Source organism: Sutcliffiella halmapala (assembly GCF_002019665.1).
GTDB classification, from domain to species: Bacteria; Bacillota; Bacilli; order Bacillales; family Bacillaceae_I; genus Sutcliffiella_A; species Sutcliffiella_A halmapala.
In genome coordinates, this window is the sequence record NZ_KV917375.1 from 5890 (window position 1) to 63560 (window position 57671).

Here is a 57671-nt window from a genome sequence, read left to right on the forward strand (position 1 = left end):
CATTAAGCTCTGTGAATGCATTCGCATGCTCACGTCCAACGATAAATAATTCAAAACGGTCTGTAAAGCGTGGGTCTTCTGCATTTTTCTTCGCAAGTGGAGAGATTTCCACTGGGTGACCGTAGATGAAGGTCGGCTGAATAAGCGTTTCTTCTACTTTTTGCTCGAAAAATTCATTTAGAATATGACCAAATTGCATATGCTCTGTTACTTGGATGCCATGTTCTTTAGCTAGAGCACGCGCTTCTTCGTCCGTCATTTGCTGCCAAAAGTCTACACCTGTAGCTTCTTTTACTGCATCTACCATGTGCAATCTCTTCCACTCTGGAGTTAGATCCACTTCACTATCTGCATACATTACTTTTGTGCTTCCTAATACTTCTTTCGCAATGTGAGCGATTAGGTTTTCAGTCAGGCTCATAATATCCTTATAATCTGCATACGCTTCGTAAAGCTCAATCATCGTGAACTCTGGGTTGTGTCGAGTAGACACACCTTCGTTACGGAATACTCGTCCAATTTCATAGACCTTCTCTAAACCACCCACAATTAAACGTTTTAAATGAAGCTCAATCGCAATACGCATGTATAGGGTCATGTCTAATGTGTTATGGTGCGTGATGAATGGTCTTGCAGATGCACCGCCAGCGATGGAGTGCATCATCGGAGTTTCAACTTCTAAGTAACCTTGGTCATCTAGGTAACGACGCATCGCTTGAATGATTCTACTTCTAGCGATAAACGTTTCTTTGCTTTCTGGATTTGTAATAAGATCAAGATAGCGTTGACGATAGCGCTGTTCTACGTCTTTTAGACCGTGATACTTTTCTGGTAATGGGCGTAATGCTTTCGTTAATAGTTCAAATGAAGTTACTTTAACAGAAAGTTCCCCTACTTTTGTTTTGAAGATAGTACCCGTTACTCCAACAATGTCACCGATATCAGCAGAATTGAAGATTTCATACGCATCATCACCTACTGCATCTTTACGAATATAAAGTTGAATTTGTCCAGTCAGGTCTTGAATGTGGGCAAAGCCAGCTTTTCCTTTGCCACGCTTTGTCATTATGCGCCCTGCTATTGTAACTACGATTTCTTTTTCATCTAGGTTTTCTTTTTCGATTTCTCCGTACTGACTGATAAGTTCTTTAGAATCATTTGTACGTTCAAATCTTGTTCCGAATGGATCTAACCCTTTGTCTCGGTGCTTTTGTAGCTTTTCTCTCCTCACCATTAATTGGTCATTCAAGTTTAATTCTTCTTGACTCATTGCACTCAACTCCAACTTTTATTTAATCTATTAAGAATGTATGTACGTAGATTGCCACCATCTTTGGTTTACTTCCTACACGTTCAACCATCTATTACTATATCTTATATTTTTACCAACTATAAATAAAGCTAAAACTGCCAGCAACTACTGGCAGTTTAGAAGGGTAATCTAGGGGTATTATAGGATAGCCTTATTGGTGTGTCAAATTACTAGGGAGTTCGCAGCTTCCATTTGTTCCTTCTCTTCGACTAGGTTATCAATCAAGCTTGCAAGGTCTTGTCTAGTATTACATTCATTGATACCATTACGAACTTTTGCATTTCCGCGAATGCCTTTTAGATACCATGCAGCATGCTTTCGCATTTCACGAACAGCTACGGTTTCTCCTTTTAAATCGATTAGACGATCTAGGTGAAGTTTACACACGTCCATTTTTTCACGTACAGACGGTTCGCCAACCAATTTACCCGTTTCAAGGTATTGAACAGTACGATAGATCATCCAAGGGTTTCCTAGTGCTGCACGTCCTATCATCACGCCGTCTACACCAGTTTCATCAAGCATTCTTTTTGCATCTTGTGGTGTTTGAACATCACCGTTGCCGATAACCGGAATGTTCACAGATTCTTTAACCTGTTTGATAATATTCCAGTCTGCTGTACCTTCATACATTTGTACTTTTGTACGACCATGGACTGCAACAGCCTGCCCGCCCGCACGTTCTACCGCTTGGGCATTTTGGATCGCATAAACATGCTCCTCATCCCAACCGATACGCATTTTCACTGTTACTGGTTTGTCGACCGCATCTACCACAGCAGCTACCATTTCATAAATTTTGTTTGGGTCTAGCAGCCATCTTGCACCTGCATCACATTTTGTGATCTTAGGGACTGGGCAACCCATATTAATATCAATAATGTCTGCTGTTGTATTTTTATCAACAAACTTTGCAGCTTCTACTAATGTATCTTTTTCCCCTCCAAAGATTTGAAGGCTTAATGGTTTTTCACGTTCATCGATATAAAGCATACCCATTGTTTTGGCATTTTTATATAAGATTGCCTTATCACTTACCATTTCTGCACATACTAGCCCAGCTCCGAATTCTTTTACAGTTAAACGGAAAGCTGCGTTACATACTCCAGCCATTGGTGCTAATACCACCTGGTTTTTCATGGTAATATTGCCAATTTTCAACATTAACTTTTAACCTCCTCTCTTACCATAAATTCTGGCGGTGTTAATTCCTCTAGAGAAATATTCAATTCTGCCGCGATGGCAAGGAGGAATTCTTCTTTAGGAATTCGATTACCTCGTTCTACCTCTCCTAATACAGAGACAGAAATGTTTAAATTTTTCGCAAAGGACTCTTGGGTATATCCTTTTAGCTTTCGAAATGCACGGATTCTTCTTCCCCATTTTTCAGCTTCCATACTTGTACCCCTTCTCTATCTTGTAATTCAAGCAGTGCTTCTTTATCTATATCTTTGGGAATATCTCTTCTATCCGCAATCTCTAATAAAGGAACTAATACAAAAGCTCTTTCCCACATTCTCGGGTGTGGAATAATCAGCTCTTCAACTTCAATATTTTCTTGGTTATACAATAAAATGTCAAGGTCTAAAGTTCGCGGGCCCCACCTGACCCCTCGTTCTCTACCAAAAAAATGCTCTGTTTGCTGCAGAACCTTTAATAATTCAAGAGCGGCATAGGAGGTATTAACTTTAATTACCATATTCAAAAACTTTGCTTGATCCGTATAACCAACCGGATCTGTCTCGTAAATCGATGACGTTTTTTCAATTTGGATTTGGTTGTCCTTCATTAAAAACCGAATAGCATCTTGCATGATACCCGCACGGTCTCCTTGATTAGATCCTATAGCGACATATGATACATTCATCAGCCTCTTCCCCTTGTAATCTCTACTGCTACAGAATCATAATGACCAGGTATTGGCGGGTCTGGCTTAATGACCTTCACGGTGCAACAATCTATTAGTGGAAAAGTATGAAGTACATCCTCTGCGATCCGTTCAGCTATCGTTTCGACTAGTTTGTAGGTTTCTTTTTCTGTAACCTTTTGACATACTTGATAGAGGTCTGCATAGCTTACTGACTTCGCAAGATCATCTGACTTCCCCGCCTTAGATAAATCTAATTCCACCGCAAGATCCACGACAAACCTCTGCCCAAGCTTTGTTTCTTCAGGGAAAACGCCGTGATACCCATAAAATTTCATCTGATTAACATATATTTTATCGATGGGTTATCCCTCCCCTTAATAAGATTGCATCCATCATTTTAGCCATTCTAGCAATTTCCTTTACATCATGCACCCGAACAATTTGACAACCTTTTTGAATCCCGAGACAAACAGTCGCTCCTGTTCCTTCCATTCTTTCCTCAGGAGGGAGATCTAAAACTTTACCAATAAATGATTTTCTAGAGGTTCCGAGTAGAATCGGATAGCCTAGACTAGAAAATTGATCTAAAGCATTAAGTACTTCTAAATTATCTTCATGGGTTTTCGCAAAGCCAATACCTGGATCTACTACAATATTCTCTTCCTTAACACCAGCAAGTTTTACTATTGTAATACTTTCATAAAGATCACTAATCATGTCAGGTATAAGTTGCTGGTAATTGCGCTCTTTGCGATTGTGCATCAAAATGATGGGTACCTCATGTTGTGCCGCTACTTTCGCCATATCGGGGTCTGCTTTTGCCCCCCACACGTCATTAATAATCGTTGCGCCTGCTGCAATTGCCGCCTTTGCCACATCTGCTTTGTACGTATCAATAGAGATGGGAACACTAAGCTCTTTTGCAAGGGCAGTAATAACAGGAATTACTCTTTCTAATTCTTCTTCTACCCCTACAAGCTTAGCACCCGGTCTTGTTGATTCCCCGCCAATATCAATGATATCCGCACCTTGCTCCACTAATTCTTTTGCTCGAAGAACAGCCTGCTCTATTTGGTTATACTTGCCTCCATCTGAAAAGGAATCTGGAGTCGCATTTAAAATCCCCATAATAAGCGTTTTCTTTCCAAGCGGTATCTCATAGGGACCACAAGTTAACTTAGTCTGATATAAGTTTGTATTCATCATCTAGTATCTCGACCTTCTTTACTTGTTGATAGGACTGTAGTTGTCGTTTCGTGCTCTCTTTATATAGACCCTTCAATTTCAGCAATATAGAGTGTTCCGGAATCGAAAAACACCTATCCTCCACACGAGTTATTCGTATTAATTCTTGCGTGGAATTTGTAATAAACACTTCATCACTTTGCAGGACATCCTCTTTCGAAAAGAAACCTTCTTTTATTTTCATGTTCATTAATTTCGCTAGATGAAGAATGTATTGTCTTGTAATTCCGTTTAAAATTCCCGTGGAAATACTTGGGGTGTAAAGAGTATTGTCTTTTATCCAAAAAACATTAGAGACGATACCTTCGGCTACATATCCCTTATCGGTTAGGAAAATCCCCTCTGCTTGAGATTCTTTTCCGAGCTCTCTTTTCCCTAGCAAATTATTAAGGTAGTGATGGGACTTTAACCTTACTTCCCCTTCTGGTGTATTACGAGGAATTTGCAAGAAAACAGCCATCTTTCCTTCTTCATTTATTGGAGCAATCGCTCTCGTAAATAGGAGTGTCGTTGGCTTGGAGTATGTTTCGTTCGGTAAGCCCCAATTACTAATACCCGCAGTTATATTCAAACGAATAACACCATCTACTAGGTCATTTTTTGTTAACGCTATATTAATAAGTTCTAAAAGTCGTTCTTTTTCTTCCTCCCATTCAATATATACGGAGGAAAGTCCGTCTCTTAGTCTTTCTATATGATCATGAAAAAGAAACGGAACGCCTTGGTATGTGCGAAATGTCTCAAATAGTCCTACCCCATATAAAAAACCATGATCCATCACAGGAACGGTCGTTTCTTCAAGCGGTAGCCAATTTCCATCTTTATAGACAATCATGTTATTACACCTTCTTGGTTGAATAGGTTTGGATAAAATTACGTAATAAATCCTTTCCAACAGAAGTCATGATAGATTCTGGATGGAACTGTACCCCTTCGATAGGTAGCTCTTTGTGACGAATGGCCATAATTTCATTCTGGTCTGTCCACGCTGTGATTTCAAAGCAATCTGGCAATGTTTCTTTTTTTACAATTAAAGAATGGTATCTCGTAGCAATGAACGGATTGGACAATGTGCTGAAAATTGTTTTTTCATCGTGAAACATTTCTGATGTTTTTCCATGCATCAATCTTTCTGCCCTAACGACATCACCACCAAAAACTTGAGCAATGGATTGGTGACCGAGGCATACACCAAAAATCGGTTTTTTCTCAGCAAAATAGCGAATAACTTCTAAACTGATCCCCGCCTCATTTGGTGAACACGGTCCCGGAGAAATCATTAAAAAATCCGGATCCAGTTCTTCTATCTCTGCAATCGTAATTTCATCATTTCTTTTTACAATAAGCTCTTCTCCAAGTTCCCCTAAATACTGTACTAGGTTATACGTAAAGGAGTCGTAATTATCAATCATTAAAATCATACTCTCACCTCAGCTCGTAATTTTTGCTCTGCTTCACTCAACTCTTTTGCCTTCCAAAGCGCTGCTGCTTTTTTCAAGGACTCTTTAAACTCTCGTTTTGGAACAGAATCGATTACTACTCCTGCTCCTGCTTGAACATAGGCCATTCCATCTTTTGCGACCATTGTTCGAATAGAGATATTAAGTTCCATATCTCCATCAAATCCAATCCAACCTATAGAACCAGTATAAACAGAACGTCTTACAGGCTCAAGCTCTTCAATGATTTCCATCGTTCTCACCTTTGGAGCTCCCGTGATCGTACCACCTGGGAATGTAGCTTCGATAATATCCGCTACATCTTTATTCTCGGCAAGTACACCTTGTACATTAGATACAATGTGCATCACATGTGAATATTTTTCAATGGCCATAAATTCATTTACTTCCACCGTGCCATATTTGCTCACTCTACCTAAGTCATTTCTTTCTAAGTCTACTAACATGACATGCTCTGCACGTTCTTTTTCATTTTCAATTAATTCTTTTGCTAGCATTAAGTCCTCAGCATCTGTTTTGCCACGAGAACGCGTACCCGCAATTGGTCTGGTGCTTACTATTTGGTCCTTCTTTTTAACTAATAGTTCTGGTGATCCACTCACGAGCTGAAACTCAGGAAATTGCAAATAGCCCATATATGGAGATGGATTTATCTTTCTTAATGCCGAATAAATTTCCATTGGGTGCGTTAATAGTGACTCTGCTTGACGTACAGAAAGATTCACTTGAAATACGTCTCCTTGAACAATATATCCCTGTATTTTCTTTACCGCTTCGATAAACGCCTCTTCTGTAAATGAAACCTCTCGTTTCAAAGTAGATGTGTTACTCTCCGGTTGATAAAACACTTTATTAGCTGGGACTGACCATTGCTCCTTGTAAGCATCGATTCTAGCTTTCGCCACTTGCTCTTCTCCTTCTTTAGCATGCGAGATGATAAAGAGGGATTTTTCTTCTTTATCATAAACAAACACATCATCAAAAAGAAGGAAATACAAATCAGGTATATCCAAATCATCCTCAGCAATTGAAGGAAGATCTTCGATAAACCGTACACAATCGTATGTTAAGTAGCCGATTGCTCCACCAGTAAAATCTGGAAATCCTTCTAACTTCTTAGTAGTTCGAGCTAAAACGAATTCTTTCAACAACTTTAAAGGGTTTCCATTTCGGCTCTGCTTTTTCCCATCTACATATTGAATTTCTAGCTTAGAATCTTTCCCTTTCAATGAGGCTATTGGATCTAGTCCAATAATACAATACCTCCCGCCACGTCCACTTTCTAAGAGCACATGATGAGCTTTATCTTTTGCCAATGCTTTGTAACGACTAAACCACTCGTTCTCTTCTAAAGCAATCTTTACACCTACAGGTACCTTTTGCATTCTTGCTGTCACGCTCCTATATTGCATACTACCTTTATTCTACATGATACATGTAGAATAGTGCACAAGAAAGAATTTGTAAAAAGAAAAAAGGGAAACAGCTTCATTCACTGTTTCCCTTTAACATTACCTATTCTTCAAATTGATATAACGGGGTACTTAAGTAGCGCTCTCCGTTACTCGGAATAACGGCTAATACTTTTTTCCCTTTACCTAACTCTTTTGCTACTTTTAACGCCGCAAAGATGGCAGCACCTGAAGAAATCCCACCAAGAATACCTTCTGTTCTAGCAGCGAGACGTGCATATTCAAATGCTTCTTCATTCTTCACAGTAATGACTTGCTCATAGATCTCTGTATCCAAAATGGAAGGAACAAATCCTGCACCAATTCCTTGAATTTTATGTGGTCCCGGCTTTCCACCAGATAAAACTGGAGAGTCTGCTGGTTCTACAGCTACTATTTTTATACTTGGATAGGCTGCTTTCAGTACTTCGCCTGCTCCTGTTATCGTTCCACCAGTCCCGATACCAGAGACAAAAGCATCTAACTGATCGCCCATCTGTTCTACAATTTCTTTTCCGGTAGTTTTTCGATGTATTTCTGGATTTGCTTCGTTATTAAACTGTTGAGGCATAAATAAGCCTTTTTCTTTAGAGATAGCTTCGGCTTTACGTATTGCCCCACCCATTCCTTCTGCACCAGGCGTTAACACTAACTCTGCGCCATAAGCACGCAATAAGTTTCGGCGCTCTAAGCTCATGGTATCCGGCATTACAAGTATTGCGTTCAAGCCTTTCGCAGCTGCAATCATCGCTAAACCAATACCCGTGTTCCCGCTTGTTGGTTCAATAATGGTATCGCCCTCTTTTAATGTACCCTCTTCTAAAGCCGCATCAATCATTGCCAGTGCGATGCGATCTTTCACGCTACTGCCCGGATTCATAAATTCAAGCTTTAAATAAACCTCTGCCATATCTTCTTCAACGATTCGATTTAGTTTTACTATGGGTGTTTGCCCGACTAACTCATCAATTGAATTTGCTACTCGTACCATTTTTTTCCCCCATTCTCTAAAACTTAGTGTTTTTGTCGGAATTAATTCCATTTAACACCATTAAATCTGAATTGTCAAATTATTTGTGTCGATTATTTATACTTATTGGGCAGCCGTTTTCCATTCTACCCCGACTTCATCCCAAAAAATTGATGGGTCCATTGTTCCTTCCATGTGCTCCAAGGCAAGCTGACGGCGTATTTGGTCTTTCACTTCCTCAAAGGTATAGATCATTCCATTCACCTTTTCATGCAAGTAAAGTATGACATATTGGTTATCTATCGAAATCGGATTACTCCACGTAGCTACATCTAATTCTTTTGCTTCAGAAAGATAAACACTTGGATACATTTCAGATTCATGCGTTAGAAACCCTAGGTCTCCACCATGATTTGCTGATAACTCGTCTATCGATACCTCCATCGCAAGTGAAGAAAAACTAGATCCGTCTTTTAGTTCTTTTACTACCGCGTCCGCTTCCTCTTTACTATTCACTATAATATGAGAGAGATGAAACGCTTCATCTAGTGTATATAGTTCTTTATTTCCCTCATAAAAGCTTTCTAGTTCTTCTTCAGGTATTGCAACGTCTTTTACTAGTAACTCCTCTAGTAATAAACTCGATTTAATTTGCTGCTTCACGAGTTCTTCCGATGAAATCTGTAGGAGAGGAGATCGGCTGTACATTGTTTTAATCATTTTCCATTCTCTATCAACGGATTGATCCGATACTGTCACATTGTATTTTTCAGCCATTTGTTTCACAACTTCTTGATTCACCAAAGTTCGCGCCACTTCTTCACCATACATTTTTTCTAATTCTACTAACATATCTTTTCTTGTGATAGGTGTTTCTCCGACGGTGGCTACAATGTTCTCTTGACCATTTACAAAAGCAGCCGCTTCAGAAGCCTCTTTTAACGAAAAAGATTGCTTTGCTAAAAATGCTAAAGAAAGGCTATTTATAATAACTAAACCGAATATAATATTCCATAACCACTTCTTCTTTAAAGTCGCCTTTTGTTGCATTAATGTCACCTAGCCTTTTAATTGATTTCTCATACTTTCTAGTTCTTCCTTAGAGAAATCATAGGTAGCATTACAAAAATGGCAGTGAGTTTGGGCTTGCCCATCCTCTTCAATGATCTCCGTGATTTCTTTTTCCCCTAACGAGATAATCGCACGTTCAAATCGGTCCTTCGAGCATTGACATTTAAACGCAACAGGGACTGTTTCCAAAAATTTCACGTTTTCCACTCCAAGGATTTCCGTTAATAGCTCCTCGGGAGTTAGCCCATTTTCAATAAGCTTTGATACAGGTGTCATCGCACTGATTTTCTGTTCGATGATGCTAATAGTTTCATCAGACGTTCCAGGTAATAACTGGATAATAAATCCTCCAGCAGCTAGAATAGAATTATCCGGATTCACTAAAACCCCCACTCCTACAGCAGAAGGGATTTGTTCGGAAGAAACAAGATAATATGTAAAGTCTTCACCCAGCTCTCCAGATACTAGTTCTGTTTGACCTGTAAAATAATCTCTCAAGCCTAAATCCTTCACAATAGATAGTGTTCCGTTCGTACCCACTGCTCGAGCTACATCTAATTTTCCGTGTTGGTTTAACTCAAAATGCGTTTGAGGGTTAGTGACATAACCTCTCACTTGTCCTTTTGCATTGCTGTCCACTAAGATAGCTCCAATCGGACCGCCACCATCAATCTTTACCGTAAGCTTATTTTCGCCTTTTAACATCGCTCCCAGCATCACAGATGCCGACATCGCTCTTCCTAATGCAGCAGATGCAGTTGGCCAAGTTTGATGACGAGTTTGAGCTTCAGAAACGGTTGAAGTTGTTTTAACGGCATACGCACGGACTTGCCCTTCAAATGCAAGAGCCTTAACAAGATAGTCTGACATGGTTGATGTCCCCTTTCTAATTCCAATCTTCTTTTATGTTTTTTGTATAAATAAGATGTAATCCTTTAAGTGTTAAAAATGGATCGACAATGTCAATGACGTCCGATTCATTCCCAATCAGTGATGCTAAACCACCCGTTGCAATAACTTTCGGTTCTGATGTCGATTGACGCTTCATACGTCCTACAATTCCCTCTACTTGACCAACATAGCCAAAAAGAATTCCTGCTTGCATCGCACTAACAGTATTTTTCCCTATAACTCCTTCAGGACGTGCAATTTCTATCCTTGGTAGCTTGGATGCTCTAGAATACAATGCTTCTGTTGAAATACTTATGCCCGGGGCAATTGCTCCACCCATATATTGTTTTTCTTCATTTATATAACAGTATGTTGTCGCCGTACCAAAATCTACAATGATTAAGGGACTTCCATAAAGATGGATACCCGCCACCGCGTTGACAATTCGATCTGCTCCAACTTCTCTTGGGTTTTCATACTTTATATTTAAGCCTGTTTTTATACCAGGACCTACTACTAAAGGCTTCAAATGAAAATATTTTTGGCACATTCTTTCTAAAGAGAACATAATTGGCGGGACAACAGAAGAGATGATTATTCCCTCAAAGTCTTTAAAGCTAAGGCCAACATGCTCAAGTAAGGATTTAATAATCATCCCAAACTCATCTTCAGTCTTATTACGACTCGTTTCCACTCTCCAATGATGCTTCAGCTCTTCTCCTTCGTATACACCAATAACAGTATTTGTATTCCCAACATCTAAGACAAATATCATTATAATCCCCACTTTTCAACAATTTACATGGCTACATCATACCACAAAAGACTTTCTAAACCGCAATAAAAAATACTCGAAATGCGAAGCTTACTTATTCAACTCCGATGAGTTAGATACGTTTTAGATTTAGAAAATTAGATTGCCTTATATAGGCTACAAAAAAAGATGCCTGAGCCCAGGCATCTTCATTTATTCAGTCTTTTCGTCGTTTGATTCTACTGTTTCTGCATCTTTTTTAGAGTTAATATTCACTTTCACATCATCTAGCCCGTTGCTTTCTTTCACAGGGACCTCTGGAAGTTTCCCTTTTTCGACAAGGTGCTTAATTTGAGCTGCATCAAGTGTTTCTACCTCTAATAAAGTTTGAGCAATTAGTTCAAGCTTATCGCGATTTTCTGTCAAAATCTGTTTCGCACGCTCATATGATTCTTTAATGAAGCGCTGAATTTCCATATCGATTTCATGTGCAATAGCATCACTGTAGTTTTGTTCATTTTGGATATCGCGCCCAAGGAATACTTGACCTCCTGAAGCTTGACCAAACTGTAACGGTCCTAGTTTCTCACTCATCCCGTATTCAGTTACCATTTTTCTTGCAATACCTGTTGCTCGTTGGAAATCATTATGGGCACCTGTACTAGCTTCACCAAATTTAATCTCCTCTGCAACACGACCACCTAAGAGACCTGTAATTTTATCAAGTAACTCAGGCTTCGTCATAAAGTAACGGTCTTCCTTTGGTAACATAACAGCATAACCACCTGCTTGACCACGAGGTACAATCGTCACCTTATGTACCATATCTGCTTCATCAAGAACAACACCGATAATCGTATGACCCGCTTCATGGTAAGCTACAATGTTACGTTCCTTTTTAGAAATTACTTTACTCTTTTTAGCTGGTCCTGCAATAACACGGTCAATAGCCTCATCGATATCTAACATATCAATCTTCTTTTTGTCATGTCTTGCAGCGACTAATGCAGCTTCATTTAATAGGTTCTCTAAGTCCGCACCTGAGAAACCTGGAGTACGCATTGCAATTGTTTTCATATTAATGTTGTCATCTAATGGCTTATTTCGAGCATGTACATTTAGAACTGCTTCACGTCCCTTTAAGTCTGGACGGTCAACAGTAATTTGACGGTCGAAACGGCCTGGACGTAATAAAGCAGGGTCTAAGATGTCTGGGCGGTTAGTCGCAGCAACAATGATAATTCCTTCATTTGCTCCGAAACCATCCATCTCAACTAGTAACTGGTTAAGGGTTTGCTCACGCTCATCATGACCTCCACCTAATCCAGCTCCACGTTGACGACCTACTGCATCAATTTCATCGATAAAAATAATACAAGGTGCATTCTTTTTTGCATTTTCAAATAAATCACGTACACGGGATGCACCGACCCCAACAAACATCTCAACAAAGTCGGAACCACTGATCGAGAAGAATGGAACACCAGCTTCTCCTGCAACAGCTCTTGCAAGTAATGTTTTACCAGTACCTGGAGGTCCTACTAAAAGGATACCTTTAGGAATACGAGCGCCAAGCTCTGAGAATTTTCGAGGATCCTTTAGAAACTCTACTACTTCTACTAGTTCTTGCTTCTCTTCATCAGCACCAGCAACATCTTTAAACTTTACTTTCTTCTTTTCTTCACTATATAACTTCGCCTTACTCTTACCAAAATTCATCACACGACTTCCGCCGCCTTGTGCTTGATTAAGTAAGAAGAAGAATAGGATGAAGATAATGACAAATGGAATAATAGAAGTGAAGAAGGTTACCCATCCACTTGTTTCTTCCGCTCTCTCGACTGTCATTTTAATATTTTGTTCTTCGGCAACTAACTCAACACGTTCAAGGGAACTTGGGCTGTTTGGAATTGCAGTTACAAATGTTTTGCCTTCCTCAGCACCTTTTAATTTCCCACGCACCTCATAGACGGAACGGGTTGGCTGTATCGTAAACTCTACTACATTATTGCTTTCAAGATGTTGGATGAATGTATTATATGTGATCGGTTCTTCTTTCGAATCTGGGCTATTAAAGAAACTTACAACCCCAATGACCACTAAAAATATTAGTAAATAAAAGATGGTATTTCGAAAAATTCTGTTCATCCCTTACCTCCTCCCACGATAGACAGACTAAACAAATAGTATCATAGAAAATTAATCCAATTCAAGAAATCCGTTTTTCTGTTTTTTATTCTTCAATATTTGTATAAATTTCAGGCTTTAATATACCGATATATGGTAGGTTACGATATTTTTCAGCGTAATCAAGGCCATATCCTACTACGAATTCATCCGGAACAATAAACCCTACATAATCCGCTGTAATATCAGCTTTTCTACCACTTGGTTTATCTAACAATGTAACAATTTTAATTGTTTTTGCCTTGCGGTAGCGAAATAGTTCTACTAAGTAGCTTAACGTTAAGCCGCTATCAATTATGTCTTCAATGATCAAGATATCTCTACCCTCAACAGATGTATCCAAATCCTTTAGGATTTTCACCTCTCCCGATGATACTGTTGAATTCCCATAGCTTGATACATCCATAAAATCCATTTCCAAATATGTATCCATACGTTTAATAAGGTCGCCCATAAAAGGCATAGCTCCCTTTAGTACACCAATTGCCAACGGAAAACGATCTTGATAATCTTCTGTTAGCTGCTTACCTAACACTCTTACTTTTGCTTGTAGCTCTTCTTCGCTAAAGAGTACTTTTTCAATGTCTTTGTTCATTTCGTTGTTGCCTCCCAAAATGTTAGCTCTTCTTAAATGTTACTACTAAAACAGGCCCCGCCGTTTCCTCTGTTACTTCAAAAGATGAACGTTTTAGCAATGGCACCCACAAAATATTATCTTGCGCATCAACTATTAAAGGCCATACATTCCGTTTATTTATCGGAACTTTCTCTTCAATAAATACACTTTTTAATTTTTTGGAGCCTTGCGTCCCCTTCAACTTAATCCGATCGCCATCACGTCTGGTTCTCACATTAAGGGGAAGTGTTACGTTGGATAGATTAATGATTGCTTGGTTCTGCTCTACAGAAACATTATGTTTGTAGTGTGTCCAAACCTCGCAAATGATTACATCATTTGTAGGCAATGTTATCTTCCCAGGCACTTCAATCATGGCACGAAAAGGAATAGTCCTTTCATTCTCAAATGTTAACGTGCAATCATTGTAGGACCGAGTAACATGCAATCCATTAGGGAAATGCAACATTCCTGAAGGGTGTTCACTTTCCAATAAGGATAACAAATTATCAATATGTATAGAGGAAAGAGATGGAGGAATTTCATTATTATAGAGATAGTTTAATATTAGTTGAAACCCTCTTCTTTGTAAAGGTTTTGCCATTAAAAGCAAAGGTTTTCTACATAAGACTACTCTTGTATCAGTTTTGGTTTTAATTACTTTATTCCATTCCTTTTTGGTTAATTCCTCTAAGTAAAAATTGTCCTCTTGGATTTGCTCACTAAAACTTTGAAACTTCTCATGTAATGTAGGAAATTCTTCTTTTAATATAGGGAGTACCTGATGTCGTAGCCGATTCCTGCGGTAAGTATCTTTATCATTACTGGGATCATGACGATAGGAAAGCATGTTTTCCTCAATATAGGAATGCACCTCATCCTTTGTAACGGAGAGGAGCGGCCGAACAATCCAACCTTTTCCAAAAGGTCGTTTTGCAAGTATTCCCGCATAGCCAGCAATGGAAGATCCACGTCCTATCCGCATTAGCATGGTCTCAATCTGATCATCTCCATGATGCCCAAGGGCTAAAACGTTGGCACCATACTTAGTCATGACTTCTTGGTAGAATTGATACCTGCACTCTCTAGCAGCTACTTGCGCACTTAGTTTGTGTTCATGTTGATAAGCCGGAACATCGATCTGCTTTGCCTCAAAAGGAATGTTCCTTTTTTCACATTCAGTTTGTACAAAAAGGAGGTCCTCTTCTGATTGCTTTCCTCTGAACATATGATCAACATGCGCTACTACTAATTTCAGGTCTTTTTCTATCCTTAAATTGTATAAATAATGTAGTAGACTAATGGAGTCAGCTCCTCCACTTACGCCTACAACTACTACTGACTTTTCAGGTAGTAAATCATGTTTTTGAATAAAGGTAGAAACATTGCTCCACATATATCATACCCATTCCTTTAAACTTATCCGTATAATTTCTACTTTATCCTACCATTTGATAAGATACACTGCAAAATTGACGCTTCGTTTATATCTAGAAAAAACATCCATACCCCTTTATACCCATTCCTTTTGACCATAAACGCACTATCTCAAAGGAGTTGCCCGTAGATATAGAAGAAATATGCGACTAATACTACGGTCAATAACACGCTTGTTTCTAAAAAACCTTTTGATTTACTTCTTGCAGGGGCTACTTGAGATTGCGAAGCAGGCTTACTTTGACTTTGTTGTTGTCTTTTCGACATTCTATTACTGGCCGCATTTGTACTGGTTGTTTTTTTCGCTTTGACTGTTGAGGTTGCTTGTACCTTTTGACTTGATTGCGAGTAGCTCAATACTTGCAAGAAATCCTTTTTCATCTCTACAGCTGAAACGTAGTCTCCAGACAAGGCGTGCACAAGAATTTTCTCATACCTTCTTAACCATTGGTTCCCTTGGATATATGATGATAGTTGTTTCATTCCCCCGTCTCCAGTTTTTTGAAACTGTTTTGGGTAACAAGTATGAACCATAATCATCGCTACAGCAAATAGATCATAAGTAGGTTCTGCCTTTCTTGTGCCTAACCCCCAATATCCTCGATCAAAGAACTCGGTAAATTCTTTGATCGCCCTCCCTTTAATCGTTGTCCCTCCAACATCTATTAGTCTTACTTTTGGAGGATTGGAAGTGACTATGAGATTATCAGGCTTTAGATCACCGAACACCCATCCCTCGCTATGAAGTGTTTGGAGGTCTGTTAATAGTTGAAGAATCAGTATTCCTGTCCATTCCATTCCTTTTTTTTGAATAAATTCGAGAAACGCTTCTCCTTCTAAGTATTCCATAACATAGAAGGAGAACGTAGGACGGCCTCTACTTCGTTCCCAGTCATCGACATCTAACAAAGAAGGCCCGAGGGAAAATCCCCGGACCTTCGAAAAATGACGTAGGACGTTAACCTCAGAAGTAATGGATGTACTATTTTCACTAATTTTCAACGCTGCGAATCCATTTGCACTTCTGGTTAAATACACATATCCTGTTGCTCCATATCCAAGCATTTTCACGATAGTGTAGCTGTTTTTGTGCCATTTCCCGAAGATCGTGGTACCTTGTGGTAGATTACCTACCTGAGTCTTCATAGTATTGTTCATCATCGGAAATCAAGCTCCTTAAGCTACGCTTTTTCTTAAAATAAGGAATGGCTTCTTTTAATGCAGGTCCAGTCGGCGTAATCCCACCTGTTGATAATTTTGGGAAAATACTAGAAAGCGATTCTAACTTTGGTGTCCAGTCTAGTATATTTTCTACTTCCTGACGCTTTCCTGGGAATACAAAAGCAGAAAATTGATTATCCCCCATTCTAGCATTTAAGCTAAGTGATAAGTCCAATAGCGCTTCTTTTACCGTTGGGAGCTTCGATTTCATACTGGCACTTGTATCAACTAAAATTAAAACTTGTAAAGAAACGGTTTCTCCTAACTCATCTACTACTTCCATCACCTCGCCACGTTTTTCTGGTGGTAGATCCTCCATAGAAGTTTTGGAACCTAGAATTTGCTGCAACTCTTTATTAATAACCCCCTGTAAGGTTTGCGTCATCGCCTTTCTTGTAACCATTTGTACCGTCTGGGATAAGTTCTTCGCATACACAATTTGACTTACACCACCACCTGACATCGCAATACTTTCAATTTCCTGCATGCCTCTTTCATCTATCGTATCTTCATCCATAACCCCGATAACATTCACTGAAATATCCTGCTCTTTTGCAAGTGCTGCCATAGCAATTGGGTCTTCACCTGAATTTGAACAACCATCTGTAATTAATAAAATTTGCTTTAACGTTCCTTTATACACGTTTCGTCCCCTCCTAATGCGTATAATTTACATTAGCCATCATAGACGAAACAAAAGGGATTTATACATTTTTAATAGAGTTGAACAGTAAAACTTTCATTCTTTTCAGCGTTGAAAGAACTACCTTTACTTTTTCTATAATGCCTCCTTCATCGGTTGGTTTTTTGAAAGATAATGGTAAGCAGGAATGGCTGCCCATTTAGGAATGTTACGCTCTATTTTAGAAACGACGATTGTCATATCATCTTGAATTTGACCTGATCGAGTTCGAATAACCTCCTCCATAATGATATCGGCCACTTCTTGTGGGTCATCTGTTTGAATTTCAGATACTTTTCGCTTCATCCACAAATCATAGTTCTCTACATGCTTAGGTCCCTCAAAGATTCCGTCACTCATCATAATGAGTAAGTCTCCCGCCTTTAACTGTTCGCTAACGACATCCACATCGAATTCTTGAATAATTCCCATCGGTAGGTTACTAGCTTCTATTTTTATTATTCTATCTCCTCGTTTCACAAAACTCGGAGTGGAGCCAACCTTTAAAAACTTCGCCGATGCGTCCTGCAAATCAATCATCGCCAAATCAAGGGTAGTGAATATTTCATCTGTTGTACGTAAAGATAAAACAGAGTTAACAGATTTTATGGCTACTTTTTCATGAATACCCGATTGTAATATTTCTTGTAATAACTTTAAGGTTTCTTTGCTTTCATAATGTGCACGCTCCCCATTACCCATGCCATCGCTAATGGCTACGGCGAATTTTCCAAGACCTAACTCTATAGTAGAAAAACTATCTCCCGATATTAGTCCTCCTCCTTTTGCAGCGTGTGCGACACCCGTTTCTACTAAAAATGCTTTCGCAGATTCAAATGATACATGGCAATATCCGTTGTTATCAGCATTACACTCTTCTTTTTTCACCATAATGTTTTCGTTCAATATATCTGAAAGCATCGGAGCAATGAGTTTTTCACACTCGCCTCTTCCTTGGCAATACGGAATGGTCATTTCTATATCGACATTCCCTTGCTCGACACTGTATATTTCCACTTGTTCAATCTGTATTCCAAACGCTTGAAGCGCGTCTAATATTTGATCTTCTTGTAAGTAGTGGTTTTCTCTTTCACGTTGGATTTCTTTCGCAAAATCCTCCATTACTTGCGATACTCCTAGTAATTGATCCGCTACCAGCCTCCTACTTTCCATTAATTGTTTTTTCAGCTTTTCACTCGCGTGGAATTGTGTTAATTCGTGCTTGATCACTGTTTTTACTTTTTCTGATTTGACACAATGGCGATCCCACTCCTTTTGTAGTTTGACATTTAAACTAATGGTTCCCTCTTCTGTATCCTCCATCAACTTTGTCATATAATCATAAGTTTTATGAAAATTTTGCGTCCAGCATTGATCTTTTTTAAAGCAATTTTGGCATGTTTTTTCTGTCACATTGCTCAAGAATAGATCCATCTCTTGCTCCGAGTCAGGCTGTTCAAACTGGAATTTAGAAAAGCTATTCGAAAGTGCCTGAAACACATGGGAGAATTGCTCCACTCTATTAGCAGTCACATCACGTATTTTCCTCAAGTACTGCTGTTGTTCGGCAGTATATTCTGCTGTTCCTGGTATATGTTTAGCCAGTTTAGATATGGCTTTTTGTGGGGTAAGTAAAAAGATAACAACCGCTACCATGGATTCTAAAATAGTTGGAACAAGTAGATTGGTTCCCTCTCCATAGATCCCAATCAGTAATGTACCTAAGAGTAGGCCAACTGATACTCCAACCTTATTCCCTTCTCTTAGCAAACCACCCAGAAGTCCAGCAAATGCTAGCAAGCTCATCTGATATAAATTTGATACTGTGGCTAAGCTTAAGATAAGTCCAGTCACCACACCGACAGTAGAACCTATCGTAGCTCCTGCAACAAAAGCAAAAATCAATACCAAGTACCTTGATAAAATATGCTCAACGGACATATCATACATCGTCCAACCGATTGTGCCTGTTAGCACAGAAGCTAATAAAATAATTAGGCAGATAATCTCTTCCGTTTTAAAGGCTTGTCTTTTTTTTCTCATCATAATAAGTGGGATACTTTGAAAGAAGATAAGCGTTAATATAAATCCTAATCCTGCTTCTACACCAATCATCATCCAGTCATAGGTTACGATACCAGTCGATAGATAAAGCATAGAGGACTTCGCAAGAAAGGCTGATAAAAATACTAGAAATGGCATGGCTTTCATTGTCTCTATTTTTAAAACCTGCGACCATTTAAAAAGTAGTACGAACAAGATCATCCCACCGAAAACATAGGCTGCTGTTAACAGAGAAATCGTACTAGAACCAACCAATAGTGCTATCAACGTTAACCCTGCACGTTTTTTCTTCATAAAATACACTGCTGCGAAAAATGGTAAGGCAAATGGAGTCACTTCTCCAAGAATTAGAGCTCGTCCCAAGAGAAAACCAATAAAAACTAATAAAAAGCCCTGATGAAAAAGGATAGAAGCTAGTTTACTCCTAATTTTTTGTGTGTAATTCACCATGCCCTTTTTTAATTTTGTTAACTGAACATTAGAAACTGGCTCTCCTACATCCCTTTCTATTCTCTCCATCATATCCACTCCCGTTTCGGTTCATTGAGGTCATTATACAAGGAGAAAAAGAAAAGATTTGTCAAACGAACAACACAATAAACAAAAAACGTTCGACTTATTTCAAGGAAAAGCTGGAAAAGACGTCATGAAATCATCGCATTTGCTAACGTCCCCCCTCAGTTTTTGTAAATTAACTAGACAAAACCATGGAAAATGTTCTGATTTTTCTTACATTTTTTAAATCTATTGACATATACTTTATATCTTAGTATTATATTTTTTGTGTCTTATATCTGTAAGTAACACTCTTATTATTTTGGCGGTGTAGCTCAGCTGGCTAGAGCGACGAGCAACGCTCCCACGAATGTACTTCGAGTTGTCCTGACGGATTTACTTCCTTGAACCTACTAGCAGAGGAAAGGACATACTTCAACCTTATAACTGCTCACTTAGAGCGTAAATTATCTTGGCGGTGTAGCTCAGCTGGCTAGAGCGTACGGTTCATACCCGTGAGGTCGTGGGTTCGACTCCCTCCGCCGCTACCAATTTAATAAGGCCCATTGGTCAAGCGGTTAAGACACCGCCCTTTCACGGCGGTAACACGGGTTCGAATCCCGTATGGGTCATACAAAAAGCTGTCTCTTATTCAGTACAACACTGAGGGGAGACAGCTTTTTTATATACGTTTAAAGATATAGACAATTTCACCATCGATGACAGATTGTTCCCTCTATTTTCGATTTTTACGATTTCAGGGCACGGTAACCGCTTGATTGTTCCCTCTATTTTTGTTTTTCACGATTTCAGGGCACGATTATCCCTTGATCGTTCCCTCTATTTTCGTTTTCCTTGATTTCAGGGCACGATTATCCCTTGATCGTTCCCTCTATTTTCGTTTTTCACGATTTCAGGGCACGATCACCCCTTGATCGTTCCCTCTATTTTTGTTTTTCACGATTTCAGGGCACGATTACCCCCTGATCGTTCCCTCTATTTTTGTTTTTCACGATTTCAGGGAACGATTACCCCTTGATCGTTCCCTCTATTTTTGTTTTCCCTGATTTCAGGGCACGATTACCCCCTGATCGTTCCCTCTATTTCCGTTTTCCCTAATTTCAGGGCACGATTACCCCTTGATCGTTCCCTCTATTTTCGTTTTCCCTGATTTCAGGGCACGATTACCCCTTGATCGTTCCCTCTATTTCCGTTTTCCCTAATTTCAGGGCACGATTATCCCTTGATCGTTCCCTCTGTTTTCGTTTTCCCTGATTTAAGGGCACGATCGACCCTTGATGATTCTCCCATCCCATTTATACACCAATCGGAACTTCCTTCATAACAAAAAACACGCCCCGTCATTTGGGAGCGTGTTTTTTAACGTGATGTACGTTTATATTATGAGATATTCAGCAGCAAGTTAACTTCTTCTTGCTCCACGACCTCCACGTTTTGATTCCGTGTTGCGCTTCAGGGAAGATAAACGATCTTCGCTATCCTTTAAAAACCTTGCCACTTTTTGCTCGAAGTTTTCCTTTGGACGGAATTCTTCTCTTTTTCTTGGTGGGCGTTGATTCGTGCGATTTTGTGTATTTGGGCGTTGCTGTGGTTGAGCAGAACGCGGTTGTGGCTCACGATACGTGTCACTAGCCTTTTTAATGGAAAGACCAATTTTTCCGTCTTTTTCCACATTAATAACTTTGACTTGTACCTCGTCACCAACTTTTAGATGGTCGTTAATGTCCTTCACATAGTTGTCTGCTACCTCACTAATATGAACCAGACCTGTTATGCCTCCTGGCAGCTCTACAAACGCGCCAAAATTAGTTATTCCTGTTACCTTTCCCTGTAACTTGCTGCCTACTTCGATTGACATAAAAAAAATGCTCCTCCTTAAAATCATAAAAAATAAATCACTTTACCTACCATTATACCTAGAGCAAAATTGAGGTGTCAATACAACGACTAATTTGATGACGAATCATCTGGTATATTGAAGATGATTTCTCCATCTTCTGACATGAAATAATCTCTACGTGCGATCTTCGCAATATATTCATCATCGTTCAGTTTCACAATTTCTTCTTCTAAACGCAACTGTTTTCTTTCTAATTGTACTAACTCTTGCTCTACCACTTCTTTTCTATCTTGTTTTTCCTGCAAAATAGCTCGCTGTTCTAGAAGCGTTTTCCCCATCAGAATTCCAAAAATTACTGCAACCAAAAAGAATAATGACAACCTACGATAAAGTCCACGGCGTTTTTTTTGTTGCTTGATATGCTGATCTTGTTTAGCTTGGGAATAGTCTGAATGGATTTTTGCTACCTTTTGATTTCTTGCCGCGCTCATCTTATCATTCCTCTCCTAGCGCTTTTCCCAAAATTTCTTTACTCTATTCATTATACTATGTTTCCTATTCTTTACCAGTGAGAAAAATCCTTCAATTTTTTTAAAAAGAATATGAAAATATTTTTTCACAGGCTTCGGAAGTAATTTCCATCCTAGCATAAGGACCCACTTGAACGGAAGAGTACAAAGTTTTACTATTTTCCATCCCAAAAGAAGCAAAAAGCGACCTATTGCATAAATCATCTTCCAAATACCTAGTAATATAATAATAATAGCTTGTACCAATAATTGAATAGGCTTAATAATTACCATTTGAACTAACTTTGCTAGAAAGCGGTACAAACTTATCGAAAATCGAATAAGTGATTCCAATAAACTCAAATAAAAATATCGAAGGATGCTTTGATAAGCAGCGTATCCACAAACAAGAGCAATGAGGATATAAAAGCGTATTTCCCCTTCGTTTACTAAGAGTAGGACATAGAATGTTACTAGTCCCTGCAAGAGCCAAAAGAGAAGGTCGTGTATAAACACGATCCATCTCGCTCTTTTTTCCCTATGCAGGAAACGCCCATACGTATCAATAGCTGCACCTAAATAGGCACCAACACCAACCATGGCAAGCATCGTATAAAATTGAGTGGTTAAGGTCATTTGAACAACTTACTAAAGAATCCTTTAGCTTTCTCCGCTTGTTGATCATCTAAGTAAATAATCTCTGTAATCTTCCCTTTAATCGAGACTACTCCCTTTTCTACATCTAAATTTTTCATCTGTAGATTCTGACCACGTACAGATAGAAAACCCATGACGGTTTCTAATAGAAATTCTTCATTATCAAAACTTTCTACTTGCTTTACGCCTGTGATATCTAGCAATCTTCTGCTTCTCATTACAATGTCTTGTTCTTGGACAGTATGTTTATTCGTATGATTCGCCTCATAGTATTGGTTCATTTTTCATCCCTCACCTATCCATTACTTAAAGATAGTACATGTATATGAAAGGGATTTTTTTTTAGAACAAGCCTATAAATTCTACTCTTCTGATTGCGCCACTCTTTCTTCTTTTACAATGGTATACATCATAGATGCTTCTTCTTTTTTCGCTGCTTCTTGAACATGATTTACAGAAGCTGTCACAATTTTTTGCCCAAAATGAATCGTAAGTTCATCACCAGCTTTAACTGTACTACTAGCTTTAGCTTGTACCCCATTAATAGAAATACGACCTTGTTCTGCAACTTCTTTCGCTAAAGTCCGACGCTTGATGATTCGAGATACCTTCAAGTATTTATCTAAACGCATTATATTTCCCCCTCTTTATAATCCTATTTTTTTCGCTTCATTCCAGAATTGATCTAATTGTTCTAGTGGAAGCGTTTCTATTTCTAACCCTAATTCTTTTACCTTCTTTTCAATAAAAGTAAACCTGCGGTAAAATTTCCGATTTGTATAGGATACTGCCTCTTCTGGATCTATTTTGTAATATCTAGCAATGTTCACTAAAGCAAACACAATATCACCAAATTCAGTCGCAACTATTTCTGGTTCACTTTTCTTTGCCAATTCTTCCTGCAGTTCTTGTATCTCTTCCATGACTTTCGCCCACATTGGATCTACATGATCCCAATCAAACCCTACTTTTGCTGCCTTTTTTTGATACTGAAAGGCTTTTGTAAGATTAGGCAATCCCTTTGCTACCGCATCAAGGATCGATTGTTCCGCTCTCTCGCCCTTTTCTGTTTTCTTTATCTCATCCCATCTTTTCACAACATCCTCCGCATCGTCTACAGAGGTATCGCCAAACACATGGGGGTGTCTACGAATCATTTTCTCATTAACACCTTGGATGACCTCATCGATACTAAAATAGCCATCGTCTTCTCCGATTTGCGCATGAAGCATTACTTGAAGTAATACATCGCCCAATTCTTCTATGATTCCATCGATATCTCCATCATCAATTGCATCTATTAATTCATACGCTTCTTCAATTAAGTATTTTTTCAGAGACTCATGTGTTTGTTTTTGGTCCCAAGGGCATCCATTTGGTCCTCTTAGGATCGAAATTGTTTGGCGGAAAGAGGAAAATTGTCGAAATAAAAGTTCTTCCTCTTTTACTGCAGGGACATATACACTGGTTAAATTATTTAATTCTGCTACACGATCTAGTTCATATAACGGTACCTCTGTGATTTTTTCTTCAGATGAACCAGCAGCAGTCACAATTGTAACAGGATAATCATCTGGCAATATATCCATTAACGTTAATTTCACTTCAGAGGCGATAAATGCATCGTACACCTGACAAAAAATCATATGCTGCATTGGCTCAATCGCTTCCTTCACTAGGCTTGTCGCATCATGAAATTGGAAACCTTCAATCGGATCTAAGCCAACTGCCGTGAACATTGGATCAAGAAAACTTTGTCCACCCTTTATATCGAGGGTAATTTCCCCCTTTTTAGCTTCTTCTAATAATAACTGTACCGTTTTCTCTGCAACTAGCGGATGACCTGGTACCGCATATATAATATTCTTTTCTTTACTTTTCTCTACTAACAATTGAGTGATTTTTGCATACACATCTTCAAAGGATTCACTTTCTTCATAAATAGAATCAAATGATTGATAGGAAAGTCCTTCTTTATCAAGTTCCTGTATAACAGGGTGTTCTTTTGTTCGTAGAAATAGATTCTCACAAGAGATAATCTGCTTATAGATACCCATTGGTAGTTGCTCTAAATCGCCTGCACCTAAACCTAGTACGGTTATATTCGCCATTAAGTCACCAACTTTATTATTTGATTAGTTTTGATAGCTTGCTTCCTAAAGGTAAGAAAGAAAGCTCCTTCTTTGTAAAATAGTTATTTTTAATAAGGAGAATCAGGAACACACTTCCCCCCAATAATACTCCGATCAAACTTTGACCTGCCGCAAGTATTCTACTTGCTCCTACGACTGAATTGCTTCCTTGTAAGAAAATAAACAAGACAACACACATTACTGCAATACTTATAAACAACGGATACATATACGTTTTTTCTAAAATATAAATCCCTGTTTTTCTTTTGATTGCAATAAGCATGCATCCAGCGACCACCGCACTTGCAAGAAGCGTACTAACGGAGGCGCCTAATGTTCCATAAGCAGGTATAAAGAGATAATTACATAGGAACTTCAAACTGATGCCAATGAGTACATACAGAGCCGGTAAATAGGTATGACCGAGCCCTTGTAAAATCGCTGCTGCCGTTAATGACAAACTGCTAAATAAAATAGATAGACCTAATATCAATAATACACTAGAACCATTATCATTAGAAAATAGCATCTTGTTTACTGGCTGGATGAGCCACGCTAAACCCACAGATGCTGCTGCGCCGATTGCAATACTAACTCTAATAGAAATCGTTATTTTATCTTTAATTTCACGATTTAACTTATTCCCTTTTGCTTGTGTAATAAACGGAACTAAAGATAATGAAAATGCCGTAGCTACAACTGTTCCAAGTTGAATAAGGGGTTGTCCACGATCATAAACTCCTTTGACCTGCTTGGCCATTTCCGATGAAGTACCACTTTCTACTAGCCACGCATAAATCGTAAAGGAGTCTACCATTTGAAAAAGAATGAGTAATAAACTACTAATACAGATTGTAAACCCTTGAAAAATAAGTGCACAGCCAATAGTTTTGAAAGAAAGAAGATATTCATCGTAGTTCTTCTGATTGTTTCTTTTTTTCATGCGTTGATAATAAAAAAGAAGAACCATTACCGCTGCAAATCCTCCAGCAATGGAGCCTAACATTGCTCCCGCTCCTACATCATATAAGGATCGGTCATTTCGTACGAGCAAATACGCTAATAGGAGAATAATGCACACCCTAATCAACTGTTCACTTACTTGAGAGACTGCTGTGGGTGTCATCTCCCCGTCCCCTTGAAACATTCCTCTCCAAACAGACACAAACGGCAGAAGTAAAAAAGAAAATGCTACAATACGAAACAAGTTTGCTAACTCTTTATCCCCCATTATCCCAGCAAACCAATCTGCCCCTAAAAAAAGCAGGGTAAATAAGAAAATGCCAAAAACAAGAAGCAAGGATAAGGAAACCTGCCCAATTTTCTGCGCAGCCTGCATCCTATACTTTTCAGGTTGTTCTGCAATTAATTTGGATATAACTACCGGAAATCCATATGTAGAAAGAATGATTGCCACTCCGTAGAATGGATATACTTGTTGGTATATATAAAAACCAACATCTCCAACAATATTCTGAAACGGAACGCGATAGACCGCACTTAGAATCTTCGTTACGATTCCTGCTACGGTTAAAATCATCGCCCCTTTCCAAACTGCTTGAAGATGACGATCTGCCTGATGATCCATAAACTAGCCTGCCTTCAACCTAAAAATTACAATTGTATAATTATAACATAGAAAAGCAGAAGCGGCTCGTTCAGCTCCGACAAGCATAAGACAGTTTCCGCAAGAGGTCATGACCTTGGAACTCTGGAGGAAAATGACTTATGACTCGAGGAGCTAGCCAAACCGAAAAGTAGAAGCGAAACGCTCCTACGAAAAAAAGGAAGTAGCAGAATCAGATCCGCTACTTCCCTACCCTATTATTGCTCCATCTGTCTTGCTAGAAAGCCAGCTGCTGTTTCCACTGCCTTTTGTTCTACTTCTCCTAGCGTCTTGTCTTTAGACATAATCACTACCGCTCCTATTGGATCTCCATTTGCTACGATTGGTCCAATAGTATAAGATGCTAGTGTTTCAACATGCCCATCCACAATCGCTACTTGCTGCTCATCTGTTTTCAATATAGAATTGCGGTCTTCCATGGATTTCTCCACCACTTCGCTGACGCTTTTGCTTAAATATTCCTTCTTGGAACTGCCAGCGACTGCAATAAACGTATCGCGATCACAGATTAACACAGGTTGTCCTAAACTATCATACAGAGCTTCTGCATATTCCTTCGCGAAATCACCGAGCTCTGAAATTGGAGAGTATTTCTTTAGAATTACTTCTCCATCCCGATCGACAAAAATCTCTAACGGGTCACCTTCACGGATACGTAACGTTCTTCTAATTTCTTTTGGGATTACAACGCGACCAAGGTCATCAATACGACGAACAATACCAGTTGCTTTCATTTCTTAGGTTGCCTCCTTCATCTGATGATAAAAAGAGATGAGTAAAATTGGTGGAATTGATCAAGATGTCCTGCTTTTGAAGAATTCACCATTTGTTGAAATTAGTATCCTACACTCAGGGAGTTATATACATGTTGGAAAAGTTTTTTTTAGTTTGTAAAATCCCCCAGTATTTATATAGACGTAATTACACATACTTAAACCTTTTAAGAAGCATTAACACTTTCTTTTTTCACATTGTTAAGTCCCTTAATCATCGAAATAACAACCTCAATCCATTCATCTGTAGGAATTCGCTTCGTTTGAATGACGACTTTTAATCGCTTGCCTTCCATTCCTAAGCTAACCATTCTTCCAAACTGATTTCCAAGTTGGAACAGTTTTTGTCCATCGATCAAATTGCTTGCCTCTTCAGAAATTAACAGAACTAAATCTTGCTTGGTTTGCTTAATAGAATCTACTTTTTCCTTTAATCCGTAGGCTTTCATCTCAGACACAAGGAATAAATAATCTACCTCTTTTGGATATTCTCCAAAACGGTCCTTCATTTCTTCTTTTAGTTCTTGTAAATCGTCCGGTGTTTGAACTCCACGGAATCGTTTATACATATCTATTTTTTGCTTGCTATCCGAAATATATGTTTCCGGTATATAAGCATCCAATTCTAAGTCAATTTCAATTTCGTGTTGCTTTTTCTGTTCTGGATTTCCTTTTCGTTCATCAATTGCATCCTTTAACATTTGGGAATACATATCGAACCCGACCGAATCGATAAATCCATGTTGCTGCGCACCCAATAGATTCCCCGCTCCACGAATAGAAAGGTCACGCATCGCAATTTTGAACCCGGATCCAAGCTCTGTAAATTCCTTGATAGATTGCAAGCGCTTTTCCGCAACTTCAGTGAGTACTTTGTCTTTTCGGTACGTGAAATAAGCATAAGCCACACGATTGGATCGACCAACACGGCCTCTTAGCTGGTACAACTGAGATAAGCCCATTCTATCTGCATCAAAAACAATAAGTGTATTAACATTCGGGATATCTACACCTGTCTCAATAATGGTCGTACTTACTAAGACCTCTGCTTCTCCTTCTAAAAATTGAAGCATTACTGATTCAAGTTCGTTTTCCGACATTTTCCCGTGGGCATAGATAACCCTAGCATCAGGAACAAGCATCGAAATCTCGTCTGCTTTTCGCTCGATGTCCTCCACCCTATTGTATAAAAAATACACTTGGCCGCCTCGTGCTAGTTCTCTTTCTATCGATTCTTTTACTAAGTTTCCGTTATACTCCATTACATATGTTTGGACCGGAAAACGGTTTTCCGGTGGTGTTTCAATAACAGATAAATCACGAACACCAAGCATCGACATATGAAGGGTACGAGGGATAGGAGTCGCAGTTAAGGTCAATACATCAATATTCGCCTTCAATTGCTTGATTTTCTCCTTGTGTGTTACACCAAATCGTTGCTCTTCATCAATAACTAATAAGCCTATATCCTTATACTTAATATCCTTTGATAATAATCGGTGCGTTCCTATGACGATATCAATCGTTCCGTTAGCCAGACCCTTCATTGTCTCTGTTTGTTGTTTTCTAGAACGGAAACGACTCAGTAGTCCAATATTGATTGGATAATCCTGAAATCTTTCTCGAATGGTTTCGTAATGCTGTTGCGCTAAGATTGTAGTCGGCACTAGAATCGCTACTTGCTTTTCATCCATAATAGCCTTAAAAGCCGCCCGAATTGCCACTTCTGTTTTCCCGTAACCTACATCTCCGCATAATAATCGATCCATTGGACGAGTGCGTTCCATATCAAGTTTAATTTCATGGATAGAGCGCAATTGGTCTTCTGTCTCTTGATAAGGGAAAGTCGCTTCGAATTCTCGCTGCATTTCGCCATCAGGTGAGAAGGAATGACCTTCACTTGCCTCACGCTCTGCATATAACTTGATAAGATCATCCGCAATATCTTGAACAGATGATTCCACCTTTGTTCTCACTTTTTTCCAGTCTGTTCCACCAAGTTTATAAACTTTCGGTTCTTTTCCCTCAGAACCCACATATTTTTGGACTTGATCTATCTGTTCTACAGGTACATAAAGCTTATCAGACCCTTGGTACTTTATATGAATATAGTCTTTATGGAGACCATTTATATCGAGGGTTTCAATACCTAAATACTTTCCAATCCCGTGGTTTATATGAACAACATAGTCCCCTACATTTAGTTCAGAATAATTTTTTATCCGTTCTGCATTTGATAATTTTTGTCTGTTTTTAGGCTTTTTCGCCTTCTTTTTAAAGAGCTCTTCTTCCGTAATAACTACTAATTTCTGAAGTGGTAACTCAAAACCTGATTGCAGGTCTCCCTCGATGATTTGAACTTCACCATGAACAAAAGAAGAATCTGCCGAAAGCTTCCTACTATCTATTTCATAATCAGAAAGGACTGCTTCTAACTTATCTATACGATCTTGATCCGAAGCCATTATGACTATTGCATTGTTCGCCTTTCTCCAACGATCAATTTCTGTCTTTAACAAATGCATTTGTCCATGAAAGTGCTGCATCGACTTAGAAGACATATTAATAAGATTTTCTGGATGTGTATGTGGAACATGTCTTAAAAATAAAGATAAGTAAATAAATGGCAGCTTCTTGCTATGTACAAGCTGGGAAAAGGAATGCGAAAACTTCAAATCATGTACTGCTTTCCCTTCTCCTAAAAGCTCTACTAACCATTCTGCTTCTTCCTTATCTAGACTTTCAGCAGTCTCTTGAATCCGACTGATTTCATCTAAGACTACCACCCCGTTAGACGGTACAAAGTCTAGTAAACTAGCTGGTTTATCGTAAAAGAAGCTAAGGTATTTGTTGAGCTCAGAAAACACTTGTCTATTACGCAACTGCTCCAATTCATAAGATATGTTTTCTGTTAATAGCTGTTTTACTTTATCGTTTTTCACTTTATTTATCGTTTTTGATAGTTCTTTTTCTAGTATTTCTCTACCTTTTTCTAATTCTTGGTCCGTGATAAGAATCTCAGTAGCTGGACCAATAGTAATGCGATCCATATGCTCTTGGGAGCGTTGGTCCTCTACAGAGAATGAGCGGATGGATTCTACTTCATCATCAAATAATTCAATTCGAATTGCTAACTCCTCGGTCAACGGATAAATATCAATAATTCCGCCACGAATACTAAAGTCCCCAGGAGTTCCAACCATACCAACTCGTTGATAGCCAAATTTCACTAGTCGTTCCGCTAAATTATCTAATGGAATTGTCTTGTTTACTTCTATATTGAACAAGGATTGTTGCCACTTTTCTTTGGAAGGTAGCATCCTCTTTAAACCAGCAATTGGAGTAATAATAATTCCGTTTTGGTGCATCGCCCAATGGTTAAGCGCTTCAATTCTTTGTGCCTTTAACTCTGGGCTGGCAATTCCTATCTCTGCTGCCAGTACATCATTTACAGGATATAAATACAATTCTTTTTCAGGTAAAAAGCTTGCTAGGTCATCATATACCTTTTGTGCATGATATAAATTATGAGTGACTAAAAGAACTGGTGCCTTCCTTTCCTCATACAAAGAAGCGATAAACAAAGATCTAGCAGAATTAGAAATACCAGATACTAATTGTTCCTCTAACCCTTCCTTTAACCCAGCTAATATCGATTCGAAATCATCGTTTTCTGTAAAATAGGGAATAAAACCTTTCATCTCCAACCCCTCCTCTCTTCTTCCTTCAAGCGTTTATATATATAACAGACATGCGAATACGCAAAAAGGCTTTGGTATCACACCAAAGCAAATTTATTGTGGCTAATTTCGTATTCTTAAGTGAGCAACGATGGGCCACTAAATTAACAAAAAGAGCCCTATTGGATGAAACTTTCCGTTTCGTGCCAAGATGGGTTTCGATCCAATGCTTCTTGGCAATCTTCACAAATCGTTTTAACATGTATATCACCATCTTGTTGGTATGTAATCATCTCTTGCCGCTCTATATCAGTTAACTGATGGAACCCTAACTGCTCTGTAAAAACAGATTTTGCATCAATCGTACCGACCTTATGCCCGCAATGCCTACAATTATAATGAATGGCCACTGTTACCCTCCTAGCCTATATCTTTTTAGGAATAGTATAAACAGGGGCATTCATTGTTATACAACTATACTCTTTTTCTTTATTGATTATACGTGTTCATAACTTGTAAGAATTCTTTTGATAACGCATCTTCACAAGCCTCTGTGGCCTTTCTAACAGCCTGATCAATATCGGGACGTTCTTCTACTGAAAATCTATTTAATACATAATCAGAGATAGATTGGCCATTTGTAGGACGGTCTATGCCCATCCTAATGCGATTAAAATTTTGGGTTTGCAGGTGTTGAATAAGCGATTTAATTCCATTATGACCACCCGCACTACCTTTTTGACGCAATCTTAGCTTGCCAACTGGTAAATCTAAATCATCATAAATAACAATAAGATCTTCTATATCTAGTTTGTAAAAATCTAATAATGGACGAATACATTCTCCAGATAAGTTCATGTATGTAAGCGGCTTTACTAGCAATACTTTTTCGCCGTTAACAATACCTTGCCCATATAAGCCCTTAAACTTCGACTGACTTAAAGAAATGTTCCACCGATCTGCTAGTTCATCTATTACCATAAAGCCAATATTGTGTCGCGTTTCCTCATATTGGCGTCCCGGATTTCCTAACCCAACTAAGACTTTCATTTGCTCTCCTCCTGAAACAATTACCTCTTCCTCTTTTGTAAACAATGATCGAAAGAATTTTTTCATCAAAGGCCTCCAAAAACTTTTAGGTATTCTTTATTTTACTTCATGTATGGATGAAAGTGAAGGAAACAACAGGTCTTAGGGAAGAAAGAAAAGACGCAACCCCTAAAGGTTACGCCTCTTCTGTGTTATTATTTTTTTCTCTACCTTCAACAAGCTCCGGCTCACCCGGTTCTTGTTGCTCCCCACTATCAATTTCTTCCTCTTGACGTGGTGGCAGGATAGAAGCAATTACTTCATCATCTTCATGATTAAACTTGTATTTACCTGAAGTATCTAAGTCTCCAAAAGTGATGGTTTCGTTCACTTGAAGGTTTGTTACATCCACTTCAATAGTTTCAGGAACATCATTAGGTAGAACCCTCACGGATGCCTGATGGAGAACTTGTTGGAGTACTCCTCCGTCTTTCACACCAGCTGCGTCTCCTGTAACTTGAACTGTTACATCTACATCAATTTCGGACTTAAAATCCACTACATGAAAATCTAAGTGAACAAATTCTAAACTCTTTAGCGGATCAACTTGATAGTCGTATAACATCACTTTTCGTTTGTCAGAGCCGATTTCTAAATCGATAATACCATTTCTGCCCGATTCACGAATTGTTTTAATGAAATCCTTACCATCAACAGAGATCGATTTATTTTCTGTATCGTTCCCATATACAACCGCCGGAATTTGTCCTTCCAGACGTATTTTTCTTCTTGAAGATCTTTTGAATTCTGTACGCTCACTTGCATGTAATACTGAAGTCATTTAATCACCTTCCTGGGAATAAAATACTTGTCTCTAACAATTTCCCCAATTAGCAGAAGGTTAAACCTAAATTGTTGAATTAATCAAATAAAGTACTTACAGACTTCTCTTCATGTACACGTACAATTGCTTCTGCAATAAGCTCTGCAACAGATAATTGTGTAATTTTTTCGATTTTCTTTTCTTCTGGTAAAGAAATAGTATTCGTAACCACTAATTCTTTAATTTGCGAATTCTGGATACGCTCGATAGCTGGTCCAGAAAGCACTGGGTGAGTACAACATGCATAAACTTCTTTTGCACCATTTTCAATAAGTGCATTAGCTGCAAGTGTGATTGTACCTGCTGTATCAATCATATCATCAATTAGAATAGCTGTTCTTCCTTCAATATGACCAACAATATTCATCACTTCTGCTACATTTGGACGTGGTCTACGCTTGTCGATAATAGCAATTGGTGCCTTTAGACGGTCCGCTAATTTTCTAGCCCTCGTTACCCCACCATGATCTGGTGAAACAATAACAAGGTCTTCTAAATTTTTACTTTGGAAGTATTCTGCCAAAATCGGAACACCCATTAAGTGATCAATTAAGATATCAAAGAATCCTTGAATCTGTGGCGCATGAAGGTCCAATGTAATAACACGGTCCGCTCCAGCTGTTTCTAAAAGATTCGCAATTAATTTCGCTGTGATTGGCTCACGAGCACGAGCTTTTCTATCTTGACGACCATATCCATAATAAGGCATAACGATGTTAATCGTTTTTGCAGAAGCACGCTTTAAAGCATCGATCATAATCAGTGTTTCCATAATATGCTCATTCACTGGAGCGCTAGTGGATTGGATAACGAAAACATCACAACCGCGGATACTTTCTTCAATATTAATTTGAATTTCTCCATCACTAAAACGTGAAACGGAGCATTTTCCAATTGGAACTCCTACGTTGCTCGCGATTTCTTCCGCTAGAGCAGTATTAGAATTTAAAGTGAATATTTTTAAGTTAGAGTCAGCATATTTATATGGCATGATGGTATGAACCCTCCGTTAGGATTTTTTATTGTATAACTTTTCTACGTAATTTTCTTTGTTTACTTGACGTGCTCTTGCAATGGATAAAGCCTCACCAGGCACATCTGCTGTTATGGTAGAACCAGCAGCTACATAGGCATTCTTTCCAATGGTCACTGGAGCAACCAAGTTAGAATTACACCCTACAAAAACTCCGTCTTCAATTCTAGTTAAGTATTTGTTCTTCCCATCGTAATTCACTGTGATAGAGCCGCAACCTAGGTTAACATCTTTCCCTACTTCTGCATCCCCTATATAGCTTAAATGAGAAGCTTTACTACCTGCTCCAAAAGTAGCTTTTTTCACTTCTACGAAATTACCTAGCTTCACTTCGTTACCTATTTTAGAAGCGGGGCGAACATGCGTAAACGGGCCAATGTTCACATTACTTCCAATTTCACTGTCATGTGTAACAGATTGACGAATGGACGTATTATCCCCAATTTGGCAATCCTTGATCTCTGAATTAGGACCGATCGTACAGTCCTCTCCAATCGTAGTTGCACCAGAAATAAAAGTACCTGGATAAAGAACAGTGTCTCTTCCAATCACTGCATCTGCACTGATATACGTGTTGGTCGGATCGATGATACTAACTCCATTTAACATATGCTTCTTGTTTATTCTCTTTCTCATCGTAGCTTCTGCTTGTGAAAGAGCAACGCGATCATTTACTCCTAATGTTTCATCGAAATCTAATGTTTGGTAAGCGGATACAACGTCTCCGTTTTCCTTCAAAATTTCAATTACGTCCGGTAAATAATATTCACCTTGTACATTATCATTAGAAACATTACTTAATGCAGAAAATAATGCTTCGTTATCGAAACAATACGTACCTGTATTGATTTCCGTCACTTTACGCTCATCTTCATTAGCATCCTTATGCTCGACAATCTTCCCTACATGTCCTTCACCGTTACGAATGATACGACCGTACCCGGTAGGATCTTCCGCATATGTAGTCAAAATAGTCGCCTTTGCGCCAGTGCTTTGGTGTAAATCAAGCAACTCTTGCATTGTTTCAGGTGTTATAAGAGGAGTATCACCACAAATGACTAAGGTTACGCCTTTTTTGTTCTCTAAAATTGGGGCAGCTTGCATAACTGCATGAGCCGTTCCTAGCTGTTCTTCTTGTAGGACAAAGTCACTTTTACTTCCAAGATGACTTTTCACAGTTTCTGCACCATGTCCAACGACAGTGACAATACTTTCAAAGTTTAATGCAGAAACATGATCTACTACATGCTGCACCATCGGCTTGCCACATACTGGATGTAATACTTTATATAATTTGGACTTCATCCGTGTTCCTTGTCCAGCTGCTAAAATTACAGCATAACGATTTATCATAACAAGCCTCCATTTTTACCTAATTATCCATTACGAATATATCTTAAAATGAAGGGTATTTCAAGGAAGTATATGAAAGTACATTATTTTGACAAAAAAGAATAATAGGATTGGGGGGCTTTTTTCTAAATTCTACCCTGAAAATAGGTTAGGTAGGTTGCCAGTTAAACACCCTGTTAACCTCCGTTGCAGATGTTTGTGAGTGTTTGAGGTCTTAGATTTTGAAGGAAAGGCATAGCATGACCTCTGTGTGAGGGTCTGAGGCCTCGGATTTGGAAGGAAAGGGAAAGTATGATCTCAGAGTAGACCAAATCAGAGGAAAAATAAAGAAGGGAGTCAAGGAGCTTTTATGGGTATCCTGCAAATAAGATTGCCTCTTTGAACACCCTGTTAATTCCCGTTGTAGATGTAAGTTTAGAGGGGATGCTTGTGGCATTTTATTTTGTGGGGAAGAAAAAAGAAAAGCAAGGCTTGGGTTAGCCTGCTTTTCCCTATGGATTAAGAAGCACCTGCTTCTTCGTATTCAACTTCTAATTCGCCTAAACGGTGGTACTCTGCTAAAACCGCTTCTTGTATTTTCCCACGAGTACCTGAATTAATTGGATGTGCAATATCGCGGAATTCTCCATCAGGCGTACGTTTACTAGGCATCGCAACAAATAATCCGTTGTTTCCATCAATTACTCGAATATCATGAACAACAAATTCATGGTCAAGTGTAATCGACGCGATAGCTCTCATGCGACCATCGGTATTAACGCGGCGTAATCTTACGTCAGTTACTTCCATTCTGTTCACCACCTTTTCCCCTTTAAAAAACTTAGTATTATAAATTCTCTAAATTTTTTAAAAGTCCTTCTTATTTCAAAAAATTTTTTTGAAAATTTTGGACAAAGTGGTTAAAAAGGAATAGAAACTATTTTACTAACGCGACTACTTCGATTTCTACAAGAACATCTTTAGGTAATCGAGCAACCTCTACACAAGAGCGAGCCGGCTTATGAGTGTGAAAGTATTCTCCATACACTTCATTAATGTCTTGGAATTCATCCATATTTTTTATGAAAACCGTTGCTTTAACTACAGTTTCGAATGATGCACCCGCTTCTTCTAATACGGCCTGCAAGTTTTGAAATACTTGATGTGTTTGCTCTTTAACATCCCCGTTTACTAATTCACCGGTAGCTGTTAGTGGGATTTGTCCAGAACTATAGAACAAATTATTGACAACAATCCCTTGAGAATAAGGTCCTATGGCTTTTGGCGCAGCATCTGTATGAACTACTTTCATTTTACACACCTCATTAATTTTGTTTTGTATGATTTTTGACGTGTTGAAGATAATTCCCTTGTTGCACTTCAATGTGGCGATCCTTTTCATTGACTTTTTCTAGTTTAACTAAAGAGACGTAATCTTCAATCAATCGTTCTTCAATATGCTCTGATTCTACCAGGATACCGATGCCTGCGACGTTTGCTTGGAATTCAGCAAGCAAATTAACCATTCCGCTTACTGTTCCACCAGCCTTCATAAAATCATCAATAATCAAAACGTTTGACCCAGTTTCAAGACTTCTTTTCGCTAGGACCATTGTTTGAATTCTCTTGGAGGATCCAGAAACATAGTTAATGCTTACCGTAGATCCTTCCGTTACTCTACTATCTCTACGAACAATTACAACCGGTACATCTAGATAACTCGCAACTGCATGTGCAAGTGGAATACCTTTGGTTGCCATCGTCATAACGATATCAACTTTTTTATGACTAAAAGCAGTGGCAAACATTTTCCCTACTTTGTTTAATACCCTTGGATTCCCTAAAATATCTGTCATGTAAAGATAGCCACCAGGCAACAGTCTTTCTGGTTTTGCAATTATGTTACATAGCTCATCTAAATATGCTGTTGCCTCTTCATTGCTCACATGAGGAATATATTTTACTCCACCAGCAGCTCCAGGTACCGTGATTAACGTACCGATTCCTTGGTGTTCAAATGTTTGTTTAATAATCCCTAAGTCTTCACTTATGGACGATTTTGCGGAACCATACCGATCTGCAAAAAAGGAAAGCGGAACTAATCCCTGTGGATGCTGTAACAAATAATGCGTCATATCCACAAGACGACCACTTCTTCGTAATTTCATGATTTTACCTCCTAAAACCCGAATATTTTAATGTAAATATAACATTAACATACGGATTTAATCAAGAGTGTTTCGTTCTCCTAGTATGCGGACAGCGAAAACTTGATCACAAAAGCCACGCAATCCATTGTAGATTCGGTGCATTCTAGAATCATACTGAACAATTCCAAAAACTGTCGGTCCACTACCACTCATTAAAACAGCATCTGCTCCAAATTTTTTCATTTGGTCTTTAATATGGGCAACTTCCGGATATAGTTTTAGCGTAACGGATTCTAACACATTTCCTACAAGTCCTGTCATCTTCTCATAGTCATTTTCATGAATTGCCTCAAGCATTCCATTGACATCAGGATGTGAAATCTTGTTTAGGTCTAAATGGTTATAAACCTCCGCAGTTGAAACACCAATGGTTGGTTTGGCTAGTACAATCCAGCTATGAGGAGGAGCAGGTATTTGTTCTACAATTTCTCCTCTTCCCGTTGCAAGTGCAGTACCTCCATAAACGCAAAAAGAGACATCCGAACCAATTTCAGCGCCAAGCTCTGCTAACTCATCTAAGCTAAGGCCTAGTTTCCATAACCGATTTAACCCTCTAAGTGTCGCTGCTGCATCACTGCTTCCGCCAGCTAACCCTGCCGCTACTGGAATCATCTTGGTAATGGCAATCGAAACACCCTTGTTCACATTAAATCTTTGTTTTAAAAGAGAGGCAGCCTGATAAGCTAAATTTCGATTATCGTCCGGCACATAACGGTTATGAGAAATAATTACTATTTGACCGTCATTCCGTTCTGAAAGCTCAATACGATCGGCCAAGTCGATGGTCGTCATAATCATTTTCACCTCATGATAACCGTCCGGACGCTTATGTAGCACATCTAGCGATAAGTTTATTTTCGCTGGTGCCTTTTCTAACAATCTCACTTTCTTCACCTACTTTTATCGTCTCCAATTATTTATGTATTGTACCACATTCTGATACAGAAATATCTTGTGGTTGTCAAAATTTATGGCATTTTAGAAAAGCAGAGCCGGCTCGTTCAGCTTACACCTTGCATCAGACGAGTTTCAAGAGGCAGGTGCACCTCCCTCCCCCTCCGTAGGAAACGAAGCTTACGACTCTAGGAGCTAGATAATCCGTTTTCACATATTGTAAAAAAACCGAAGCTTCAACCACTTCGGTTTTTCATCTAACTATTATTTCTGGTGATTTTGAACAAGTTGTCGCTCTGCTATCTCAATTGCTCGTTTTACCATATTTCCAGCATCTTTAGCTCTGATGCCACCCCAACCTTCTTGTTGCACCACATCATAGAAGCCAAGCTCTTTTGCAAGCTCCTCTTTTAACTGATAAGACATCATTCCACGTCGTTTACTCAATTGTAGCAGCCTCCTTTATGATCTTTCATGGTGACCTTAGTAGTATGGGTTTGATTTCATTCTTTTATAAGGGAGGAATAAATAATATATGTTTAAGGTTTTTAGACAAGGTAAATTTCACTCTAATGGTGATTGAGCGGATAAAGGGGCTATTTAAGAACAAAACAAAAAGCAGCAAACTGTTTGTCTACTGCCCACTAATTGCCATATTTCCTTCTTCGAAGAATGTAAGTTGTACCGTTTCTGTGAGGACATCTGCATAGCTGTAGGATACGCGTTCAAAAGCATTTTCGTCTTGATCTAGTTCTATTACAAATACTGATGGATAAGTCTCTGCTAATACTCCAATGCGCTCAATTGTCTTTCTACGACCACCGTTTGCACGAAGAGTTAACTTTTTTCCTAAATTAGAATCTAACGTCCTTTTGATATCAACCAACGTTTTTCCCATTTCACTCCACCTCACTATACTATACATAGTGTAACACATCACAAAGAAAAATTCAAATAAAACTTAAAATTATAACAACCCTAAAAGCTCTCTGTCAATAACTTTCCTTCAACAATTATCTCCATATGTCTACATTTACTATGCACTACTATTTATTGGAATATGTAAAGAACACAAAAAAACTTTTCATCACATGAAAAAAGCCCTTAACTTATTGTTCGTTAAGAGTCTTCCTCCTCTGAGTGGTCGCGAAAAGGCATACCGGTTCTCAGTACTCCTCGAGTTTCGATTCCACCTAATCCTTTATCTCCTGTAAGTGTGTTTCGCAGTACATCCCAAACATTGACCCGTTCCATAAATGGTGTAAAGCAAATTCTTGCGACAATATATACCGGATCAAGTGCGTGTATGTTCACTCTAGATGGAGAGCTTGCAAAATTTGCCCCTGCTCGAATAAGCGATTCAAAATGCGACTGACACGCTCCAGCGAATATGACAAGTTGATCAAGGTTTGGCTGGATTTTACGCGCTTCTTGAACAGTTTGCACAAAATGTCTTGAATGACGATAAGCTCCTATATCAGACACCTTTCCCTTGCTCTTAGAATAAGCATCATGACCCGTAATGACCAATATATCTGGTCGATACTTCTCCATTAACTCTACAATTTTTAGAGGCATCTCTTTTTCATTGGCATGGACTCCATGAACAGGAACGCCAATTCTTTCATAGAGCTCTAAACATTTTTTTAAGTATAATGGATCCCCATCAATATGAAGAACTCTACCAGGTACCTGGAAGTAATTTTGGTCTGTACTATACCCACCTGTTGCTTGGTATTCGTTTTTTTCACGTATGAGCTGATAATCTTGTTGAAATAGTTGTAAAGACCGATTAGCTTTCGTTTCCAAGCTTTGTCTACGTGTCATTTGCTCTTTTCTATCTACTAGCTTCAAATCATTGTAAGGAGCATCAGCCATCAGTCTAACGTCTTCTCCATATAATAAAACCACCAACTGGTTAAATTCATTTTCATGGATATCCATCACACGAAATAATAAATCGTAATCATATGATTGACGAGCTACTATATCTCCAACTTTAATTCTCATTTTTTCCCCTCCAACTGGGAGGCTGCATTCATCCCAACTGATTACCTAACCTAGAATATGCAATAAAGGGTTTTATTGTGAGAGGCTTTACGTGTTTAACTGGATTATGTAATGATTTTGGGGAGGAAATTATAGCGCTTTAGTACAGAATTGTTTCCCGAGCCATCCAGAATCTTATATTCCAAGAAAAAAACGACCTAATTAGGCCGTTTCATAAATGGATAATAGTTCATCACTTAGTCTTCCAAATTCCTCAATAGAGAGCGTTTCTCCTCGTCTCCTTGGATCAACAGCTGCTTGTGCAAGAGCTTGCTCAATTTCTGGCTTTTTCGCTTTTCCTTCTGGTAAATGGCTCGTTAAATTATTTAAGATCGTTTTTCTTCGTTGACCAAAACTAGCCCTTACCACTTCAAAAAAGAAATCTTCATCCTTTACCATAACTGCCGGTTCATCTCTTACTACTAAACGAATGACAGCAGAATCAACATTTGGCTGTGGCACAAATACGGTCTTAGGGACAATCATCACAGTTTCTGCTTTAGTGTAATATTGAACCGCAATGGAGAGAGACCCATATTCCTTTGTGCTAGGCTTTGCCGCCATTCGGTCTGCTACTTCTTTCTGTAACATAACCGTGATGCTTGACAATGGCAGTCCTTCTGTTAACAGCTTCATAATAATTGGGGTTGTTACGTAATAAGGAAGATTGGCTACTACTTTTACTTCTTCAAAGCCTTTTATCTCTTCGGAAATTAATTCCTCTACGTTTGCTTTTAATATGTCTTGATGAATAACTTTTACATTGTTATAGGGAGATAACGTGTCTTCTAAGATTGGTAAAAGTCTTTGATCAATCTCAAAGGCAATTACTTTCCCAGCTCTTTTTGCCACTTGCTCAGTTAATGCTCCAATACCTGGTCCAATCTCAATAGCCGCAGTTGTAGAGGAGATACCTGCAAAACCAACAATTTTATTTAGTATATTCGTATCAATTAAGAAGTTTTGTCCTAAGCTTTTTTTAAATGAAAATCCATATTTATCTAATATTTCTTTCGTTCTTTTCGGTGTGGCAATATCTTTTTGCATTTATTGCTCCTCCTGGTCTATTTTAACTAACGCTTCCTCTAATCGCTCTTGTGTGATGTGAAACATCTGTAAGCGCTTCTGAAGCTGCTTACCGTTCGTGTAACCTATATTTAAACACTCTCCTAAACGCTCTCTTCTTCCCTTAGCAGAAGGACCTGCGATTAAGCCGTAATAAAGTAAGGTATCGATGGAGATTAGTTCTATCTCTTGCTCATATTCTTGGTGTAATCCAGAAAGCGCATCTCGAATAGACGATATAGATGCATGTTCTACCCCAATGCCTTTCCCATTCTTACCGCGTGCCAAACCTTTGGGCAAGAAAGCATGCTTACAGCCAGGTACATATTGCCTGATGGTATGCCTAATCTTTTCCCCAGGATAGTCAGGATCAGTGAACACAATTATACCTCGAGTCGCCTGTGCATGCTTAATACGATTGAGTATTTCCTCATTAATTGCAGAACCACCTGTTTCGATAGTATCAGCATCTACAGCTCTTTTAATGGCAACTGTATCATCTTTTCCCTCAACCACAATGATTTCTTTTATTTTCATATTTTCCTCCAAAATAGTGAAACTTTCTTCCTTCTATAAACGTCTAAATTATTGAACAGAAACAATAGTATGTATTCTACTTTATTTTATCTATCTTGCCTAATATATATTTACTGAAGCTAGGGTTTTTCTAATCCAAGCTGAACGAGCTGCTTCCGCTTTTCTTTGGCTAGTTCCAGCGGCTAGCTCCTCGAGTCATAAGCCATGTTTCCTGCGCAGGGAAAGTTCACCCTGCTACGGAAACCTGTCTTATGCTTGTCGGAGCTGAGCGAGCCGCTTCCGCTTTTCTTTCTATCATAACAGAAAAAAGCAGAGGTTGAATAACCCCTGCTAGCTAGTTACTAGAAATAGATAGTTAATTAATAATTTTAATTTTTACCTTTTTCCTACCCCAACGATAAGCGGCTTCCTTATCTGGGAAAAATACATCTATTTTGTTTCCTTTAATGGCTCCACCAGTATCCCCAGCGACGGCATAACCGTATCCTTCAACATACACTTTTGTCCCTAATGGAATGACGCTTGGATCCACAGCAATAACTTTTGCCCCAGGGTTGGTTTTTAAATTAATCCCTGTACTTGTTACACCACTACATCCATTACAGCTAGCTGTATAAGCAGTTGAAGAAACGTAAAATTCCTTAGAACTTGATGTATTACTACGTGAAACCACTTGCTGTGGTTGCGGAGGGGCTTTCGTTCCGACTGCAACGATACGTTCTAACGATTCCTTTAGTGTCTCTTCTTTTACTAATTCACGAGATACTTCTTTGCCATTCTCTAAAATTACTTCATAGTGCTTAGCAACTTTACCTTGTTGTCCTTCTTGAACAAGTTGCTCTTTTCCTCTATCAAGGTTGCTGTCATTTTGCGTGACAACCCCGTAATCTATAGCCTCTTCCACTACATCGGTGACTTTTTCAACTCTAGTAACGTTTACTACAGAATCATTTGCTACCAATTCTTCTAAGCTTGGCTCCACTCGGTCAAGATCATTCAATGTGATTTCTTGCTGTTCTAAAAAGTCAGCGACCGTAGTCGAAGTAGACCATACTTGTTGCTCTTCTCCACTAACATTCAAGGTAACTTGGAATGCCTTCTCAATTTCTATTACCAACTTATCTTCGATGGAATCACTTGGATTCACATTCAATTTATCGTGCTCTGTAAGTTTTATATCTTTTTGATCTAATAACTCTTTTACTGTTTTGGTTGTAGTCCACACCATTTGCTCTTCGTTATTCATGACAAGCTTTACTTCTTTGGCTGGGTCCCATACTATTTGCATCGAATCGGTTATCTTTGTATTCTTCGAAGGATGCAAGTGATCCTCAGGATGAACTGAGATATTTAACTCCTTCAGTATATCCGCAACAGTTTTAGCGTGAGTGCGAACTGATACCTCTTCTCCGTCAACATTCACATTAACAGCAGCTTTTGTGCCATGAAAGACACCTAAGCTAAGTATGGTTGAGAAAGCTATGAAACTAGTAATAATAATCGCTAGTTTGGGCTTACTCAACGAACCAGAAAACAGTTTTTTCATGCTATGTAACATGTAAAAAAACGCCTCCTTCTCCTCGGTTGGAATTATATAGACATGTATGTAACTTGTCAACCCTTGCCCTGTTGCTTGACCGTATTGTCTATTATGCAGAATATTTCAAAAAAAGAAAAGTGAAATATATCGACACGATTATCCTATGAAGAGAAGAAGTACGGTAGAACCCTTTTGTTTTCTGTTGAATTTGGACAAGTTACCACTTATTACGACAGGATATTTTGTCATTAAATGCCGAATAACTTTTTAGCATTTGCTGTTGTTTTTTCTGCAACCTCCTCTAACGTCATCCCTCTCAATTCAGCTATTTGATCAGCAACCAAACGCACGTAGCTCGGCTCGTTTCGTTTGCCGCGGTATGGGTGGGGAGTTAAGTATGGACAGTCCGTTTCAATTAAAAGCATTTCCATCGGAATCTCTTTCACTACTTCTTTAGGCTTTTTCGCATTTTTAAATGTTACCGGCCCACCAAAAGAGATATAAAAGTTCATTTCCATACATTCTTTTGCTACTTCAAGGCTTCCAGTAAAGCAATGCATGATACCCCCTACTTCTTTTGCCTCTTCTTCCCTCAAAATTTCTACTACATCAGCAGTTGCATCTCTATTATGAATAATAATGGGTAACCTAACTCTTTTCGCTAATTGAATTTGTTTTCGGAATACTTCTTTTTGTATTTCCTTCGGCGATTTATCCCAATGGTAATCTAGACCCATTTCACCAATCGCAACTACTTTTTTATGGGATGCGAGCTCTTCAATCCATGCTAAATCTTCCTCTGTCATATCAATCGCATCAACTGGGTGCCACCCGACAGCTGCATAGATAAATTCATACTGTTCTACCAATTCCATTGCCCGCTTAATCGTCTTTCGATCAAACCCAACTACGACCATATTCATTACCTTTTCTTTTCGCGCCCGTTCAATTACTTCTAGTAAATCTTCCTCATATTGATCTGCATTTAAATGTACATGTGTATCAAATAGCATAAAAACACTCCTGTTTCGTTTTCGATTCATAAAATTTCATGGAAGTAAATAGGAGGTGTTACCCGCTATCACACGCGAAACACCTCCTATACTCTTGCACCTTACAATAAAAAAGCTTGGTTTATACTTACACTATCCAGAAATTACTTCTATTATTATTTATTTTCCATTCATACCAAAAATTACTTCACTTTTGCTCCAAGTGGTAAGGAAGCGTCAACAGATGCTAAAGATAGGACCCCATCCTTTTCACCAGCCAAAATCATTCCTTCTGAAAGCTCTCCACGAAGTTTCACTGGCTTTAGGTTTGTAACACAAATTACTCGTTTCCCCACTAATTCTTCTGGGGTGTAAAACTTGGCAATACCTGAAACTACTTGCCTTTTTTCATATCCTAAATCTAATTGTAGCTTCAATAATTTATCCGCCTTTTTTACTGGTTCACAATGCGTCACTTCTGCTACACGTAGGTCTATTTTCATAAAATCATCGAAGGTAATCTCTTCTGACACTGGTATTTCCTCGATTTTTTTCTCTTCTACTTTTTCTTCCGCTACTACAGTAGGTTGCATTACTGCTTTAATATGCTCCACTTCTTCCTTTACATCTAATCTAGGAAAAATTGGGTCTGCTTTTTTTGTTTTTGTTCCCTCTGGAATATTTCCAAAGCTTATAAGACTTTCCCAGCTTGTTAGTGACTCACCTACACCTAACTGATCAAAAATCTTATTCGGTGTTCTAGTCAAGAATGGCTTCAATAAAATACCAATATAACGCAAGGATTCAGCTAAATGGCCCATCACTGAAGCAAGCTCTTCTCTCGTTTCCTCCGACTTCGCTAATACCCAAGGTTGGGTTTCATCAATATACTTATTCGTACGGCTCACTAGTTGCCAGATGGACGATAGCGCTACAGAAAACTCCATATTTTCCATCGCTTCTTCATATTTAGTTACCGTTTCTTGAGCAAGCGAACTTAATAAATGGTCAAATTCTGTTATGTTTCCTTTATAAACCGGTACTTCTCCTTCAAAATACTTATCAATCATGGCTACAGTACGATTCAATAAATTACCTAAGTCATTAGCTAAGTCGAAGTTTACACGTTCCACAAAGCCTTCTGGAGTGAAGACACCATCTGAACCAAAAGGAACCTCTCTTAATAAGTAGTAACGAAGAGCATCTAAACCATAGCGATCGATTAAAGTAACCGGATCAACAACATTGCCTTTAGACTTTGACATTTTTCCATCTTTCATTAATAACCATCCATGAGCAAATACTTTCTTTGGTAAAGGTAAGTCTAGAGCCATCAACATGATCGGCCAATAAATGGTGTGAAAACGTACGATTTCTTTCCCAACAAGATGAACATCAGCTGGCCAGTATTTTAAATATTTCTCATCATTATCAGTTCCATAGCCAAGTGCTGTAATATAGTTCGAAAGTGCATCGATCCATACATACACTACATGCTTTGGATCTCCAGGAACCTTAACTCCCCAATCAAAAGAGGTACGCGATACAGCTAAATCCTCTAATCCTGGTTTTATGAAATTATTAATCATTTCATTTTTTCTAGATTCTGGTTGGATGAAACCTGGGTTTTCTTCATAATATTGAAGTAAACGATCAACATATTTTCCCATTCTGAAGAAATAAGATTGTTCTCTTACCAACTCAACAGGGTGCCCACTATCCGGACTTTTTCCTCCAACAACTTTTCCATTCTCCAATACGGGATCTACTAATTGATGTTCACGATAATAAGTTTCATCTGGAACAGAATACCACCCCTCATACTCATCTAAATAGATGTCCCCTTGGTCTAATAGTTGCTTGAAAATCTTTTCCACTACATCCTTGTGACGATTCTCCGTTGTTCGAATAAAATCATCATATGAAATATCCATTTTTCCCCACAACTCTTTTATTCCCGCAACAATATTATCCACATACTCTTGTGATGTGACTCCCTTTTCTTCTGCTTTACGTTGAATCTTTTGACCATGCTCATCTGTCCCGGTTAAATACATAACATCAAAGCCCTTTAGACGTTTGTATCTTGCCATCGCATCCCCAGCAACTGTTGTGTACGCGTGACCAATATGTAATTTATCACTTGGATAATATATAGGCGTTGTAATATAAAATGTTTTTTTATTTTCTACCATCAAAATAACCTCCCTTTCATCGAAACATATTAAAGTAGAAAGCTCTCGCCCAGTGGACGAGAGCTTGAGCGTCTTCTACTTCTACATATGTATCCACATCATAACCTAATTTTTATTACTATTATACATGGATTGGACTAGTATTGTTAAGGATCGAGCATTTTTTTTGATCAAAACAACAACTCAATTTATTGAAAGTCTCTGTTAAACACCGCTGTTGATTTCCGCACGAGGCTTCGCTTTCCGCGGGGCGCTTGTGGAGCCTCCTCGGCTTTCGCCTGCGGGGTCTCCACAAAACGCTACCTCCCGCAGGAGTCTTCACCTCGTGCTCCAATCAACAGTTAGGTACAAAAAAAATCAACACTGTACTTTAACAGAACTATTTGAAATAGGAACTAAAATTGCATGTCGAAACTTTGTCGAATAAAACAGTTGTATTTTGTCGAATCATGTATATAATTAACGTAGTATTCTATTTGAAAATAAGTAATAAATTGTAAAGGTTACCTAATCCTCATTCTATAAAACCTTGATACATCACGTTTTTTTTGTTTTCTTAATACATTTTTTTAAATAAATTCAAGTTTTTTCAATTAAATTAGTTGACGTATTTTGTAAATCTTGTTATGATAAAAGCACATTATATTTGTCGAATAATGACGAAATTGATAGATTATCAGATTTGAAAAAAATATAATTTTCTAATTGAGAGAGGGGTATTTTTCTTATGAAATCTACTGGTATTGTACGTAAAGTTGACGAGCTTGGCCGTGTGGTAATTCCTATCGAGCTTCGCAGAACATTAGGTATCGCAGAGAAGGATGCTTTAGAAATCTATGTGGATGAAGAAAAAATCATCTTAAAGAAATACAAACCAAACATGACTTGCCAAGTAACTGGCGAAGTTTCTGATAACAACTTAACGTTAGCTGATGGAAAAATCATCTTAAGCCGTGAAGGTGCAGAAAAAATCATTGAAGAAATTCAAAACAGCTTAACTACAAAATAATTCACAACTAATAAAGAGGTCGCGTAACTGCGACCTCTTTATTTATAGTTAAAGTTGAATCTAATAAAAAAATCGTTTGACCTTTTAATTACTCTACATGGTACGCTTGATATACTTCTCGTTTAGGAAGCTCTCTTTCCATTGCCACTTGCTTGATCGCTTCTTTAGAAGAATAGCTTTCTCCTTTTATATAATGCTCTACATGCTCTTGTAAGGATAGGTCCTGCCACCATGCATCTTCTTCCGTTTTATCTTCTTCTGTATTACCTTCAATAATAAGGCAACATTCTCCCTTTACGCCCTGTTCTTCATACAATGCGCTTACTTCCGAGATCCGCCCACGGGTAAATTCTTCAAACTTTTTAGTAAGCTCTCTACTTACAACAATCGAACGATCACCTAAGATCTCTTCCATTAAAGTAAGCGTATCCTTTAGACGATGCGGGGACTCATACAGGATAATGGTATCTTGCATTTTCTTTAGCTTTTCTAGTTCTTTTTTCTTTTCCTTTTTCTGTCGATCTAAGAACCCATAAAAATAAAATGGTTGCGATACTAAACCAGAAGCAATGAGTGCTGTTAATGCTGCATTTGCCCCAGGCAATGGAACAACATAAAACTGATCGTTAAGTGCTTCTACTACTAATTCATAGCCCGGATCTGAGATGGATGGCATACCAGCATCACTCACTAGCGCCACATCCTTCCCTTCCTTTAATAGCGCCATTATCTTTGTTCCACTTGGCTGCTTATTATGCTCATGATAGCTTATTAAAGGGGTTGTTATCTCAAAATAATTACATAGCTTTTTCGTTTGCCTTGTATCCTCTGCAGCTATATAATCTACTTCCTTTAACATCCTTAGCGAACGGTAGGTAATATCCTCTAAATTACCGATGGGGGTGGGGACAAGATAAAGTCTACCATCTGTATATTTTTCTGAAAAACTATTCTGTTGCCATATTTTCATCGTTCCATCCCTCATTTAAATACTTTTCTTTTTGTTTTCGGCTTAACTGTTTAAACAGCTTTTCCGCTCGCATTGCTTCTTGCTTCGTCTCGTATGGTTTCTGGTAAATAACCACTACAGGCCTGCGACTTCTTGTATATTTAGCACCTTTTCCTTTATTGTGCGCGGTAATCCGCTTTTCTAAATCATTCGTGTACCCAGCATAATACGATTGGTCCCTGCATTCCAATACATAAAAATAATGCAATTTATTCTCCATATAGCATTTTCCTTACTTCAGGACTATACTCACCTTGTTCATCATAGACAATAAGTGGGGGCAACACCTTCAAATCCGGACTACCATCTTTGATTCCTTCAATTAGTAAAGTATTAGCAGGCTTATCTACTCTCGAATGAACAAACTGAATTCTTTTTGGTTCTAGACGATATTTTCTCATCAATGTCACGATATCAAGAAACCTACCTGGTCTGTGGACAAATGCCACCTTTCCACCCTGCTTCACTATTTGACTGCTCACTCTTACTACATCCTCTAACGTACAATATATTTCATGGCGGGCAATCGCATAATGAAGATTAGCATTAATTTTCTCCTCTTTCTCAGGTACCGGGAAATAAGGGGGATTACATGTAACCACATCAAATTTTCCGTGACCAAGTAAAGCGGGGATTTCCTTAATATCTCTTTGTAGAACCTTCAGTCGATCCGCTAACTGATTGTATTCAAAACTTCTTTGAGCCATATTAGCTAATCTTTCCTGTATCTCCACCCCAGTAATCGTTCCTCTTGTCCTTGTACTTAGTAAGAGCGGAATAATACCATTCCCTGTACAAAGATCCATAATGGCACCTTTTTGAATAGGTACATACGCGAAGCGCGCTAACAAAACCGCATCTAATGAGAAAGAAAAAACAGAAGGACTTTGAATAATTCTTAAATTCTCTGCCAATAAGTAATCTAGTCGTTCATCTTCTACAAGGTGTACCATTTTTCATGACCCTTTCTATGCTTATGTACCCTATTATAACCTAGTCTTTTTAATCAATAGCTTATAACTGTAAGAAAATGCAAGACCTCGAGGGACTAGACGCTGGAGCTGGACGTAACAACCCTAACTTAAACACCTTGCCCTTGAGAGTTTTTTATACTTTCTTACAAAACTATAAAAAAGTCGCCACTGTTAAAAGAGGCGACTTACTTTTTATTAAGAAAGGACAAACAAAATAAACAATCGCCTTCTTTTCGAGGACTTCCAAAATGAAGGTTACAGATATGAAACCCCTCTTGATACAACCTTGCAAGGTTATCATATCCTTCTCCAACATCAGTTTGCTTGTTATGCTCTTTTTGCTCGTTTAACTTCTTCTTCGTCTTCTTCTGCGATACGGACTCTTTTGAAATTTGCTCAAGACGGTTTCGCAAATGACCATTTTCGACTAACACACTGTTGTTTTCTTCGATGATAAGGGCAAGGTGTTCTTTTAATTCTCCGAGCTGTTTATATAAATGTCCGATCTGTTCTTCCATATTGCTTACAGAATCAAAAATTTCTTTCTTGTCCAAATTCTCCACCTCTTAATCTGTGGCTTGTGATGAAACCGCTCCCTCTTGTAATAATTCATCTAGCGTGTATTCAACCACACGTTCTTTTCCTGCTAACTCGACTTGTAATACTCGTTCTAGAATATTTAATCCTACAACACGACCAGAACCACTTGGTGTTTGAATTACCTCATCTAAATCCGGCAATTGCTCTTTCGCTGACTCATACTCGTCATTTTCATATTTTAAACAACACATGAGACGACCACAAAGACCAGAAATTTTCGAGGGATTTAAGGACAAGTTTTGATCCTTCGCCATCTTGATAGATACTGGTTCGAAATCACCTAAGAAGGTAGAACAACAGAGCATTCGACCACACGGGCCAATACCACCCAGTAGTTTAGCCTCGTCGCGTACTCCAATTTGACGAAGCTCGATTCGAGTGCGGAAGATAGATGCTAAATCTTTTACAAGCTCTCTAAAATCTACACGTCCATCAGCGGTAAAATAAAAGATTATTTTATTACGGTCAAATGTGTATTCCACATCTACTAGTTTCATATCTAACCCATGATCAGTTACTTTCGTAAAGCAAACATCAAATGCTTCTTTGGCAGCTTTCTTATTTTCATCTACAATAAGACGATCTTTCTGATCAGCAATACGAAGCACCTTTTTTAATGGAAGAACTACATCATTTTCCTCCACTTGTTTTCTCCCTATGACTGCTTTACCGAATTCCACACCACGTACTGTTTCGACAATGACATATTCATTATCTGTTATATCAAGCCCATTTGGGTCAAAATAGTATATTTTACCTGCTTTTTTGAATCGAACTCCTACTACTTCATACAAACTAATATCCCTCCTGCAAGTTTAACGCTAATTGTTCCATGAGAAGGTGCGGATTCACATTCGATGCTAACCGAGACTTGCTTTGTAATATATAGGATAAATGCCTAGTTACACGTTGCTGAGTCGTCTGGAGTGCAAATTTTTCAATTTGTTCCTTCTCATCCACAAAGACTAGCTGTTCTTGTCGCTCTAACTGGGCATATAACATATCTTTATAAATAAATAGCATTAAATCTAAACCTATCTCTAATTGCTTTCTTTCTTGAAAATGAGGCATCCATTTTTCCTGAATAAACAGCAACGCTTGTTGTTGTCTTCCAAATAACGCTTCATACAATTTTATCACTAAGCTTCTAGCTAGCGCAAACCAATCATCTCGACATAATTCTACTGCTTCTTCTAAACTGTTGGTTAAGTGAGAAGCTGTTCTTGCTAAAGGCATCGGGATGCCCTCTTCTACTAGCTTATCAACTAGTCTTAAAGAGGTTAGCGCAGAGAAAGACAATGGCTGACAGCGCGAAATAATTGTATTTAGCATTTGATGTACATTTTCTGTTAACAAAAATGCGAATGTTTCTTGATTTGGTTCCTCTAAAAATTTTAATAAGCTATTGGCTGCATTCGTTGTCATCTTATCTGCATGCTCAATGATATATATTTTTCTTTTAGACTCCAAACCGGTTTTCGTAAACTCTTCTTGCAAGAATTGTATTTGTTGTTTTTTTATCGAATTACCATCTGGTTCAAGAACATGAACATCAGGATGATTTCGTGAATCTATCCGCTTACAATTCGAACAGCTTTGGCACGGATCTACTCCTCTTCGCTCTCTACACAACAAGCTCTTAGCAAAAAGGTAGCTTACTTCCTTTTTTCCTGTACCCTTCATACCGTCTAATAAATAGGCATGCGCTATTCGATTACGTTCAAGACTATTCGTTATAATTCTTGATACGGTAGGTTGATAGTCTAAGTCTGACCAACTTTTCATCACCATCATCACTCACTTACTTACATATATAAATTAATGAGTAGACCCTTTATCTCTCCGATACTACTCAAAATATTTATCCTTGTTTTTTCTTGATTCATTACATCTTCTGTTAAAGATATTAACGATTCATCTACTTGCTTGACGATTTGTAAATGCCTAGACTGACCGTCATTTGTCCAATGATGAGACTGATTGAGTTCCATTCCAAATTCAACAGACTCTTCCATAAACCGTTTTACTAACGTTTTATATTTTGCTAAATCCTGAAATGTTCGCGAATTTCCCAGTCTATTCCCTGCTACCTCAATATCTCTCATTAAAGTATGCAACTGTTCCGACTGTAACTTATAGGAGTGTTTTTGGATAATCTCCCCAAATCCCGCTCGCGAAGAAGTCTCACCTTTTACATCTATTCTACTTTTATCTACATTCGTTCGAAGATCAGTTGAAATTTTCAAATAAGAACGTTCCTTTCATATAAGAAAAGCATGACCAGCAACACCAGACACTAACCATGCTTGGTGAAAATCAACTAAAGAGAGCAACTTAACAGCTGCTTAAAGATTAATATTGGTGAAATTGCTCTACCGGTAAAACAAAGACCGTAGCTCCTCCAACTTCCACCTCAACAGGATATGGTACATAAGAATCTGCATTTCCACCCATTGGAGACACAGGTGCAACAAGCTGTTGACGATGCTGACAGTTTTCTTTAATAATATCCAATGCTTTTTGTACACGAATATCCTCTGTACCTATCATAAATGTCGTATTTCCCGACTTTAAAAATCCACCAGTACTAGCTAGCTTTGTAGCACGAAAATTGTGTTCCACAAGTGCACTCAATAGCTTATTACTATCTTTATCCTGAACAACAGCCATTATCAGTTTCATCTAATATGTACCTCCTTTATTTTACCATTAATATGAATTTACTTCATTACATCATTATTGGTAATTTATTATTAATAACCATTCTTTTTTAAATAAGCAATTAACTCTTCCTTCACTGTATCATACACAGAATGAAAGTCCCGAGATGCATCGATTACTAAAAAGCGATCCTGATACTTTTCTATAACCTTGTCATACCCCTCTTTTACCTTATAATGAAAATCTACTTTCTCTTGATCTAAACGGTTTATTTCTCGTTTATTATTCGCCGCAATTCGTTTAAGTCCTTCTTCTGGATCAACGTCAAAATAAATAGTTAAGGATGGCATCTGCTTTTCCGTCGCAAATTCATTGATACTTAAAACTTCCTCAACCCCTATTCCTCGGGCATACCCTTGATACGCTAAAGAACTATCGATAAAACGATCACATAGTACAATTTTATTTTCCTTTATTGCTGGGAAAACTCGCTCCACTAAATGCTGACGACGCGCCGCAGCATATAAAAGTGCTTCGGTTCTAGCATCCATTTCCGTATTGTTACAATCTAGTATTACGCTTCGAATCTGTTCGGAAATCTTAATGCCACCTGGTTCACGGGTTAACAAAACTGGATAATTCTCTGAAGCTAACTCGGTAGCTATCTTCTGTATAACAGATGTTTTCCCAGCACCCTCAGGTCCCTCAAACGTAATAAACAGTCCACTCACAACAATGTTACTCCTTTTCTTTCTTATATATAGAAATATAATTACTTTTTAATAAATCATTTCCTTGAAACCTTGCACCAAGCTTCTTTAATTGCAAGATATAGTCAACAACAGGCTTGGTAATCAGTTCTCCCTTTAACAACACAGGTATTCCAGGTGGATACGGAATAACAGACTCAGCCGAAACGCTTCCTACCGAATCTTCTATTCTACACACCACAGCTTCATGCTTTTGTTGATCACGAAGCGGAATAGCTAACTGGCTAATTGTAACAGGAAAAGGAGGAACCTGAACTTGCAACAATTGTTCGCCAGAGCTTTTGCCACTATGTCGTAAAGCTCGCTCTATTCTCTCTATCATATCATGTTTTACCCTTTTTACCGATAAAGGTAAAATAATTAAAACATTCAAAGCATCAGCAAGCTCCACAAAGATGCCTTCCTTTTCTAATATTTTTTGTAAGTCGAACCCACTTAAGCCCCTTGTCGATCTAATTACTACTTTCAGTGGATCCATAACTAATCGTGTATTCTCTGGAACAACAACAGTAATTCCATCCAATTTCTTCAATTCTTCGCGGATACAAAATGCATCTCTTACTATCGCGGGTACACCATTATTATCTAAACAACAAGCAAGATAATATCTGGCTAAATCTAAGGACGCCATGATGGGATAAGAAGGGCTACTCGATTGTAGCATCCGTAAATAGTATGCCACACTCTCCTTATTGACTAAATTCCCTTGTATATGTAAAAAAGAGCCCATCGTCATTGCTGGAAGTGTTTTATGGGCGGAATGCACCACCACATCTGCACCTAATGCTAAAGCAGACACAGGAAATGGATCTCCCAACACAAAATGAGCACCGTGCGCCTCATCCATTAAGATAGGTATATCCTTCTCATGAATCATCTTGATTATTTCTTCTAACTCAATTGAGATTCCATAATAACTAGGATTCGTTAAAATAACAGCACAAATATTATCTATCGTTTGTAAAGCTATTTCCACCTCATTCTTTGAAACCGAGATAGACACTCCTACCCCTGCATCATACCCGCACGATAAAAAAACAGGCTCTGCTCCAGCGAGTTCTAATCCATTCAATATAGATTTATGACAATTTCGCTGTACCAATACTCTGCTACCTCTCTTACAAGTTGCTAGAATCATAGCCAAATTCCCAACTGTTGAACCATTTACAAGGAAATAAGTAGCTTCAGATCCATACAAATTTGCCGCAAGTTCCTGTGCTTCCTTAATCATTTCCTCTGGATCATGTAAATCATCTAATCCCGTGATTTCTGTTACATCTATTTTCAAAATACCCTCAAAGTACGCTTGTCCCTCGACTGGAAAAACCTTGCCATACTTATGTCCAGGCACATGACCAGACACTGGTCTACCTTCCCAATGGTTCTTCAAAGTTGTAAAGATTGGTGTTCTATTTTGCTCTCGTCCTATTTTCATCTCAGTCATTATCCTTCATTAGATATGTTACTTAACATTATAGCCGATAGAAGAGCCAACTCCTACCCTTCAACAAGAAATGAGGGAGACAGTTTGCTCTTCTCCCTTGTCAGTTTTATAAATCCAAACAAAAATAAAAGCCCTAACTACAGGACTTTTCTACTTAAGAATAAATTTTGGGAATTGTAATCTTCTTCAATTGTTGTAAATAAAATTTATACTTCGGATCCTCTGCATCTGTTTGGAGCATATCTTTCTCACAATCTGTGCAAATAAACTCCGTATATAGATGGATTCCCATTTCTTTCTTCTCTTCACAAATAATACACGTTTCCCCAATTGTTGAATGAATGGTCGACTTCATTTGTCCTTCTCCACCTCCATCCACTAGTCTATCCAAAAGCACTAATTCTATACAAAATTATCAAAATCACAGCCTACCAAACTCTTACATCTAGTGTATGTAGCGCCTACTAGTCTGTGTTTGTCTTGAAGTTAAAAAGAATGGGCTATTTTTTTACTTGATATAAAGATCAAGTAAACATTGTATACTTTATTCAAAAAGTGTAAAATTACACCAATGTGAAGGAGGCCTACTATTCCGATGCAAAAACAAAAAAACACTTTACTTACCCTTTCCCTATTTCCAGGCATCAGCATAACTATAGGTTTATTATTCTCCATCCCTTCCCTACTTGCTACGATCTACCTTACACCTCTTATCTATCTGTTTACTTTTGCAATTTCTATCCTATACTCCTTTAAAACTTTTATCTATGGCATTATTATCTATACTGTCCTTACCATTTGTACTAGTATACTTCCTGCCCTATATCTCCAGTAGATGATGCATACTATAGATTAATTATCTTCCTCATTATCATTGCACCAATATTATTTTCAGTAGTATAATTATCAGTTTTGTATAGGAACAGTTTCCAAAAGATAAATAACACATTATTGTTCTGATTTAGGTTACTTTCCTGACAATCCTCTACGTTCAAGGTTTTTCTAAAAATGCTCTGCAACACTCTTTTCGGTCCAATCCTCCCAATCCTCGTGCGCCCAAAAAACGTACACTGAGGTCATACTTATCCTGACCAGTACCCAAACTAAAAAGCTCTTTTAACAAATTGGAGCTTGGTAGATTTGCTCTCTGGATCCATATTTTCTGAAAAAATGGACCGTACCATTCCAATTTGGCTGGAATATTTGCTGTTTTGATAAAAAATAATCATTTCGGGGCTGTTTGGAGTTTTTTGTTGCCTTTTAATTCCCGCTTAGCTTGTAGCTTTTGACATTTTTCAGGCCCCTTTTGACATTTTTTCGTAACTTTCTAAAGTTTTCTCCCGAGGTTTTAAGATTTTCCCAAGACTTTCTGACATTTTCAGAAAACATTTTGACATTTTATATTTCCCATCATTTCCTCATAGCTTCACGTCAATCTTTTCTATTCAATGTTTCCTCATTCCGAACTTCAAATCACTACTCCAACATCCAGACAACACAAAAAAAGACTAGCGCCTCATCAGCACTAATCTTTTCTCTATTTGCCTGGCAACGTCCTACTCTCACAGGGGGACAGCCCCCAACTACCATCGGCGCTGAAGAGCTTAACTTCCGTGTTCGGTATGGGAACGGGTGTGGCCTCTTCGCCATCATTACCAGACATATTAAGTTGAAGGATGTTCCTTCAAAACTAGATAACGTATTTTCATATCAAGATTCACTAAGTATCGTTCATTGTTTTGGGTTAAGTCCTCGATCGATTAGTATTCGTCAGCTGCACATGTCGCCACGCTTCCACCTCGAACCTATCTACCTGATCATCTTTCAGGGATCTTACTAGCCGAAGCTAAAGGAAATCTCATCTTGAGGGGGGCTTCATGCTTAGATGCTTTCAGCACTTATCCCGTCCGCACGTAGCTACCCAGCTATGCCTTTGGCAAGACAACTGGTACACCAGAGGTGCGTCCATCCCGGTCCTCTCGTACTAAGGACAGCTCCTCTCAAATTTCCTGCGCCCACGACGGATAGGGACCGAACTGTCTCACGACGTTCTGAACCCAGCTCGCGTACCGCTTTAATGGGCGAACAGCCCAACCCTTGGGACCGACTACAGCCCCAGGATGCGATGAGCCGACATCGAGGTGCCAAACCTCCCCGTCGATGTGGACTCTTGGGGGAGATAAGCCTGTTATCCCCGGGGTAGCTTTTATCCGTTGAGCGATGGCCCTTCCATGCGGAACCACCGGATCACTAAGCCCGACTTTCGTCCCTGCTCGACTTGTAGGTCTCGCAGTCAAGCTCCCTTGTGCCTTTACACTCTACGAATGATTTCCAACCATTCTGAGGGAACCTTTGGGCGCCTCCGTTACTCTTTAGGAGGCGACCGCCCCAGTCAAACTGCCCACCTGACACTGTCTCCCAGCCCGATAAGGGCTGCGGGTTAGAATTTCAATACAGCCAGGGTAGTATCCCACCGACGC

Annotated in this window: 57 protein-coding genes, 2 tRNA genes and 2 rRNA genes (2 of these 61 only partly in view); 3 read left to right on the forward strand and 58 right to left on the reverse strand. The window is 38.6% G+C overall.

Going from position 1 to position 57671, the window contains the following annotated elements; translation table 11 throughout:
- The 19 genes from lysS to spoIIE all read right to left on the reverse strand — a co-directional run.
- Positions 1–1270, reverse strand: partial view of a lysine--tRNA ligase gene (gene lysS / locus BK580_RS00020; protein WP_078378358.1) — the 5' portion only. The gene continues 221 nt to the left of window position 1, outside the view; 1270 of the gene's 1491 nt are visible here — the first part of the coding sequence; the start codon lies at positions 1268–1270; its stop codon lies beyond the left edge, outside the window.
- A 204-nt stretch (positions 1271–1474) separates the two neighbouring features.
- The gene (gene dusB, locus BK580_RS00025; protein WP_078378359.1) at positions 1475–2476 is read right to left on the reverse strand and encodes a tRNA dihydrouridine synthase DusB; all 1002 of its coding nucleotides are present in this window, start codon (positions 2474–2476) and stop codon (positions 1475–1477) included.
- On the reverse strand, positions 2476–2709 hold the full coding sequence (locus BK580_RS00030) for a helix-turn-helix domain-containing protein (protein WP_078378361.1): 234 nt from the start codon (positions 2707–2709) through the stop codon (positions 2476–2478). The genes dusB and BK580_RS00030 overlap by 1 nt, the downstream gene beginning before the upstream one ends.
- Positions 2661–3182, reverse strand: a complete 522-nt coding sequence (folK, locus tag BK580_RS00035; protein WP_078378362.1) for a 2-amino-4-hydroxy-6-hydroxymethyldihydropteridine diphosphokinase — start codon at positions 3180–3182, stop codon at positions 2661–2663. Before folK ends, BK580_RS00030 begins: the two co-directional genes overlap by 49 nt.
- A complete protein-coding gene (folB, locus tag BK580_RS00040) occupies positions 3179–3541 on the reverse strand; it encodes a dihydroneopterin aldolase (protein WP_078378363.1) in 363 nt (120 codons plus the stop codon). Before folB ends, folK begins: the two co-directional genes overlap by 4 nt.
- Positions 3534–4385 carry a dihydropteroate synthase gene (folP, locus tag BK580_RS00045; protein ID WP_235864099.1) on the reverse strand — a complete coding sequence of 284 codons (852 nt, stop codon included), beginning with the start codon at positions 4383–4385 and terminating at the stop codon, positions 3534–3536. Before folP ends, folB begins: the two co-directional genes overlap by 8 nt.
- Positions 4360–5262, reverse strand: a complete 903-nt coding sequence (pabC, locus tag BK580_RS00050) for an aminodeoxychorismate lyase (protein WP_078378365.1) — start codon at positions 5260–5262, stop codon at positions 4360–4362. Before pabC ends, folP begins: the two co-directional genes overlap by 26 nt.
- Before the next feature lie 4 nt (positions 5263–5266).
- Entirely contained in the window at positions 5267–5848 is a 582-nt protein-coding gene (pabA, locus tag BK580_RS00055; protein ID WP_078378366.1) for an aminodeoxychorismate/anthranilate synthase component II, read from the reverse strand.
- Positions 5845–7272: an anthranilate synthase component I family protein gene (locus tag BK580_RS00060; RefSeq protein ID WP_078378367.1), complete on the reverse strand. Its 1428-nt coding sequence runs from the start codon at positions 7270–7272 to the stop codon at positions 5845–5847. Before BK580_RS00060 ends, pabA begins: the two co-directional genes overlap by 4 nt.
- 130 nt (positions 7273–7402) lie before the next feature.
- The gene (cysK, locus tag BK580_RS00065; RefSeq protein ID WP_078378368.1) at positions 7403–8329 is read right to left on the reverse strand and encodes a cysteine synthase A; all 927 of its coding nucleotides are present in this window, start codon (positions 8327–8329) and stop codon (positions 7403–7405) included.
- 102 nt (positions 8330–8431) lie between these two features.
- Positions 8432–9358: a peptidyl-prolyl cis-trans isomerase gene (locus BK580_RS00070; protein ID WP_078378369.1), complete on the reverse strand. Its 927-nt coding sequence runs from the start codon at positions 9356–9358 to the stop codon at positions 8432–8434.
- Positions 9359–9367: 9 nt separating this feature from the next.
- Positions 9368–10249 (reverse strand): Hsp33 family molecular chaperone HslO, encoded by an 882-nt coding sequence (gene hslO / locus BK580_RS00075; RefSeq protein ID WP_078378370.1) that lies wholly within the window; start codon positions 10247–10249, stop codon positions 9368–9370.
- Positions 10250–10265: 16 nt separating this feature from the next.
- Positions 10266–11045 (reverse strand): type III pantothenate kinase, encoded by a 780-nt coding sequence (locus BK580_RS00080; RefSeq protein ID WP_078378371.1) that lies wholly within the window; start codon positions 11043–11045, stop codon positions 10266–10268.
- A gap of 192 nt (positions 11046–11237) precedes the next feature.
- Positions 11238–13172, reverse strand: coding sequence for an ATP-dependent zinc metalloprotease FtsH (gene ftsH, locus BK580_RS00085; protein ID WP_078378372.1), 1935 nt, complete (start codon positions 13170–13172; stop codon positions 11238–11240).
- A gap of 85 nt (positions 13173–13257) precedes the next feature.
- Positions 13258–13806 carry a hypoxanthine phosphoribosyltransferase gene (gene hpt / locus BK580_RS00090; protein ID WP_078378373.1) on the reverse strand — a complete coding sequence of 183 codons (549 nt, stop codon included), beginning with the start codon at positions 13804–13806 and terminating at the stop codon, positions 13258–13260.
- 22 nt (positions 13807–13828) lie between these two features.
- Entirely contained in the window at positions 13829–15223 is a 1395-nt protein-coding gene (tilS, locus tag BK580_RS00095) for a tRNA lysidine(34) synthetase TilS (protein ID WP_078378374.1), read from the reverse strand.
- 152 nt (positions 15224–15375) lie between these two features.
- Positions 15376–16425 carry a protein kinase domain-containing protein gene (locus BK580_RS00100; protein ID WP_078378375.1) on the reverse strand — a complete coding sequence of 350 codons (1050 nt, stop codon included), beginning with the start codon at positions 16423–16425 and terminating at the stop codon, positions 15376–15378.
- A complete protein-coding gene (locus BK580_RS00105; protein ID WP_078378376.1) occupies positions 16391–17128 on the reverse strand; it encodes a VWA domain-containing protein in 738 nt (245 codons plus the stop codon). Before BK580_RS00105 ends, BK580_RS00100 begins: the two co-directional genes overlap by 35 nt.
- A 135-nt stretch (positions 17129–17263) precedes the next feature.
- Entirely contained in the window at positions 17264–19750 is a 2487-nt protein-coding gene (gene spoIIE, locus BK580_RS00110; protein ID WP_078378377.1) for a stage II sporulation protein E, read from the reverse strand.
- 450 nt (positions 19751–20200) lie between these two features.
- Here spoIIE and BK580_RS00115 point away from each other — a divergent pair.
- Positions 20201–20277: transfer RNA gene (locus tag BK580_RS00115), tRNA-Met, on the forward strand.
- A 9-nt stretch (positions 20278–20286) separates the two neighbouring features.
- Positions 20287–20358, forward strand: a tRNA-Glu gene (locus tag BK580_RS00120).
- Positions 20359–21149: 791 nt separating this feature from the next.
- Here the strand turns inward: BK580_RS00120 and BK580_RS00125 are convergent.
- The 26 genes from BK580_RS00125 to metG form a co-directional block, all read right to left on the reverse strand.
- Positions 21150–21605, reverse strand: a complete 456-nt coding sequence (locus BK580_RS00125; RefSeq protein ID WP_078378378.1) for a S1 domain-containing RNA-binding protein — start codon at positions 21603–21605, stop codon at positions 21150–21152.
- A gap of 89 nt (positions 21606–21694) precedes the next feature.
- The gene (locus BK580_RS00130; RefSeq protein ID WP_078378379.1) at positions 21695–22078 is read right to left on the reverse strand and encodes an FtsB family cell division protein; all 384 of its coding nucleotides are present in this window, start codon (positions 22076–22078) and stop codon (positions 21695–21697) included.
- A 15-nt stretch (positions 22079–22093) separates the two neighbouring features.
- The gene (yabQ, locus tag BK580_RS00135) at positions 22094–22732 is read right to left on the reverse strand and encodes a spore cortex biosynthesis protein YabQ (RefSeq protein ID WP_078378380.1); all 639 of its coding nucleotides are present in this window, start codon (positions 22730–22732) and stop codon (positions 22094–22096) included.
- Positions 22729–23034, reverse strand: coding sequence for a sporulation protein YabP (yabP, locus tag BK580_RS00140; protein WP_078378381.1), 306 nt, complete (start codon positions 23032–23034; stop codon positions 22729–22731). Before yabP ends, yabQ begins: the two co-directional genes overlap by 4 nt.
- Positions 23035–23115: 81 nt before the next feature.
- Positions 23116–23385: an RNA-binding S4 domain-containing protein gene (locus BK580_RS00145; RefSeq protein WP_078378382.1), complete on the reverse strand. Its 270-nt coding sequence runs from the start codon at positions 23383–23385 to the stop codon at positions 23116–23118.
- A gap of 15 nt (positions 23386–23400) precedes the next feature.
- On the reverse strand, positions 23401–24864 hold the full coding sequence (yabN, locus tag BK580_RS00150; RefSeq protein WP_078378383.1) for a bifunctional methyltransferase/pyrophosphohydrolase YabN: 1464 nt from the start codon (positions 24862–24864) through the stop codon (positions 23401–23403).
- A 16-nt stretch (positions 24865–24880) separates the two neighbouring features.
- Positions 24881–26473 carry a putative polysaccharide biosynthesis protein gene (locus BK580_RS00155; RefSeq protein ID WP_078378384.1) on the reverse strand — a complete coding sequence of 531 codons (1593 nt, stop codon included), beginning with the start codon at positions 26471–26473 and terminating at the stop codon, positions 24881–24883.
- Positions 26474–26709: 236 nt separating this feature from the next.
- Positions 26710–27246: a stage V sporulation protein T gene (gene spoVT / locus BK580_RS00160; RefSeq protein WP_078378385.1), complete on the reverse strand. Its 537-nt coding sequence runs from the start codon at positions 27244–27246 to the stop codon at positions 26710–26712.
- Positions 27247–27452: 206 nt separating this feature from the next.
- Positions 27453–30986 carry a transcription-repair coupling factor gene (gene mfd, locus BK580_RS00165; RefSeq protein ID WP_078378386.1) on the reverse strand — a complete coding sequence of 1178 codons (3534 nt, stop codon included), beginning with the start codon at positions 30984–30986 and terminating at the stop codon, positions 27453–27455.
- Between the two features lie 158 nt (positions 30987–31144).
- Entirely contained in the window at positions 31145–31375 is a 231-nt protein-coding gene (locus BK580_RS00170) for an anti-sigma-F factor Fin (protein WP_078378387.1), read from the reverse strand.
- Positions 31376–31454: 79 nt separating this feature from the next.
- A complete protein-coding gene (pth, locus tag BK580_RS00175; RefSeq protein WP_328589085.1) occupies positions 31455–32015 on the reverse strand; it encodes an aminoacyl-tRNA hydrolase in 561 nt (186 codons plus the stop codon).
- A gap of 175 nt (positions 32016–32190) precedes the next feature.
- Entirely contained in the window at positions 32191–32835 is a 645-nt protein-coding gene (locus tag BK580_RS00180; RefSeq protein WP_078378389.1) for a 50S ribosomal protein L25/general stress protein Ctc, read from the reverse strand.
- A 79-nt stretch (positions 32836–32914) separates the two neighbouring features.
- A complete protein-coding gene (locus BK580_RS00185; RefSeq protein ID WP_078378390.1) occupies positions 32915–33868 on the reverse strand; it encodes a ribose-phosphate diphosphokinase in 954 nt (317 codons plus the stop codon).
- Between the two features lie 18 nt (positions 33869–33886).
- Positions 33887–35263, reverse strand: a complete 1377-nt coding sequence (gene glmU, locus BK580_RS00190; RefSeq protein WP_078378391.1) for a bifunctional UDP-N-acetylglucosamine diphosphorylase/glucosamine-1-phosphate N-acetyltransferase GlmU — start codon at positions 35261–35263, stop codon at positions 33887–33889.
- A 498-nt stretch (positions 35264–35761) separates the two neighbouring features.
- Positions 35762–36052 (reverse strand): septation regulator SpoVG, encoded by a 291-nt coding sequence (gene spoVG, locus BK580_RS00195; protein ID WP_010191385.1) that lies wholly within the window; start codon positions 36050–36052, stop codon positions 35762–35764.
- Between the two features lie 127 nt (positions 36053–36179).
- A complete protein-coding gene (ridA, locus tag BK580_RS00200; protein WP_078378392.1) occupies positions 36180–36554 on the reverse strand; it encodes a 2-iminobutanoate/2-iminopropanoate deaminase in 375 nt (124 codons plus the stop codon).
- A 13-nt stretch (positions 36555–36567) separates the two neighbouring features.
- Positions 36568–37410, reverse strand: coding sequence for a pur operon repressor (purR, locus tag BK580_RS00205; RefSeq protein WP_078378393.1), 843 nt, complete (start codon positions 37408–37410; stop codon positions 36568–36570).
- Between the two features lie 57 nt (positions 37411–37467).
- A complete protein-coding gene (gene ispE / locus BK580_RS00210; protein WP_078382589.1) occupies positions 37468–38337 on the reverse strand; it encodes a 4-(cytidine 5'-diphospho)-2-C-methyl-D-erythritol kinase in 870 nt (289 codons plus the stop codon).
- Between the two features lie 273 nt (positions 38338–38610).
- Positions 38611–38793, reverse strand: coding sequence for a small, acid-soluble spore protein, alpha/beta type (locus BK580_RS00215; protein ID WP_078378394.1), 183 nt, complete (start codon positions 38791–38793; stop codon positions 38611–38613).
- 187 nt (positions 38794–38980) lie between these two features.
- Positions 38981–39244 (reverse strand): biofilm formation stimulator Veg, encoded by a 264-nt coding sequence (gene veg, locus BK580_RS00220; protein WP_078378395.1) that lies wholly within the window; start codon positions 39242–39244, stop codon positions 38981–38983.
- Between the two features lie 221 nt (positions 39245–39465).
- Positions 39466–40356, reverse strand: a complete 891-nt coding sequence (gene yabG / locus BK580_RS00225) for a sporulation peptidase YabG (RefSeq protein ID WP_078378396.1) — start codon at positions 40354–40356, stop codon at positions 39466–39468.
- A gap of 201 nt (positions 40357–40557) precedes the next feature.
- Positions 40558–41442 carry a 16S rRNA (adenine(1518)-N(6)/adenine(1519)-N(6))-dimethyltransferase RsmA gene (gene rsmA / locus BK580_RS00230; RefSeq protein ID WP_078378397.1) on the reverse strand — a complete coding sequence of 295 codons (885 nt, stop codon included), beginning with the start codon at positions 41440–41442 and terminating at the stop codon, positions 40558–40560.
- Positions 41443–41997, reverse strand: coding sequence for a ribonuclease M5 (gene rnmV, locus BK580_RS00235; RefSeq protein ID WP_078378398.1), 555 nt, complete (start codon positions 41995–41997; stop codon positions 41443–41445). It abuts the gene before it with no gap.
- Positions 41998–42352: 355 nt separating this feature from the next.
- Positions 42353–43555 carry a resuscitation-promoting factor gene (locus BK580_RS00240; protein ID WP_078378399.1) on the reverse strand — a complete coding sequence of 401 codons (1203 nt, stop codon included), beginning with the start codon at positions 43553–43555 and terminating at the stop codon, positions 42353–42355.
- Between the two features lie 230 nt (positions 43556–43785).
- Positions 43786–44550, reverse strand: coding sequence for a TatD family hydrolase (locus BK580_RS00245; RefSeq protein ID WP_078378400.1), 765 nt, complete (start codon positions 44548–44550; stop codon positions 43786–43788).
- Positions 44551–44732: 182 nt separating this feature from the next.
- Positions 44733–46724, reverse strand: a complete 1992-nt coding sequence (gene metG, locus BK580_RS00250) for a methionine--tRNA ligase (protein WP_078378401.1) — start codon at positions 46722–46724, stop codon at positions 44733–44735.
- Positions 46725–47451: 727 nt separating this feature from the next.
- Between metG and BK580_RS00255 the strand changes: the two genes are divergently transcribed.
- Positions 47452–47733 carry a transition state genes transcriptional regulator AbrB gene (locus BK580_RS00255; RefSeq protein ID WP_078378402.1) on the forward strand — a complete coding sequence of 94 codons (282 nt, stop codon included), beginning with the start codon at positions 47452–47454 and terminating at the stop codon, positions 47731–47733.
- Positions 47734–47821: 88 nt separating this feature from the next.
- On the opposite strand, the gene rsmI is transcribed toward BK580_RS00255, so the two are convergent.
- The 13 genes from rsmI to BK580_RS00325 form a co-directional block, all read right to left on the reverse strand.
- A complete protein-coding gene (gene rsmI, locus BK580_RS00260; RefSeq protein WP_078382590.1) occupies positions 47822–48697 on the reverse strand; it encodes a 16S rRNA (cytidine(1402)-2'-O)-methyltransferase in 876 nt (291 codons plus the stop codon).
- Positions 48681–48962, reverse strand: coding sequence for a GIY-YIG nuclease family protein (locus tag BK580_RS00265; protein WP_078378403.1), 282 nt, complete (start codon positions 48960–48962; stop codon positions 48681–48683). The genes rsmI and BK580_RS00265 overlap by 17 nt, the downstream gene beginning before the upstream one ends.
- On the reverse strand, positions 48952–49695 hold the full coding sequence (locus tag BK580_RS00270; RefSeq protein ID WP_078378404.1) for a tRNA1(Val) (adenine(37)-N6)-methyltransferase: 744 nt from the start codon (positions 49693–49695) through the stop codon (positions 48952–48954). Before BK580_RS00270 ends, BK580_RS00265 begins: the two co-directional genes overlap by 11 nt.
- Positions 49696–49901: 206 nt before the next feature.
- Positions 49902–50270 (reverse strand): DNA replication initiation control protein YabA, encoded by a 369-nt coding sequence (gene yabA, locus BK580_RS00275; RefSeq protein WP_078378405.1) that lies wholly within the window; start codon positions 50268–50270, stop codon positions 49902–49904.
- A 12-nt stretch (positions 50271–50282) separates the two neighbouring features.
- Positions 50283–51110 (reverse strand): PSP1 domain-containing protein, encoded by an 828-nt coding sequence (locus BK580_RS00280; protein WP_078378406.1) that lies wholly within the window; start codon positions 51108–51110, stop codon positions 50283–50285.
- A gap of 1 nt (position 51111) precedes the next feature.
- On the reverse strand, positions 51112–52104 hold the full coding sequence (gene holB, locus BK580_RS00285; protein WP_211279065.1) for a DNA polymerase III subunit delta': 993 nt from the start codon (positions 52102–52104) through the stop codon (positions 51112–51114).
- Between the two features lie 17 nt (positions 52105–52121).
- The gene (locus tag BK580_RS00290) at positions 52122–52562 is read right to left on the reverse strand and encodes a YaaR family protein (RefSeq protein WP_078378408.1); all 441 of its coding nucleotides are present in this window, start codon (positions 52560–52562) and stop codon (positions 52122–52124) included.
- Positions 52563–52668: 106 nt separating this feature from the next.
- Positions 52669–52998 (reverse strand): cyclic-di-AMP receptor, encoded by a 330-nt coding sequence (locus BK580_RS00295; protein WP_078378409.1) that lies wholly within the window; start codon positions 52996–52998, stop codon positions 52669–52671.
- A 71-nt stretch (positions 52999–53069) separates the two neighbouring features.
- A complete protein-coding gene (gene tmk / locus BK580_RS00300; protein ID WP_078378410.1) occupies positions 53070–53708 on the reverse strand; it encodes a dTMP kinase in 639 nt (212 codons plus the stop codon).
- 7 nt (positions 53709–53715) lie between these two features.
- Entirely contained in the window at positions 53716–55182 is a 1467-nt protein-coding gene (locus BK580_RS00305) for an aminotransferase class I/II-fold pyridoxal phosphate-dependent enzyme (RefSeq protein ID WP_078378411.1), read from the reverse strand.
- A gap of 163 nt (positions 55183–55345) precedes the next feature.
- Complete coding sequence (locus BK580_RS00310; protein WP_078378412.1) at positions 55346–55546, reverse strand: sigma factor G inhibitor Gin; 201 nt, start codon at positions 55544–55546, stop codon at positions 55346–55348.
- A gap of 1188 nt (positions 55547–56734) precedes the next feature.
- Positions 56735–56851, reverse strand: a 5S ribosomal RNA gene (gene rrf, locus BK580_RS00320).
- A gap of 80 nt (positions 56852–56931) precedes the next feature.
- Positions 56932–57671: ribosomal RNA gene (locus tag BK580_RS00325) — 23S ribosomal RNA — on the reverse strand (it continues 2192 nt past the right edge of the window).

Coding starts and splice junctions, on each gene's coding strand:
- dusB (WP_078378359.1), bottom strand. CDS start 2,476: ATGTTGAAAATTGGCAATATTACCATGAAAAACCAGGTGGTATTAGCA.
- BK580_RS00030 (WP_078378361.1), bottom strand. CDS start 2,709: ATGGAAGCTGAAAAATGGGGAAGAAGAATCCGTGCATTTCGAAAGCTA.
- folP (WP_235864099.1), bottom strand. CDS start 4,385: ATGAATACAAACTTATATCAGACTAAGTTAACTTGTGGTCCCTATGAG.
- pabC (WP_078378365.1), bottom strand. CDS start 5,262: ATGATTGTCTATAAAGATGGAAATTGGCTACCGCTTGAAGAAACGACC.
- pabA (WP_078378366.1), bottom strand. CDS start 5,848: ATGATTTTAATGATTGATAATTACGACTCCTTTACGTATAACCTAGTA.
- BK580_RS00060 (WP_078378367.1), bottom strand. CDS start 7,272: ATGCAAAAGGTACCTGTAGGTGTAAAGATTGCTTTAGAAGAGAACGAG.
- cysK (WP_078378368.1), bottom strand. CDS start 8,329: ATGGTACGAGTAGCAAATTCAATTGATGAGTTAGTCGGGCAAACACCC.
- BK580_RS00070 (WP_078378369.1), bottom strand. CDS start 9,358: ATGCAACAAAAGGCGACTTTAAAGAAGAAGTGGTTATGGAATATTATA.
- hslO (WP_078378370.1), bottom strand. CDS start 10,249: ATGTCAGACTATCTTGTTAAGGCTCTTGCATTTGAAGGGCAAGTCCGT.
- BK580_RS00080 (WP_078378371.1), bottom strand. CDS start 11,045: ATGATATTTGTCTTAGATGTTGGGAATACAAATACTGTTATTGGTGTA.
- ftsH (WP_078378372.1), bottom strand. CDS start 13,172: ATGAACAGAATTTTTCGAAATACCATCTTTTATTTACTAATATTTTTA.
- hpt (WP_078378373.1), bottom strand. CDS start 13,806: ATGAACAAAGACATTGAAAAAGTACTCTTTAGCGAAGAAGAGCTACAA.
- tilS (WP_078378374.1), bottom strand. CDS start 15,223: ATGTGGAGCAATGTTTCTACCTTTATTCAAAAACATGATTTACTACCT.
- BK580_RS00100 (WP_078378375.1), bottom strand. CDS start 16,425: ATGATGAACAATACTATGAAGACTCAGGTAGGTAATCTACCACAAGGT.
- spoIIE (WP_078378377.1), bottom strand. CDS start 19,750: ATGGAGAGAATAGAAAGGGATGTAGGAGAGCCAGTTTCTAATGTTCAG.
- BK580_RS00125 (WP_078378378.1), bottom strand. CDS start 21,605: ATGTCAATCGAAGTAGGCAGCAAGTTACAGGGAAAGGTAACAGGAATA.
- BK580_RS00130 (WP_078378379.1), bottom strand. CDS start 22,078: ATGAGCGCGGCAAGAAATCAAAAGGTAGCAAAAATCCATTCAGACTAT.
- yabQ (WP_078378380.1), bottom strand. CDS start 22,732: ATGACCTTAACCACTCAATTTTATACGATGCTTGCCATGGTTGGTGTT.
- yabP (WP_078378381.1), bottom strand. CDS start 23,034: ATGAACCAATACTATGAGGCGAATCATACGAATAAACATACTGTCCAA.
- BK580_RS00145 (WP_078378382.1), bottom strand. CDS start 23,385: ATGCGTTTAGATAAATACTTGAAGGTATCTCGAATCATCAAGCGTCGG.
- yabN (WP_078378383.1), bottom strand. CDS start 24,864: ATGGCGAATATAACCGTACTAGGTTTAGGTGCAGGCGATTTAGAGCAA.
- BK580_RS00155 (WP_078378384.1), bottom strand. CDS start 26,473: ATGGATCATCAGGCAGATCGTCATCTTCAAGCAGTTTGGAAAGGGGCG.
- spoVT (WP_078378385.1), bottom strand. CDS start 27,246: ATGAAAGCAACTGGTATTGTTCGTCGTATTGATGACCTTGGTCGCGTT.
- mfd (WP_078378386.1), bottom strand. CDS start 30,986: ATGAAAGGTTTTATTCCCTATTTTACAGAAAACGATGATTTCGAATCG.
- pth (WP_328589085.1), bottom strand. CDS start 32,015: ATGAAAGTCTTAGTTGGGTTAGGAAATCCGGGACGCCAATATGAGGAA.
- BK580_RS00180 (WP_078378389.1), bottom strand. CDS start 32,835: ATGACTTCAGTATTACATGCAAGTGAGCGTACAGAATTCAAAAGATCT.
- BK580_RS00185 (WP_078378390.1), bottom strand. CDS start 33,868: ATGCCATATAAATATGCTGACTCTAACTTAAAAATATTCACTTTAAAT.
- glmU (WP_078378391.1), bottom strand. CDS start 35,263: ATGATAAATCGTTATGCTGTAATTTTAGCAGCTGGACAAGGAACACGG.
- spoVG (WP_010191385.1), bottom strand. CDS start 36,052: ATGGAAGTAACTGACGTAAGATTACGCCGCGTTAATACCGATGGTCGC.
- ridA (WP_078378392.1), bottom strand. CDS start 36,554: ATGAAAGTAGTTCATACAGATGCTGCGCCAAAAGCCATAGGACCTTAT.
- purR (WP_078378393.1), bottom strand. CDS start 37,410: ATGAAATTACGAAGAAGTGGTCGTCTTGTGGATATGACGCATTATTTG.
- veg (WP_078378395.1), bottom strand. CDS start 39,244: ATGGGAAAAACGTTGGTTGATATCAAAAGGACGTTAGATTCTAATTTA.
- yabG (WP_078378396.1), bottom strand. CDS start 40,356: ATGAGAATTAAAGTTGGAGATATAGTAGCTCGTCAATCATATGATTAC.
- rsmA (WP_078378397.1), bottom strand. CDS start 41,442: ATGCAAAAAGATATTGCCACACCGAAAAGAACGAAAGAAATATTAGAT.
- rnmV (WP_078378398.1), bottom strand. CDS start 41,997: ATGAAAATAAAAGAAATCATTGTGGTTGAGGGAAAAGATGATACAGTT.
- BK580_RS00240 (WP_078378399.1), bottom strand. CDS start 43,555: ATGTTACATAGCATGAAAAAACTGTTTTCTGGTTCGTTGAGTAAGCCC.
- BK580_RS00245 (WP_078378400.1), bottom strand. CDS start 44,550: ATGCTATTTGATACACATGTACATTTAAATGCAGATCAATATGAGGAA.
- metG (WP_078378401.1), bottom strand. CDS start 46,724: ATGGTAGAAAATAAAAAAACATTTTATATTACAACGCCTATATATTAT.
- BK580_RS00255 (WP_078378402.1), top strand. CDS start 47,452: ATGAAATCTACTGGTATTGTACGTAAAGTTGACGAGCTTGGCCGTGTG.
- BK580_RS00265 (WP_078378403.1), bottom strand. CDS start 48,962: ATGGAGAATAAATTGCATTATTTTTATGTATTGGAATGCAGGGACCAA.
- BK580_RS00270 (WP_078378404.1), bottom strand. CDS start 49,695: ATGGTACACCTTGTAGAAGATGAACGACTAGATTACTTATTGGCAGAG.
- BK580_RS00295 (WP_078378409.1), bottom strand. CDS start 52,998: ATGAAACTGATAATGGCTGTTGTTCAGGATAAAGATAGTAATAAGCTA.
- BK580_RS00305 (WP_078378411.1), bottom strand. CDS start 55,182: ATGAAAATAGGACGAGAGCAAAATAGAACACCAATCTTTACAACTTTG.
- BK580_RS00310 (WP_078378412.1), bottom strand. CDS start 55,546: ATGAAGTCGACCATTCATTCAACAATTGGGGAAACGTGTATTATTTGT.